This is a genomic window from Rathayibacter sp. VKM Ac-2805 (genome assembly GCF_009834265.1).
Classification (GTDB): domain Bacteria; phylum Actinomycetota; class Actinomycetes; order Actinomycetales; family Microbacteriaceae; genus Rathayibacter.
In genome coordinates, this window is sequence record NZ_CP047185.1 from 2,882,796 (window position 1) to 2,937,952 (window position 55,157).

A 55,157-nucleotide genomic window follows, 5' to 3' on the forward strand; every position below is an offset into this window, starting at 1 on the left:
CCGGATCGCAGTCGCCCGCCCGCTTCGAGGAGCTCGGGCTGGCCCGCGTCTCCTACGGTCCGTGGACGCAGCGCGTCGCCCTGACGGCGCTCCAGGACGCGGCCTCCGCCCTCTACTCCGGCGGATCGCTCCCCGAGGGCACCCGGCCCCTGAACTGACCGCCCGGCCTCGGGCCCGCGGGCGTAGCGTGGGCCCATGTACCGAGCCATCGTCGTCGAGCGGCACTCCGACTCCGACACCGAGACCCCCAACCGAGCCCGCCTCCTCGAGCGCGACGACCCCGACCGCTCGCACGGCGACGTGTCGATCGCCGTCGAGTACTCGAGCGTCAACTACAAGGACGCCCTCGCGCTGGCGGGGCGGCCCGGCATCGTGCGCCGCACCCCGCTCGTCGCCGGCATCGACCTGGTCGGCACCGTGGAGTACGCGGACGGCGAGGCGGGCGAGCGCTTCGACTCCGGCGACCGGGTGGTGCTCAACGGCGCCGGCCTCGGCGAGCGCCACGACGGCGGGCTCGCCGAGCGGGCGCGTGTCGACTCCGCGTCGCTGCTCCGGCTGCCCGGCGCCATCTCGGCGGCACGGGCCGGAGCGATCGGCACCGCGGGCTTCACGGCGATGCTGGCCGTGCTGGCGCTCGAGCGGCACGGCGTGCGGCCGGGCAGCGGTCCCGTCCTGGTGACGGGGGCCTCGGGAGGCGTGGGGTCGCTCGCCGTCGCGCTCCTGGCGCGCCTCGGCCACGAGGTCGTCGCCTCGACCGGCCGGCTCGGCGAGCACGGCGCTCTGCTCCAGCGCCTCGGCGCCTCCGACGTTTTCGACCGCGCCGAGCTGCAGGAGGGCGGGAAGCCGCTGCAGTCCGAGCGCTGGGCGGGAGCGGTGGACTCCGCCGGCTCGCACACGCTCGCGAACGCCCTCGCGCAGACGCGCTGGGGCGGGACCGTGGCGGCATGCGGTCTCGCGCAGGGGCCGGACCTGCCGGTGAGCGTGATGCCGTTCATCCTGCGCGGAGTGACGCTGGCCGGCATCAACTCGGTGGAGGCGCCGCGGAAGCTCCGCGAGGAGGCCTGGCGCCGCCTCGCCCACGACCTCGACCTGGAGCTGCTCGACAAGCTGACGACGACGGTGCCGCTCGGCGGGGCGGTCGACGCGGCCGAGGACGTGCTCGCCGGCCGCTCGCACGGTCGGACGCTGGTGGACGTCCGCGCCTGAGGGCACGGCGTCGGCGGAGGGCGTCCGCCCGCCTCGAGCGTGGAGGAGTGGGCGCCTCGGCCGGCGCTGCGTGGCTGCTGCTCGTGCGGCGGTGCGCTACTCCGCAGCCTCGGTGGCGCCGCTCGGCTCGGCCGACGCGTGACCGACGGAGGAGTCGGGGCGCGCGGAGCGGGGCTTCGCCGGCGTGCGGGGCTTCGGCGCGGGCTTCGCGGCCGGCCCCGGCTTCGCGGGGGCGGGCTCGGCGGACTCGGATCCGGCGGGCTTCGGCTCGGCGGGCTTCGATCCCGCGGACTTTTTCTCGGCGGGCTTCGGCTCCGCGGGCTTAGGCTCGGCGGGCTTCGGCTCGGCGGGCTTCGGCTCGGCGGGCTTCGGCTCCGCGAGCTTCACCGGAGCTGCGGAGTCGATCGGCTCGGAGCCGATGACGTCCACGGGCGCGGAAGCCCCGGACTCGGCCGGCGTGCTCGCGGCGGTCCGAGCACTCGTCTTCGGAGCGGCCTTCGGCGTCGCCTTCGAGCTCTTCGGAGCGGCCCCCGCTGCTGACTCCGTCGGAGCCGCGACGTCCTCCGCGGCACCGTGCGCCTCCGGAGCCGCGGCCGCCGCGGCCGCCGCGCTCCCGCCGCTCGCCGCCTCCCGGCCCTCGACCACCGTCGCCGGACCCCCCGCCTCCGCGGCCACGGCCGCGGCCTCCGCCGCCTTCGCCTTCTTCTTCGCGCGCTTCTCCGCGGCGGCCGCCTGGGCCCGCTCCGCCTGCTCGGCGACCTCGGGGACGATCACGAGGTCGTCGGTCTCGATCACGGGGATCGCCGCGGTCGTCGTCCCCAGCTGGAGTGCCGCGATCAGCTCGGGAGCGTGCTTGGTGCTCACGATCAGGCGGGAGTAGTCCTCGTCGACCAGGTCGATCACGACGGCCGAGGCGGTGCGCTTGATCAGCAGGAAGTCCTTGCCGCCGTGGAACTTCCACGTGCCGGCCGCGAGCGTGAGCGGCACCGCGGTGCCCGGCGCGCGGATGCCCCGGACCCAGATCCAGGGGTCCTCGGTGACCGTCGCCGAGCGGATGCTCGACCGGTCGACGACGACGTCGCTGCGGTGGAACGCGAGCAGTCGCTCGGCCGCGGTGAGGCGGAGTTCGAGGCGGTCGGGGAGCACGGTCACGACGGGCATGCCCCTAGTCTGCCCCGCCGCCCGCCGCCGGGTCAGCGCCGGATCGCACAACGATGCCCCGCCGCTCGCGTGGGTGGCAGCATGGTCGGATGCCGATGGATCCGGACGAGGCGCGCCTCCTCGACGCGCTGCTGGCCGAGCGGCAGGCCGAGACGCGCGACGAGGCGGCCCGGCTCGAGGCCTCGCTGGCCGAGCTCCTGCGCGACCGTGCCGACGGCACCGCCGATGACGAGCACGACCCGGAGGGCACGCCGCTCTCGGCCGAGTGGTCGCGGATGGCCGGAGTCCGCGACGCTCTCGCCCGCACGGGGCGCGAGCTCGACGCCGCTCGCGCCCGCCTCGGCACCGGCGGCTACGGGGACTGCGCCTCGTGCGGCCGCCCGATCGGAGCCGCCCGCCTCGCCGCCCGGCCCACGGCCGAGCTCTGCATCGACTGCGCCCGGCTGGCGGAGTCGCGCATCCGCTGACGCCCCGCGAGGCGAGCCTGCGGCGAGCCCTCCGCCTGAAGGCCCCCACAGATCCCGGCGTGCGGAAACCCGGTTTCTCCTGCGAGCATTCACATCCGGTCGCGTCCCTCGAACAGGTCTGACGGACCACCCCTCCCCCCCCTGCTCGAAAGGCACTCCTGCGATGACCGAGACGTCGACCGCCCGATCGACCGGCGCCCCTCCCGCCCCCGACAAGCGCGCCTGGCGCTCGCTGATCGTCCTGCTCGCGGGCATGTTCATCGCCCTGCTCGACACGACCATCGTGAACGTGGCGCTGCCCACCATCCGCACCACGCTCGACGCCTCCGAGTCGACGCTCTCCTGGATCATCTCCGGCTACGCCCTCGCGTTCGGCCTCGCCCTCATCCCCGCCGGCCGCCTCGGCGACCGCTTCGGGCACAAGTGGGTCTTCGTCAGCGGCATCGCCCTCTTCACCGTCGCCAGCTTCGCGTGCGGACTGGCCGCGGACGACACCCAGCTCGTCATCGCCCGCATCGTGCAGGGCCTGGCGGGCGGCGTCTTCGTCCCGGCGGTCAACGCCTACATCCAGCTCCTGTTCCGCGGTCCCTCGCGCGGCAAGGCGTTCGCGGTCATGGGCGCGGTCCTCGGCGTCTCGTCGGCGCTCGGCCCGATCATCGGCGGCCTGATCATCCAGGCCTTCGGCGACGAGAACGGCTGGCGCCTGGTCTTCTGGGTGAACCTGCCCATCGGCGTCGCGACCCTGATCGCCGCCGCGGTCCTCCTCCCCGCCCGCCGCGACCTCGAGGCCGGCGACCGCGCCCCGAGCGGAGGCGTCGACTGGCTCGGCCTCGTGCTCGTCTCCGGCGGCCTGGTCGCCCTGCTCGTCCCGCTCATCCAGGGCGAGGACGAGGGCTGGCCGCTGTGGACCTTCCTCTCGATCGCCGGCGGAGTCCTGCTCCTCGCCGCGTTCGGCGCCTGGGAGGTCCTCCACGTCCGCCGCGGCCGCGCTCCCCTGGTGCCGCCGTCGCTGTTCCGCCACCCGGCCTTCACCGGAGGCGTGATCCTCGCGCTGGTCTACTTCGCCGCCTTCACGAGCATCTTCTTCACCATCTCGCTGCTCTGGCAGTCGGGCCTCGGCCACACCGCGCTGGAGTCGGGCCTGGTGTCGATCCCCTTCGCGATCGGCAGCATCATCAGCTCCTCGCAGAGCAACCGGATGACCGCGCGCCTGGGCCGCAACGTCCTGGTGATGGGCAGCGGACTCCTCGCCGTCGGGCTCGGCTGGGTCTGGCTGGTGCTGCTGACCGCGACCCCGGACTCGATCAGCAACTGGCAGCTCCTGCCGCCGCTGCTGATCGCGGGCCTCGGCAACGGCTTCTTCATCGCCCCGAACGTGCAGTTCATCGTCTCGACCGTCGACCCGCAGGACGCGGGCGCGGCGAGCGGCGTGATCTCGGCGATCCAGCGCATCGGCTCGGCCGTGGGCATCGCGGTCATCGGCAGCGTGCTGTTCGGGAGCCTCGTCATCACGGGTCCGGACACGGTCGCCTCGGGCTTCCTCGACGCCGCGGCTCCCGCGATGCTCCTCAGCACCCTGATGGCGGTCGCCGCCTTCGCGCTGGTGTTCGTGCTGCCGAAGTCGGTCTCACGCCGGGGCTGAGGGCCCCTGCCCGGTCGCCGCACGCCGACGGCCGGGCGCGCGGGACGTCCGCCGCTCCAGTGCGGCGGGCGCCTCCCGCCTGATCCGCGGGCGGCCCGGGAGCCTACGCCCGAGCGGCCGCCGCGGCCTTCGCCGCCGCCGGCAGCGCGTCCACGATGCGCCCGATCGCCGCGTCGTCGTGCGCGGCCGAGACGAACCAGGCCTCGTACACCGACGGCGGCAGCGAGACGCCCGCGTCGAGCATCGCGTGGAAGAACGCCGGGTAGCGGAACGACTCCTGCGCCTGGACCTCGGCGTAGTCGCGCACCGGCCGGCCCAGGTCCGTGAACATGAAGCTGAAGAGGCTGCCGGCCGTCTGCACCGTGTGCGCGACGCCCTCGGCCGTCAGCGCCGCCGACACCTCGCGCTGGAGGGTCAGCGCCGTGGCGTCCAGCGAGGCGTAGACCGCGTCGTCGGCCAGCTGCAGCGTCCGGATGCCCGCGGCCACCGCGACCGGGTTCCCGGAGAGGGTGCCCGCCTGGTACACCGGCCCGAGCGGCGCCAGGTGGTCCATGACGTCCGCACGGCCGCCGAGAGCCGCGACCGGCATCCCTCCGCCGATGACCTTGCCGAAGGTGTAGAGGTCGGCCCGGTACGGAGCCTCGGCGCCGCGGTTCTCGAGCCCCCACCAGCCGCCGGCGCTCACGCGGAAGCCGGTCAGCACCTCGTCCATGATCAGCAGCGAGCCGTTCGCGTGCACGAGGTCGGCGAGGGCCGCGTTGAAGCCCGGGTCCGGAGCGACCACGCCCATGTTGGCGGCCGCGGCCTCGGTGATGACCGCCGCGATGTCGGCGCCGCGCTCGGCCAGGACCGCGCGCACCGCCTCGAGGTCGTTGTACGGCAGCACGATCGTCTGGGCCGCGGTCGCGGCCGTGACGCCGGCGGAGGCGGGCAGCGAGAGGGTCGCGAGACCGGAGCCGGCATCGGCGAGCAGCCCGTCGGAGTGGCCGTGGTAGTGGCCGGAGAACTTGATCAGCAGGTCGCGGCCGGTGACGCCGCGGGCGAGGCGGATCGCCGTCATCGTCGCCTCGGTGCCGGTGGAGACCAGGCGGAGCTTCTCGATCGGCGAGACTCCCCCGGCCGTGATCCGCGCCTCGACCAGCTCGGCGAGGTCGGTCTCGGCGGGAGTGGACGCGCCGAACGAGAGACCGCGGGCGGCCGCCTCCTGCACCGCCGCGACGACCTCGGGGTGCGCGTGCCCGAGGACCGCGGGGCCCCAGGAGCAGACGAGGTCGACGTACTCGCGCCCGTCCGCGTCCGTGATGTACGGGCCGGCGGCCGAGACCATGAAGCGCGGGGTCCCGCCGACCGAGCGGAACGCTCTGACGGGCGAGTTGACGCCTCCGGGGATCGCGTGCCGGGCACGCTCGTACAGGGTGTCGTTCGCCGAGGTGGTCACCCCTCCAGGGTACGCGCGCCGCCCGGCGCCCTCGCGCCGGAGGAGCGCTTTCGGACGAGATGCCGAGGCTCGCTCCCAGGAGGAGGAGCGGCTACTTCAGCAGGTCGCGAGCGATCTCGACGGCCCAGTACGTGAGAACCGCGTCGGCCCCCGCGCGGAGGATCCCCGTGACCGACTCCAGGATCGCCGGCTCGCGCGAGATCCAGCCGTTCGCGGCGGCGGCCTCGATCATCGCGTACTCCCCCGACACCTGGTACGCCCAGACCGGCACGTCCGAGACGGAGGCGACGTCCGAGAGCACGTCGAGGTAGCTCATGGCCGGCTTCACCATCACCACGTCGGCGCCCTCGGCGAGGTCGAGGGTCGCCTCGCGCAGGCCCTCGCGGCGGTTCGCCGGGTCCTGCTGGTAGGTGCGGCGATCGCCCTCGAGCGTGGACTGCACGGCCTCGCGGAACGGACCGTAGAAGCTGGAGGCGTACTTCGCCGAGTACGCGAGGATCGCGGTGTCCAGGTGCCCGGCGCCGTCGAGAGCGGCGCGGATCGCTCCGACCTGGCCGTCCATCATCCCCGAGAGCCCGAGCAGGTGGGAGCCGGCCTCGGCCTGGGCGAGCGCCATCTCCTCGTAGCGGAGGAGCGTGGCGTCGTTGTCGACGCGCCCGCGGTCGTCGAGGACACCGCAGTGGCCGTGGTCGGTGAACTCGTCCAGGCACAGGTCGGTCTGCACGACCAGCGCGTCGCCGACCTCCTCCACGACGACCCGCGTCGCGGCGTTGAGCACGCCGTCGGGGTCGGTCGCACCGGAGCCGACCGCGTCGCGCGTGGTCGGCACGCCGAACAGCATCACACCGCCGATCCCCGCCTCGGCCGCCTCCGTCACCGCTCCGCGGACGCTGTCCAGCGAGTGGTGCATCACCCCCGGCATCGACCCGATCGGCCGGGCCTCGGTGATCCCCTCGGCCACGAAGAGGGGCAGGATCAGCTGCGCCGGGTGGATGCGCGTCTCCTGGACGAGACGGCGGAGTGCGGGGGTCGTGCGGAGGCGGCGCGGGCGGATGGCAGTCATGTCCTCCAGCGTAATCCCGCCCCGCCGAGCACCTCCCGGGAGCGCGGACGCCCCACCCGGTGGAGGTGCTCCGGACGCACCACATCAGCCGAGAGGCGGGTCGCTGCGCTGCGGGGCGAGGCCCGCCCCTCCCGGCCGACGTCGCGCCGGAGAGGCGGCTCAGCGGGGAGCGCGCTCCGTGGCGACGGCGGCGACCGCGTCGATGAGGGAGGAGGCCGAGCGCTCATCGGCGACGACGTCGACGCGCAGGCCGAAGGCGCGGGCGTCCTTCGCGGTCTGCGGGCCGATCGCGGCGACGAGGATCGACTCGGGCACCGGGCCGAGCTGCTTCTGGACCTGCTCCGCGACGCTGCCCGAGGTGACGAGGATCGCGTGCACGGCTCCGCCGGCGACATCCGCCACGACGCGCTCCTCCACCGGGACGCCGACCGTGCGGTAGGCGACCACGGAGCGCACGTCGTGCCCGATGCGGGTGAGGCCCTCGGTGAGCAGCGGCTTGGCGATCTCGGACCGCAGCGTGAGCACGCGCAGGGGGTGCCGGCCGCCGGTCGCCTCCTCCCACTCGGCCAGGAGGCCGCGGGCGGAGTTGTCCTCGGAGGGGACGAGGTCGACGGAGTACCCGGCGGCGACGAGCGCGGCCGCCGTGGTCTCGCCGACCGCCGCCACCTTGGTGCTCGCGGGCACGGTGGTGCGCAGGAGGGACAGGACGTCGACCGTGGTGGCGCTCGTGACGGTCATCCAGTCGAAGGCGCCGGCCTCGAGGTCGGCGAGGGCCTGCTCGAGCGCCGGGAAGTCGTCGGTCGGCGCGAAGTTGATCATCGGAGCGACGACGGGCGAGGCTCCCTTGGCTCGGAGAGCGGCGGCGACACCGTCCCCCCACGGGCCTCCGCGGGGGACGAGGATGCGCCACCCCTGCAACGGCTTCTCCCACTGGGAGTAGGCGGCGGGGACGATCACGAAGGGGCTCCCAGGGGTGCGAGTTCGGCGGCACCCGCACCGAGAAGCGCGTCAGCGAGCAGAGAGCCGCAACGGAACGCGGCTTCGACGACGGGCAGTTCGCGACCACCATACTGCGGATCCGCCCGGTGTCGACCACCGCCGACCGAACCGTTATCGACCGGCTCCGCGACCTCCCGTGCGAGGGACGCCGTGCCGTCGACGGCGAAGACCACGCCGTGCAGGACGACGCGGTCCTCCTCGACGACCGCGGAGGCTCCGATCGGAGCGGCGCACCCGGCCTCGAGGGAGGCGAGGAGCGACCGCTCGGCCGTGATCGCCGCGCGGGTCGGCACGTGCTCGACCGCCGCGAGAGCGGCACGCAGCTCCTCCGACGGCTCCTCGTCGCGCACCTCGATGGCCAGCGCTCCCTGACCGGGGGCGTGCGGGGAGACGTCGAAGCCGAGCACCTCGGTGATCGCATCGACCCGGCCGAGGCGGCGCAGGCCGGACAGGGCGAGCACGATCGCGTCCAGCGGCGAGTCGCTGCCGGGCAGCACCCTCCGGAGCCGGGTGTCGATGTTGCCGCGGATGTCCACGATCTCGAGGTCCGGACGGGCGGCCAGCAGCGCCGCGCGCCGACGGGGCGAGCCCGTGCCCACGCGGGCTCCGACCGGCAGGGTCGCCAGGGTGAGCCCGTCGCGGGCGCAGAGCGCGTCGCGCGGGTCCTCCCGCTCGGGGACCGCTCCGAGCAGCAGGCCCTCCACCGCAGCGGTGGGCAGGTCCTTCAGCGAGTGCACGATCGCATCGCAGCGCCCGGCGAGCAGCGCGTCGCGCAGGGCGCTGACGAACACGCCGGTGCCGCCGAGGGAGGCGAGCGAGCCGCGCATGCGGTCGCCGTCCGACTCGATGCGCACCAGCTCCACGGGGACCCCCGCGGCGGCCGACATCAGATCGGCCGTCATCCGGGTCTGCGCCACCGCGAGCGCGCTCGCGCGGGTGCCGACTCTGATGCTCACGACAGACGACTCCTCATCACGGTGCGATTCCCGCCAGGGCGGGCTTGAACCCCGCTCGCACGTTCTCGCAGCAGCCGGGGCGGCAGACGTCGTACCAGGGGCCGAGCGCCGTCATCGAGGCCCGGTCCTCGGTCGGCACGCCGTTGACGCGCTCGAGGACCAGGTCGACCAGGCCGGAGACGTAGACCGGGTCCGTGCCGGGGGTCGCGACGCGGAGCGCGACGAGTCCGTGCTCCTCCGAGGTCTCGAGGGCCTCGTTGTCGAGGTCCCACATGACCTCCATGTGGTCGGACACGAAGCCGAGCGGGACGATCAGCAGCGCGCGGCGGCCGCGGGCCGGCAGCTCCGCGATGGCGTCGTTGATGTCCGGCTCGAGCCAGGGCTGGGTGGGCGGGCCGGAGCGCGACTGGTAGACCAGCTGCCAGGGCACGTCCTCGTCCGTGGCGGCGGCCATGACGACCTCGGCGACGGCGAGGTGCTGCGCCTCGTAGGCGCCGCCCGGTCCGAACTCGTGCACGTCGACGACGGTGCCGTCGTCGTGGCGCTCGTGGGGTCCGCTGCGCTCGGCGTCGGCCATGGGGATCGAGTGCGTCGAGAACAGCACCTCCACCTCGGACGTGACATCGAGGTCGGGCATCCGCTCGCGCAGCTCGTCGAGCCCGTCGTGGACGGCCTTGATGAACGGCATCACGAAGCCGGGGTGGTCGAAGAACTGGCGCACCTTGTCGATCCGCAGCTCGCCCTCGAGGCCGGTCGCTTCGAGCGCCGCCGCGTAGTCCTCGCGGTACTGCCTGCAGGACGAGAAGGAGGAGTACGCGCTGGTGGCGATGGCGAGCAGGTTGGTGAATCCGCGCTCCTTCGCCTCGGCGACGGCCTCGCTCATGTAGGGCGCCCAGTTGCGGTTGCCCCAGAGCACGGGGAGGTCGATGCCGCGGTTCGCGAGCTCGGCCTCGAGCGCCTTCTTCAACGCGCGGTTCTGCGCGTTGATCGGGCTGACGCCGCCGAAGTGGCGGTAGTGGTGGGCGACCTCCTCGAGGCGCTCCTCCGGGATGCCGCGGCCGCGGGTGACGTTGCGGAGGAACGGGATGACGTCGTCCTGGCCCTCGGGCCCGCCGAAGCCGGCGAGGAGGATCGCGTCGTACGCCACGGGGACCTCGACGTGCTCGGGGCCGGACGCCGCCGCGGGGGTGGCCCCGCGGACGAGGATCGGCTCGCTGGTCGTGTCGCTCATCGGAGCACCTCGGCGATCTGGTCGGCGTCGATGCGCCGTCCTGTGTAGAAGGGGACTTCCTCGCGCACGTGGCGGCGGGCCTCGGTGGCGCGCAGGTCGCGCATGAGGTCGACGAGGTTGACGAGCTCCTCGTCCTCGAGGGCGAGGATCCACTCGTAGTCGCCGAGCGAGAACGAGGCGACCGTGTTGGTCAGGACGGAGCGGAACCGCGAGCCCTGGCGCCCGTGCTGGGCGAGCATCGCGCGGCGCTCCTCCTCGGGGAGGATGTACCACTCGTAGGAGCGGACGAAGGGGTAGACCGTGAGCCAGCGGGCCGGCGCCTTCCCGCGCATGTAGGCGGGGAGGTGGTTCGAGCTGAACTCGGCGTCGCGGTGCACGCCCATCGCGTTCCACGTCGGCAGGAGGCCGACCAGCAGCTCCGTGCGCCGCAGCTCGCGGTAGGCCCGCTGCAGCTCCTCGGGCGCCGGGCCCGTGAGCCACAGCATGATGTCGGCGTCGGCGCGCAGGGCCGAGACGTCGTAGGTGCCGCGGACGGTCACGCCCTCGCCCTCGAGCTGGGCGACGAGGTGCTCGTACTGCTTCACCGCGGGATCCACGGCGTCGCTGGAGAGGGTGAACGGACGTGCGGGATCCCTGCGGAGAACCGCCCAGAGCGTGTATCCCAGGGCCTGATCGGAGTGATCCTGATCGGCGGGGGGCTGCGGCGCCGGAGCGGCGGCGCTCGTGTCGGGGGCGGACTGAACGGGACCCGCCGTGCCGGCGGTCTGATCGGTCATTGATCCATCATCCCTCCGCTCGTGCCGATGCACAAAAGCGGCGGGGGCTCTGGCGCCGGAGGGCCCGGGACGCTAGCGCCCCGGGCCCTCCGGCACTCAGTCCTCGATGATCTGCTTCGCGACGCCCCAGACGACGAGGCCCACGGCGGCGGCGGCGCCGACCGCTCCGGCGATCAGCGCGGAGGGGTTCTGGCGGCGCACCACCTGGAGCTTGCGCTCAATCGTCCGCTGGGCGGTACGCACCTTGCGCGGCACGTTGACCTTGTACTCGATCGCGTCGAGGGTCGCGGCGAGCTCGGAGCGGGCGCGCTCGATGTCGGCCTTCAGCTGGCCGGGCTTCAGCTCCGCCGGGTCGACGAAGCGGGGCGTGGTGCTGCTGACGGATCGCTCAGTTGTCATAGCTGCCCACTCCCTTGAACGCCTGGACGTCCTTCTTGATGCTGTCGATCGAGTCCTGCGGCACCGGCGGCACGGCCTTCTTGATGGTGCGCACGCCGACGAGGGCGAGGATCACGGCCACCAGGAGGAAGAAGACCGTCACGATCAGCGCCGACAGCCAGGCCGGAAGCCAGGAGGCGATGCCGATGATCGCGAAGGCGACCAGCGTCGCCCACGCGGTCAGGAGGAGGAAGGCCGCGACCGCGAACAGGCCGACGGCCAGACCCGCGCTCTTCGCCTTGCCCGCCAGCTCGTTCTTCAGCGAGGCGACCTCGGCCTTGACGAGCTCGATCACGAGGCCGGGCAGGTCGCTGACCAGCTCTCCCAGTGATCGGGCGTTCTTGGGATTGCGTTCGTTCACCACGGGAGCTCCTCGAGGGTGGGACGTGCCGGCCGGCGCGCGCCTGGCACGGCCGGAGGGATGAGCACTAGGCCCTGCTGGTGGAGGTGGACGTCGTCGACCCGCCGGAGCCGGCCGACGCCGCGGCCTCGTCGACCTTCGAGGCCGCCTTGCGGGCGGCCGCCGACGCCTCCGCGTCGCTCGCTCCCTGGGCCTTCCTGCCGCCGGACACGGCCTTGACGACCACCGAGCGCACGACCTCGTACGCCTTGTCCGAGACGCTGCTCAGCTGGGTCCTCGCGGCGCCGCCGACGGCGCCCGCGACGTCCTGCACCGGCTGGGTCCGCCAGAAGCGGCCTGCCGCCGAGGCGATCTGCTCGTACCGCTTGCGGCCGGCGCGTGCTCCCAGCACGTACCCGGCTGCGGCTCCTGCCACGAAAAGAATCTTGCCCTTCACGCCTACTCCTCGTCCTGGGTCGCTCTCGCGATCGTCCACGCGGTCGGTGACCACTCGTGCCGGGGCACGCCGCGCGCTCGCGCGGATGCCTGGGCCTAAGAGTAGCCGTCGGCGTCGCGGGCGTCGCTCGGCAGCCCGACTCCTTGACGCACCAGTCGGCGCCGGATAAGGGCGGCCGTCTCGGCGGCGTGCGGGAGCACCGAGGCGAGGCCCGTGCCCGCGATCCAGGTGCCGGTCACAGCGACTCCCTCGATCGGGAGGAGCGCCTCGCGGAACGCCTCCAGGTGCGCGCGGCGGCCCAGCGCCGCGGCGGGCCGGACGTTGGCCCAGCGCACCCGGGCGGAGTCGACGAGCGACGCCGGATCGAGGGCGAGTCCGAGCAGCGTCGAGGCGTCGAGCAGGGCGATCGCGGCCGCCTCGGCATCGGTGCGCCCCTCGAGCGGCGGGCGCTCGCCCGGGCGCCCGTAGGAGAGGCGCAGCACGTGGCGGCCGGGAGGGAGGGAGGCGGCCAGCCAGTCCCACTTCGCGGTCGCGTGCGTGATCGCCTTGGCCGTGACGTCGGTGGCGGTGGGCGCCACGAGCACGCCGGAGCCGCGGGGGGCTGCGTCCAGGCGGGCGTCGTCGAGGACCAGGGTCACCAGCTCGACGGAGTCGTGGGGCGCCTCGTCGGCGCGCTCCGCGACGGCGGGAGCGAGGCCGGCGAGCAGCGCCCGGGCGTCGCGCTCCGGGGTCGAGACGATCACCGCTCGGGCGCTCAGAGCGCCGTCGGCGAGGGTCAGGACGAAGTCCCCGTCGGAGCCCTCGAGCCGCTGCACGGAGGCGCCGGTGCGGATCTCGCCGGAGAGGTAGTCGATCCGCTGGACCAGCGCGGCGACCAGGCGGTGCATCCCGCCCTCGAGCCCGCGGACCGCGACTCCGGCCGGGAGGTTCGCGCGGAGGGCGGCCACGGCCCGGGCGAGGGAGCCCGCGCGGGTGAGCGCGCCGTTCAGTCCGGGTGCGGCCAGGTCGACGTCGATGTCGTCCGGCCGGCTCGAGTAGACGCCGGAGACGACCGGCGCGACCAGGTCCTCGAGCACGCGCTCGCCCATCCGGGTGCGCACCAGCTCGGCGAGGGAGTGCGCGCGGCCGATGCGCAGCACCGGCATCAGGGTGTCGAGCCAGGCGCGCCAGGCGCCGCGGCGGCCGATCGCCCGCACGACGTCGGGGGCGAGCGGCGTGCCGGGGATGCCGAGGATGCCGGCCCGGGGCGACGGCACGGAGCGGCCGCCCGAGAGGTGCAGCCACGAGCCGTGCGTCCGGGGCTCGACGATCGACTCGGCGAGCGGGACGCCGTCGAGGGTCAGCGCGGCGAGCGCCCGCTCGACGTGGCCGCCGCGGGTGGCGAAGCTCTCGGCGCCCGCGTCGAGCGCGGCTCCGGCCAGGGCGAGCGGAGAGACGGAGCCGCCGACCCGCTCCCCCGCCTCGAGCACCACGACGCGCAGGCCGATGCGCAGGCACTCCGCGGCGGCGGCGAGCCCCGCCACTCCGCCGCCGACGACCGCGACGTCGTACGACGCCGCGTCGCGGGGGCGCTCCTCGCTCACGGCCGCCAGGCGTGCACGAACGCGACGAGGCGCGTGAGCACGTCGGGGTCGGTCTCGGGCGGCACGCCGTGGCCGAGGTTGAGCACGTGCGCGGGGGCGCTCAGGCCCCGTCGGAGCACGTCGTCGACGTGGGACTCGAGGACCTCCCACGGCGCGGTCAGCAGCGCCGGGTCGACGTTGCCCTGCACCGGCACGAAGCCGCCGAGGCGGTGGTTGGCCTCGTCGAGCGGGATCCGGTAGTCGACGCCCACCACGTCGGCGCCGATGCCGTGCATCGCTCCGAGCAGCTCGCCGGTGCCGACGCCGAAGTGCACGATCGGGACGTTGCGGCGCGTCTCCCCGTGGTCGAACGCGAGGTCGCGCACGTGGACGAGGGCGCGCGCGGAGGCGGGAGCGACGTGGGTCGTGTAGTCCGAGAGCGAGAGCGCCCCGGCCCAGGAGTCGAAGAGCTGCGCGGCGCTGGCCCCGGCGAGCACCTGCGCGCGGAGGAAGCGGCCGGTGACCTCGGCGGTCCACTCCATCAGCTGGGCCCAGGCGGCGGGGTCGGCGTGCATCATCGTCCGCGCGCGCAGGTGGTCCTTGGACGGGCCGCCCTCCACCAGGTAGGCGGCCAGGGTGAAGGGAGCGCCGGCGAAGCCGATGAGCGGGGTGTCGCCGAGGCCCGCGACGGTGCGGCGCACGCCCTCGCGGATGGGCTCGAGAGTCTCGTCGAGCACGGACGGGTCGATCGAGGCGAGCTCGGCGACGTCGGCGGCCGTGCGCACCGGCTTCTCGAGCACCGGCCCGCGCCCGGGGACGATGTCGACGCCGACGCCCGCGAGCCGCAGCGGGATCACGATGTCGCTGAAGAAGATGGCCGCGTCCACTCCGTGGCGCCGCACCGGCTGCAGGGTGATCTCGCTCGCCAGCGCCGGGTCGAGGCAGGCGTCGAGCATCTTCGTGTCGGTGCGCAGGGCCCGGTACTCCGGGAGGCTGCGGCCGGCCTGGCGCATGAACCAGACGGGCGTCCTCTCGCCCCGCTCGGAGCGGTAGGCGCGCAGGAGCAGCGAGTCGGCCGTGCGGCCGGCGGAGAGGGGGTGCAGCGGATCGAGCAGGCCGTCGGTGGGGGAGGTCACCGCGGCATTATTCCAGGCGCATCCGTGCATTCCTCCCCAGTCCGGGGACCCCGCCCCGCAGAGCGCGGGTAGACTGACGTGGTGCTTCTGTGTCTGACGGCGTCGCACAAGAACGCCAGCTTCGATCTCCTCGAGAAGCTCTCCGTCGACTCCTCCGCCGTGACCGCGGCCCTCTCCGAGGGGATCGACTTCGTCTCCGGAGCCGTCGTCGTCGCGACCTGCAACCGCTTCGAGGCCTACCTCGACATCGAGGAGCCGCTGACCGCCGCGCAGGCCGTCGCCGTCGAGGCCGCCACCGCCGCCGTCAGCGCCGCGACCGGCGTCGAGCAGGACGAGCTGCGCGGGAGCGTCGACGTCGTCTCGGGCGACCGGGTGGCCGAGCACCTCTTCGCCGTCTCCAGCGGGCTCGAGTCCGTCGTGGTCGGCGAGGGCGAGATCGCGGGCCAGGTCCGCCGGTCCCTCGAGGAGGCGCGCCGCCTCGGCACCACCTCCTCCGAGCTCGAGCGGCTGTTCCAGCGCGCCTCGCAGACCTCGCGCGGCATCAAGAACCGCACCGGCCTCGGCAGCGCCGGCCGCTCGATCGTGCGCCTCGCGCTCGACCTGGCCGCGAGCCGCGTCACCGACTGGCGGGCCGCCCGCGTCCTCCTCGTCGGCACCGGCAGCTACGCACGGGCGACCGTCGCGGCCCTGCGCGACCGCGGAGTGGTCGACATCGCCGTGCACTCCCCCTCCGGTCGCGCCGAGGGCTTCGCCGCCCGCCGCTCGCTCCGGCCCATCGCCGCCTCCGATCTCGCGCTCGAGGCGGTCTCGGCCGACATCGTCATCACCTGCACCACGACCCAGGAGCCGGTGCTCGACGCCGCCCTGCTCGCCGCCGGGCGCCTCCAGGGCTTCTCCCGCGAGCGCCAGCTCGTGATCGACCTGGGCCTGCCGCGCAACGTCGCCTCCGACGTCACCTCGGTCGCCGGCGTCGAGCTCCTCGACCTCGAGACGATCAGCCTGCACGCGCCTCTCGACGTGCTCGACGCGTCGCAGCAGGCGCGCGCGCTCGTCGACAAGGCGGCCCGGAAGTTCTCGGACGTCGCCGATGAGAAGAGCCTCACTCCGGCCGTCGTCGCCCTGCGCGCCCACGTGTTCGACGCGCTCGACGCCGAGATCGAGCGGGCCCGCTCGCGCGGCGACGAGGACGGCCGCACCGAGCAGGCGCTCCGCCACCTCGCCGGCGTCCTGCTGCACACCCCGAGCGTCCGCGCCCGCGACTACGCGCGCGCCGGAGCCCAGGAGGCCTACCTCACCGGGCTCGAGGCGCTCTTCGGCATCGAGGTCCCGGCCGAGCCCGCCGCCGCCGCGCGTCCCGACGCGGACGCCGCCACCGCGTGAGCCTCCGGCTCCCCTTCGATGCGGAGCCGCTGCGCTCCGCGCCGCTGCTCACCGAGCGCCTGCTCCTGCGTCCCCTCGGACCGGAGGACGCCGAGGACCACGCGCGCTACCAGGGCGACGCCGATGCCGTCCGGTTCCTCCGCTGGCCGGTGCGCACCCCCGAGGAGTCGCGGGCGCACCTGCAGCGCCGCCTCCCCTCGACACGGCTCGCCGCCGACGGCGACGTGGCCGTGCTGGCGATCGTCCCCCGGGAGGGCGTCCTCGCCGGGCGGATGATCGGCGACCTCACCCTCATCGCGACGTCCGTCGAGCAGGAGGCGGTCGAGATCGGCTGGGTGCTGCACCCGGAGGCGCAGGGGCGCGGCTACGCGACCGAGGCCGCCCGGGCGCTGCTCGACCTCGCGTTCGACACCCTCGGCGCCCACCGCGTGATCGCGCAGCTCGACGCTCGGAACACCGCCTCCGCCCGCCTCTGCGAGCGCCTCGGAATGCGCCTCGAGGCGCACCACCAGGAGGACGAGTTCTGCAAGGGCGAGTGGACCTCGACCCTCGTCTTCGCCCTGCTCGCCCGCGAGCGCTGACCGCAGGGCCGGCTGGTCCGCGCCCTCCGGGACGCCGCCGGCCCGTCCGGTCGGCGGCGTCCCGGGAGGAGCGTCAGGCCCCGCGGAGCCCGGTGAAGAGGTACGACTCGAGCTGCTCGAGCGGGATGCGCTCCTGCTTCATCGTGTCGCGGTCGCGGACGGTCACGGCGTCGTCCTCGAGCGAGTCGAAGTCGACGGTCACGCAGTACGGGGTGCCGATCTCGTCCTGGCGGCGGTAGCGGCGGCCGATCGCTCCGGAGTCGTCGAAGTCGACGTTCCAGAGCTGGCGCAGCTGGTCGGCGACGCGGCGCGCGAGCGGCGAGAGGGCCTCGTTGCGCGAGAGCGGCAGCACGGCCACCTTCACCGGCGCCAGGCGCGGGTCGAGGTGCAGCACGGTCCGCGTCTCGACCTTGCCCTTGGCGTTCGGCGGCAGCTCCTGCTCCTCGTAGGCGTCGACGAGGAACGCCATGAGCGCGCGGGTGAGGCCGAACGACGGCTCGATCACGAACGGCACGTAGCGCTCGTTCTTGTTCTGGTCGAAGAACGAGAGGTCCTTGCCCGAGTGCTCGATGTGCGTCTTGAGGTCGTAGTCGGTGCGGTTCGCGACTCCCATCAGCTCGCCCCACTCGCCCGAGGCGAAGCTGAAGCGGTACTCGATGTCGACGGTGCGCTTGGAGTAGTGGGAGAGCTTGTCCTTCGGGTGCTCGTACTGCCGGATGTTCTCGGGGTTCATCCCGAGCCCGACGAACCAGTCCCAGGCGAGCTGCATCCAGGTCTCCTGCCACTCCTCGTCCGTGCCGGGCTCGACGAAGAACTCGAGCTCCATCTGCTCGAACTCGCGGGTGCGGAAGATGAAGTTGCCGGGGGTGATCTCGTTGCGGAACGCCTTGCCGATCTGGCCGATGCCGAAGGGCGGCTTGCGACGGGCGCTCTGCAGCACGTTCGCGAAGTTGGTGAAGATGCCCTGGGCGGTCTCGGGACGCAGGTAGTGCAGACCCGACTCGTCGTCGACGACGCCGAGGTAGGTCTTCATCAGGCCCGAGAACTGCTTGATCTCGGTCCACTGCCCGACCTTGTCGGGGTGCTCCGGGTCCGGGATGTCGGCGAGGCCGTTCACGGGCGGGTGGCCGTTGACCTCCTCGTACTTCTCGAAGAGGTGGTCGGCGCGGTAGCGCTTGTGGGTGATCAGCGACTCGGTCAGCGGGTCCGAGAAGACGCCGACGTGTCCCGAGGCGTGCCAGATCGCCGTGGGCAGGATGACCGCGGAGTCCAGGCCGACGACGTCGCCCCGGCCCTGCACGAAGGTCTTCCACCACTGGCGCTTGATGTTCTCCTTGAACTCCACGCCGAGCGGCCCGTAGTCCCACGCGGAGCGGGTGCCCCCGTAGATCTCACCCGAGGGGAAGACGAATCCCCTGTGCTGCGCGAGGGTGATGACTTTGTCGAGGGTGGTGGGTTCTGCCACGGGTTGCTCCTCAGCTGTTCGGGCGCACGGGGCCCCGGCGCGCGCCGGCTGCGCGCGTCCTTCTGGTGTGCCCCCATGGTAGCCGCGGGGGCGCCGAGCCGGTCCGCCCGCGGCGGGCATGATGAGCGGATGAGCACCCTCCCGCCGATCGTCGTGTCCGCCGTCGCCGTCCTCCGCGACCGGCGCGTCCTGATGGTCACGGCGCGGGGCCGCGACGTCCTCTACCTCCCCGGCGGCAAGGTCGACGAGGGCGAGAGCGGGATCGAGGCGGCGGCCCGCGAGGCCCGCGAGGAGCTCGGTGCCGTCGCGCTCGGCCTCGAGCCCCTGTTCACCGTCCGCACCCAGGCGCACGGCGAGCCGGAGGGGCGGGAGGTCCACATGAGCGTCTTCGCCGCCGAGCTCGACCGGGAGGCGCGCCCGAGCGGCGAGATCGACTCGCTGCACTGGGTCGACGGCTCCGATGCGGGCCGCTGCCCGCCCGCCGGGGTCGAGACCCTCCGGCTGCTGCGCGGTCTCGATCTCGTCGACTGACCCTCCGGCTCCGGGCCGGCCGCGGGGCGGCTAGCCTCGTGGCGTGGAGACGAGACGGCGTGCACGGGACCGGTCGAGCGCGGAGGAGCCGGACCGGCTCGAGCCGGTGCGACTGGAGGCGGCCGTGCCCATCCTGCGGATCTTCTCGGTCGCCAAGGCGGGCGAGTTCTACGTCGACTACCTCGGCTTCGAGGTGGACTGGGAGCACCGCGCCGCGCTCGACGCCCCCCTCTACCTGCAGGTGTCGCGCTCGGGGCTCCGCCTGCACCTCAGCGAGCACCACCGCGACGGCAGTCCCGGCGCCGCCGTGCACGTCGCCCTCCGCGGAGTCCGCGAGCTGCACGCCGAGCTCGACGCGAAGGCGTACCCCTACCTCAACCCGCGGATCACCCGCACGCCGTTCGGCTTCGCGCTCGACGTGATCGATCCGTTCGGCAACCAGCTGCGCTTCGCGGAGCCGGCTCCGGTGCCGCGCCTGCCCTGATCGGTGCGCGTGCGAGTGCTTGTACAACCTGAGCGCCGACTGATCAACCGTTCACCGGCCGTCCATGCACTTCGGAGTCCCATCCTTTAGCGTGGCTCCGATGGCTTCACGGGGGACGATCGAGCGGCCGGTCACGGCCCGGGCAACGGGACGGCAGCGCCGGCCGCGGCTCCGCTTCATGGAGGCTGCACCGCTGGCGACGGGCCTGCTGGGCTCGATCGCGATCCTCCTCGGCTCGCTCGGCGTGGGCTACCTGCCCGCCGGCTCGCCCATCCGCGACTGGCCTCTCGTCGCCTCGATCCGCGCCACGGGCTGGCTCACCGAGTCCAGCGGCGCCCTCGTCGTGGGCGGCGGGATGCTGCTGCTGATCGCGTGGCTCCGCCTGCGCACGGTCGCGCTCGCGGCGGGCCCCGGCTCCGTCCGCACCATCGTGGTGGCGGCCCTCGCCTGGACCGCTCCACTCCTCGTGACGGTGCCGCTGTTCAGCCACGACATGTTCTCCTACGTGGCGCAGGGTCGCCTGATGACCCAGGGCATCGACCCCTACACCCACGGCGTCGCGACGCTCCCGGGCTGGTTCGACCTCGGCGTCGACCCGCTCTGGGCCGACACGCCCACGCCCTACGGGCCCCTCTACCTCCTGATCGAGCGCACCGCCGTGCAGTTCGCGGGCTACGGCGCACCGGAGCTCTCGATCGCGATGCTCCGCGCCGTGTCGGTCGCCGGCGTCGCCGTCATGGCCGTCTACGCGCTCCGCCTGGCGCGCCTGCGCGGCCTCTCGGTCCCGCTCACCGCCTGGACGATCGTCGCCAACCCGCTGACCCTCGTGCTCTTCGTCGTAGCCGGCCACAACGACTCCGTGATGCTGGCGCTTATCCTCGCGTCGCTCTACTACGCCCAGACCGACCGGCGCATCGCCGCCGTCGTGCTGATGGCCGGAGCGATCGCGATCAAGCCGATCGCCGTGATCGCGCTCCCCGTGCTCGCGCTCCTGTGGCTGCGCCACGACGCGACGTGGCGTGAGCGCGCCCGCGGCTGGCTCTGGACGGGCGCCGGAGCGCTCGGCCTCGTGGTCGCCGTCGGGCTGCTCGCGGGCGTCGGGGTCGGCTGGGTCGCGGCGATGGTCGTGCCCGGCTCGATCCTGCACTGGTACGCGCCGATGTCGTTCGTCACGGTCTCGGTCTCCCGCGCCGTCGAGTTCACCGGTCACGACCCCGCCGCGGCGATCGCCGTGGTCAAGATCCTCGCGCTCGGGCTCGCCGGCCTGATCTCCGCTCGCCTCATGCTGTCGCGGCGCTCCATCGATCCGCTCGCCCGCCTGTCCGGCGCGCTGCTCGCGTTCGTGACGGCGTCGACCGCCATCCACCCCTGGTACGCCCTCTGGATCCTGCCGATCGCCGCGCTCGCGCGCCCGTGGAGCCGCTCCCACGTGCACCTGGCGGTCTACGCGTCGATCTTCCTCATGTGCGTCACGCTCGCTGAGCCGATCGACGGCGGAGGCGGCACGATGGACCAGATCCCGGCGCGGGTCGCGACGATCGCCGCGATCGCCGTGGTCGGGATGTACGTCCTCCTCGGCTACGCGGACGAGGAGCGGGTCGAGGGGCTGCCTCTTGTGCGCGCCTTGCCGTTCGGCTCCGTGATCCTCGCCCGCCTCAGCGGCGGCCGCCTGGTCGACGCCCGGATGGCCGCGACGCGCCTGCGCGACTAGCAGGAGCCGCGGCTCAGGAGCCGGACTCGTCGCTCCGGCGACGGGTGCGGCGATCGAGCGCGGCCTGCGCCGCCTCGGCGGCCGAGTCGGGGGAGCCGACGGGCCCGGTGGGTCCGGCCAGGGTGCTCGAGAGCGACGACAGCCAGCCGGAGTCGTCGCGGCCGGCGTTCAGCGCGTCCGAGAAGAGGGGCAGCTCACTGCGGGTGGCGTGGATCGCGTAGGACTCGCGGGAGAATCCGTTGTCGGGGACGACGGGTGCCCGGCGGGACGCGCGAGTGGCGCCCGGGGCCTGCTCCTGTCGCGAGGCGTCCGGAGCCTGCTCCTGAGAGGACTGCTCCTGGGAGGCCTGCTCCTGGGAGGCCTGCTCCTGGGAGGCCTGCTCCTGAGGGGCATCGCGCTCGTCGCGCGGGGTGCTGCTGTCGTGGTCCACGGCGGTCCTCCTGGTCTCCGCCCCGAGCGGAGGAGCGGGCGCCGCCGTGATGGGGCGGCGCCCGGTCAGGCTACCCCTCGTTCAGGGCGTGGCGTCGTCGGTGGCGCCCGATCGTGGCGCGGGGCGCCAGACGACCAGCTCGGTCCGGCGCTGCGCGCGCGTCCCGTGGCGCAGAGTGACCACGTCGCCCTCGAGACCGGCGGCGAACACGCGGCGGCCGGGCCGGTTCAGGAGCTCGTCGGCGAGGGCCGATTCCAGCTCCCGCACCCGCTGCGAGAGCGACTGCACCTGGTTCTCGAGCTGCAGGATGCGCGCGATGCCCTCGAGCGAGACGCCCTCGGACGAGAGCCGGGCGACCTCGCGCAGCTGCACCACGTCGCGCATCGAGTAGCGGCGCGACTTGCCCGCGGTGCGGGTCGGGCTGACGAGCCCGAGCCGGTCGTACTGCCGCAGCGTCTGCGGGTGCATCCCCGCCAGCTCGGCGGCGACGGCGATCGCGAAGACGGGCGTGTTCTCGTCCATGTCTCCTCCTCCGACCGGTCGCGCCGATCCGGTGCTAGTAGCGGGCCTTCTCCAGGATGTCCTCGCGCGGGTCCTCGTCCGGCTCGGCGGCGGCGTAGGCCTCGAGGGCCTCACGGGCGGCGGCGGACAGGTGGCTCGGGACGGCGACCTGCAGGACGGCGAGCAGGTCGCCCGTGCCCTTGGGAGTCGTGACGCCGCGGCCCTTGACGCGCAGGACGCGGCCGCTCGGGGTGCCTGCGGCGACCCGGAGCTTGACGGGCTCGCCGCCGAGGGTCGGCACCTCGATCGTCGCGCCGAAGACGGCCTCGACGAAGGTGACCGGAACCGTCACGCGCAGGTTCAGTCCGTCGCGCTCGAACACGGGGTGCTTGCGGACCGAGACGGTGAGCACCAGGTCGCCGGGCTCGCCGCCGTCCGGGCTCGGGCGGCCCTTGCCGCGGACGCGGATCTTCTGGTCGTCGGCCACGCCGGCCGGGATGCGCACCGAGAGGGTGCGCCCGTCGCCGGTCTGCAGCTGGACGGTGTCGCCCCGGGTCGCGGTGCGGAAGTCGATGGTGGTGCTGGCGGTGACGTCGGCGCCCTTCTGCGGGCCGCCGAAGCCGCGGTAGCCGCCGCTGGGCTGGCCGAAGCGGCTGCCTCCGCCGCCGAACATGCCGCCGAGGATGTCCTCGAAGCCGGGCGGCGGGCCCTGCTGGGTGCTGTAGGAGGTGCGCCCGCCCTGGCCGAACATGCCGCCGAAGACGTCGTCGAACCCTCCGGGCTGGCCGCCCGCGGTGAAGCGCGCTCCGCCGCCCATGGCGCGGATCTGGTCGTACTCCTTGCGCTGCTCGGCGTCCGAGAGCACGGTGTACGCCTCGCTGATCTCCTTGAAGCGCGCCTCGGCCTTCGCGTCCCCCGGGTTGGAGTCGGGGTGGAACTGGCGGGCGAGCTTGCGGTAGGTCTTCTTCAGATCCGCGGCGGAGACGTCCTTGGACACGCCGAGGACCTTGTAGAAGTCCTTGTCGAACCAATCCTGGCTGGCCATGTGCCTCTTCCTGTGTCGAATGCGGCGAGGGACCCCGCCCCGGTCCGGCAGCGTGCTGCCGAGCGGGGCGGGGTCCTCCGCGGTGGTGGTGCCGGTGGCGGGGTCAGTCGGCGGGGACTGCCACGACCACCTTGGCGGCCCGCAGCAGCGAGCCTCCGAGGTAGTAGCCCGCCTCGACGACGTCCGCGACCGTGGAGGTCTCGGCGCCGGGGGTGGGCTGCTGGAAGATCGCCTCGTGGATGTTCGGGTCGAACAGGTCGCCCACGGCGCCGGTCTTCACCAGGCCGAGCTTCTCCACTCCGCCGCGCAGCTTCTGCGCGATGGCCGTGAAGGGCCCGCCCTCGGCGAGGTCGCCGTGCTTCTCGGCGCGGTCGAGGTCGTCGAGCACGGGGAGGATGACCTTCACCGCGTCGCCGATCGCCCGCTCCTTGTCGACCTGGCGGTTGGCCTCGGTGCGCTTGCGGTAGTTCGCGTACTCCGCGGTCACCCGCTGGAGATCGGCGAGGTGCTCGGCCGCGAGCGTCTCGGCGCTGGACTGTCCCGAGAGGAACGAGAGGTCGGCGTCCGAGAGGCTGGTCTCGACGTCGGGCCCCTCGGCCTCGATGAGGCCCTCCTGGTCCTGGGCGTCCTGCGCCGCCTCGGCTCCCGCCTCGCCGCCGGTGACCGGCTGCTCCTCGGGGAGGTCCTGGGGCTCGTTCTCGGCTGCCATGGCTACTTCGTGTCCTTCGGCTCGTCCTCGTCGATGACCTCGGCGTCGACGATGTCCTCGTCGTCCTTCTTGTCACCGTCGGCCGGAGCGTCCGCGGGGGCGCTCTGCGCGGCCTGGTCCTGGGAGTAGATCGCCTGGCCGATCTTGGTCTGCGAGGCGTTGAGGGCGTCGAACGCGGTCTTGACGGCCGCGTCGTCGTCGCCGGCGAGCGCGGTCTTCAGCGCGTCGACGTCTCCCTGCACCTCGGACTTGACGTCCTCGGGCAGCTTGTCCTCGTTGTCCTTGATCAGCTTGTCGATCGAGTACGCCAGGGTCTCGGCGTTGTTGCGGATCTCGGCCGCCTCGCGGCGGGCCTTGTCCTCGGCGGCGTGCTCCTCGGCCTCGCGGACCATGCGGTCGATGTCGTCCTTGGGCAGCGACGAGCCGCCCGTGATCGTCATCGACTGCTCCTTGCCGGTGCCCTTGTCCTTCGCGGACACGTGGACGATGCCGTTGGCGTCGATGTCGAAGGTGACCTCGACCTGCGGGATGCCGCGCGGGGCCGGCGCGATGCCGGTCAGCTCGAACGTGCCCAGGTTCTTGTTGTCGCGGGTGAACTCGCGCTCGCCCTGGAAGACCTGGATCGCGACGGACGGCTGGTTGTCGTCGGCCGTGGTGAAGGTCTCGGACCTCTTGGTCGGGATCGCGGTGTTGCGCTCGATGAGCTTGGTCATGATCCCGCCCTTGGTCTCGATGCCCAGCGAGAGCGGGGTCACGTCGATCAGGAGGACGTCCTTGCGCTCGCCCTTGAGGACACCGGCCTGCAGCGCGGCGCCGACGGCGACGACCTCGTCCGGGTTGACGCCCTTGTTGGGCTCCTTGCCGCCGGTGAGCTTCTTGACGAGCTCGGCCACGGCCGGCATGCGGGTCGAGCCGCCGACGAGGACCACGTGAGCGATGTCCTCGACCTTGACGCCCGCCTCGGCGATGACGTCGGTGAAGGGCTTGCGGGTGCGCTCGATCAGGTCGCTGGTGAGCTCCTCGAACTTGGCGCGGGTGAGCGTCTCGTCGAGGTTCGCCGGGCCGTTCTCGGTGAGCGAGAGGTAGGGCAGCTGGATGCTGGTCGAGGTGCTCGAGGAGAGCTCCTTCTTCGCCTGCTCCGCGGCCTCCTTGAGGCGCTGGCGAGCGATCTTGTCCTTCGAGACGTCGACGCCGGTCGAGTCCTTGAAGCGCTTGACCAGGTGGTCGACGACGCGCTGGTCCCAGTCGTCGCCGCCGAGGCGGTTGTCGCCCGAGGTCGCGCGGACCTGGATGGTCGAGAAGTCGTCGTCCTTGCCCACCTCGAGGAGGGAGACGTCGAACGTTCCGCCGCCGAGGTCGAAGACGAGGATGAGCTCGTCCTCCTTGCCCTTGTCGAGGCCGTAGGCCAGCGCGGCCGCGGTGGGCTCGTTGATGATGCGCAGGACGTTGAGGCCGGCGATCTCGCCGGCGTCCTTGGTCGCCTGGCGCTCGGCGTCGTTGAAGTAGGCCGGGACGGTGATGACCGCGTCGGTCACCTTGTCGCCCAGGTACTGCTCCGCGTCGCGCTTGAGCTTGCCCAGGATGCGGGCCGAGATCTCCTGCGGGGTGTACTTCTTGTCCTCCACGCCGAAGGTCCAGTCGGTGCCCATGTGGCGCTTGACCGACGCGATGGTGCGGTCGACGTTGGTGACGGCCTGGCGCTTCGCGGTCTCGCCCACGAGCACCTCCCCGTCCTTGGTGAACGCCACGACGGACGGCGTGGTGCGGAAGCCCTCGGCGTTGGCGATGACGGTGGGCTCGCCTCCCTCGAGGACGGCCACGACAGAGTTGGTGGTTCCCAGGTCGATGCCTACGGCACGGGACATATGCGTTGTTCTCCTTCGCGATCGGCGTCGCGCGGGCGGCTGCCGGTCAGTTGACGGGTGGTGCGGAATCCTCTGCGGGAGTTGAGCCCCGCACGCTCAAGTTTACGCATCCGTCGTCTCGCGTCAAGTCCGGACGCGAGAAGTTGAGTCGCATCGGCTCAACTCTCAGACTCACGGGTCCCGCCGCTTCCGGCCGTTCACCTCCTCCCCCTACGGTGGGCCCATGACGACGCGCACCGGCCGCTGGCCCGTCCTCGCCTGGGGCCTGTGGGACTGGGGCGGATCGGCCTTCAACGCGGTGGTGACCACCTTCGTCTTCACCGTCTACCTGACCACCGACGGGCTCTTCGGCACCTCGAGCGGAGTCTCGGCCGCGCTCGGCTGGTCCCTCGCCGCCGCCGGCGTGGTCGTCGCCGTCATCGCGCCGATCACCGGCCGCCGGGCCGACCTCGGCGGGCGCCGCCGGCTCTGGCTCGGGATCCACTCCGCCGTCGTCGTCCTCTGCATCCTGCTGATGTTCCTCGTGCGCCCCGACCCGGCCCTCCTCTGGCTGGGACTCGGACTGCTCGCGGTCGGCACGGTCTTCTTCGAGTTCGCGAGCGTCAACTACAACGCGATGCTCCTCCAGGTCTCGACCCGGGCGACCATCGGCCGCGTCTCCGGCTTCGGGTGGGGCATGGGCTACGTCGGCGGGATCGTCCTGCTGCTGATCGTGTACTTCGGCTTCATCTCGCCCGAGGTCGGGCTCTTCGGAGTGACGGGGGACGACGGCCTCGACGTGCGCGTCTCGATCCTGGTCGCCGGCGTGTGGTTCGCCGTCTTCGCCCTCCCGGTGCTGGTCGCGGTGCCGGAGACGCCGGCGCGCGCGAGCCGGGCGGAGCGCGTCGGCGTGATCGCCTCCTACCGCGCGCTCTTCGCGCAGGTCGCCGCCCTCTGGCGCGAGAGCCGCAGCACCGTGGCCTTCCTCATCGCCAGCGCGGTGTTCCGCGACGGGCTCACCGGGGTCTTCACCTTCGGCGGCGTGCTGGCGCAGGGCACCTTCGGCTTCGACGCCGGCGAGGTGATCCTCTTCGCCATCGCCGCGAACGTCGTGGCCGGAGTGGCGACCATCTCGGTCGGCGCGCTCGACGACCGCATCGGCCCCAAGGCCGTGATCGTCGCCTCGCTCATCGGCCTGGTCGTCTGCGGCACCGCCGTCTTCGTCCTGCACGACGGGGGGAGCACGGTGTTCTGGATCTTCGGCCTGCTGCTGTGCCTGTTCGTCGGCCCGGCGCAGTCGGCGAGCCGAAGCTACCTGGCCCGCCTCATCCCGGAGGGACGCGAGGGCGAGATCTTCGGCCTCTACGCGACCACCGGGCGGGCGGCCTCGTTCCTCGCGCCCGCCGCCTTCGCAGCCGCCGTCTCGATCGCCGCGGCCGTCTCGGGCAGCGGCGAGGCGAACGTGCAGTACTGGGGCATCCTCGGGCTCGTCCTCGTCCTCGCCGTCGGGCTGGTGCTGCTCCTGCCGGTGCGCCGCCCGCCGGCCACCGCCCCCGTCGTGCCGGAGCCGCGGCTCGCGCCGCCCGCCCGCCGGGACTGACGGGGCCCGGCCCGCGGAGTCGCTGGCGACGCCCCTCCCCGCGCGCCGGCGGCCGCGGATCAGACCGTGGCGATCCAGAACACGATCAGCAGGAGCGTGACGAGGAAGCCGGTCAGGAAGTTCAGCGCGAGGAAGCGCTTCCAGCCCGCGTTCGCCCGCTCCGCCTCGGCGTCCTCGAGCGACCGGTACGGCCAGATGCTCACCGCGTACGGCACCGCGAGGATCGCCGCGAGGGTCCCCGGCCAGGGCAGCAGGAGCAGGAGCAGGCCGCTCGCGACGTAGGCGGCGATGGCGAAGCGCGTGGTCGCCTTCGCTCCGATCACGGTCGCGATCGAGCCGATGCCGCCCGCGCGGTCGGCCAGGATGTCCTGCACCGCGCCGAAGGCGTGGCTCGCGATCCCCCAGAGGAAGAACGCCACGAGCAGCGCCACCAGAGGTCCGGTGACCACGGTGCCCGCGAGGGCGATCCCGTAGACGGCCGGGCTGACGAAGTGGGTCGCCGAGGTCAGCGAGTCGACGAACGGGCGCTCCTTGAAGCGGAGCCCCGGCGCACTGTAGGCGATCACGGCGAAGACGCTGATCGCGAGGACCAGCCACGAGACCGGGGACCCGAGCAGCACGAGCGCCACCAGGAACGGCACGTTCGTGGCCACCGCCGCGATGAGCGTCGCTCGGTGCTCGCTCCGGTCGAGCACGGCGCCCTCGACGCCGCCCTTGCGGGGGTTCCGCAGGTCGGACTCGTAGTCGAAGACGTCGTTGATCCCGTACATCGCGAGGTTGTAGGGGATGAGGAAGTAGATCGTGCCGAGCACGAAGGCGAGGTCGATCTCGCGGGTGGTCAGCAGGTACGCCGCCGCGAACGGGTAGGCGGTGTTGACCCAGCTCAGCGGGCGGCTCGAGACGAACAGCGCGCGCAGCCGGTTCACGGCTCGCTCCGACGACGCGAGGGCAGGAGCACCCAGAGCGCCGGGAGGGCGAGGGCCGCGGCGATCGCGTAGGCGAAGTCCTCGATCGGAGCGACACCGATCCGGATGCCCGAGATCAGGTCGTCGTCGTAGGCGACCAGCAGGCCCACTCCGATCATGATGTTGTCGAACACGGCGGTCATCACCAGCAGCACGGCGAGGGTGCCGAGGACGGCGGGCAGGCGCAGGACGCGTCGGCGCAGCGCGAGCACCAGCAGCACCAGCACCACCGCGAGGAACACGGCGTTGAGGAGGAGGTAGGTCACGCGCGCGCCTCCGCCCGCCGGGCGACCCGCTGCGAGAGGAAGCCGTGCACGTCCATCGTCAGGTAGCAGAGCAGGGTGAGGAAGAGGACCTCCTCGACCGGGAGCTCCGGCGCGATCTGCAGGCCGGTCATGTAGGAGGTCTCTCCGCGGAAGAAGACGCCCAGGCCGATCCCCACGAGGTCCCAGACCAGGAAGAACGCGACTCCCACGGGCAGCACGATCGCCGCGCGTCGCGCGTCCGCCCAGAAGAACAGCCGGAAGCGGCGGTCGAGCACGATCATCCCGGTGATCGAGACGAGGAGCGCGAGCAGGTAGAGGATCCCCACGCCTACTCCCCCACGGCGACGGGCGCGACCGGAGCGGACGGCGCCTCCCGCACGGGCAGCGGCTCGGTCGACACGTCGCCGCGCACGCGCTTGAGCATGACCTCGGCGCTGATGATGCACATCGGCAGGCCGATGCCGGGGATCGTGGAGCTGCCGGCGAAGAGCAGGCCGTCGACGTGCCGGCTGACGTTCCCGGCGCGGAAGAAGGCGCTCTGCGAGAGGATGTGGGCCGGTCCGAGCATCGAGCCGCGCCAGGCACCGAGGTCGCTCTCGAAGTCGGCCGGGCCGATGGTGCGGCGGACGACGATCCGCTCGGCCAGGTCGGTCGCGCCGGTCCAGGACGCGATCTGCGCGATGGCCTGGTCGGCGATGGCCTCGACGCGCGCGTCGCCCGCGCCGTCGACTCCGCCGTGGCCGATCGAGGTGTCGGCCGGGATCGGCACGAGCACGAACAGGTTCTCGTGCCCCTCCGGAGCCGTGCTCGCGTCGGTCGCGCTCGGGCGGCAGACGTAGATCGACGCGGGATCGGGGACGGTCGGGTGCTCGCCGAAGATCTTGTCGAAGTTGTCGCGCCAGTCCTTCGTGAAGAGCAGGGTGTGGTGCTCGAGCTCGGGCAGCTCCCCGCGCACGCCCAGGAGGACGAGGACGGCGCTCGGGCCGGGCTCGCGCTTCTCCCAGTAGGCGGGCGGGTAGGTCCGCAGCTCCTCGGGGAGGAGCGACTGCTCGGTGGTGAAGAGGTCGGAGGCGTTGACGACCAGGTCGGCGGGGATCCGCTCCGTGCCGTCGGGGCCCGTGAACTCGACTCCGACGACCTCGGCGCCGCGGCGTCGGCCGCGGGGCGAGCGGGCGGTGAGGATCCGCGTCGCGGGCGAGGACGTGCGGACGGTGACGCCGGCCTCCTCGGCGACGTCGGCGACGGCCTCGATCAGCTTCGTGAATCCGCCCATCGGGTAGAGCACGCCGTCGGCGAGGTCGAGGTGGCTCATCAGGTGGTACATGCTCGGCGCGGCGAACGGCGAGGAGCCGAGGAAGACGGCCGGGTAGCCGAGGATCTGGCGCAGCCGGTTGTCGGTGACCGCCGTCGCCGCGAACGTGTCGAGCGGCGTGAGCAGCAGGCGGCCGAGCCTCCCGGTCCGGCTGAGCACGTCGCGGCGCAGCAGCGGGAGGAAGGAGGAGAAGCTCGTGTAGAGGAAGCGGCGCTTGGCCATCTCGTAGGTGTCGCGCGCGGAGTCGAGGTACGCGCGCATCCGCTCGCCCGCTCCGGACTCGATGCTCTCGAAGAGCGCGAGGTTCGACTCGAGGTCGGCGAGCACGTCGATCGGCTCGTCGACGCCCTCGCTGTAGACCCGGTAGCCGGGGTCGAGCGTGACGAGGTCGAGGCGCTCCTCGGCGCTGGTGCCCATCAGGCGGAAGAAGTGGTCGAACACCTCGGGCATCAGGTACCAGGAGGGACCGGTGTCGAAGCGGAAGCCCTCGTGCTCCCACGAGCCGGCGCGGCCGCCGACGGCCTCGCGCGCCTCCAGGAGGGTCACGTCGTAGCCGTCGCGCGCGAGCAGCGCGGCGGAGGCGAGTCCGCCGATCCCGCCGCCGATGACGACGGCGCGGTGCGGGCCGGTCCTCGAGCGGGTCGCGCGGACGGGGCCGGGGCCCAGGCGCGGGCCCAGCGTCGACACGGCCGCCTTCGCCGCGAGCGCCGCCTTGGCGGCCGTGGGCACGCTGACGCGGGCGCGGAGGAGCTCCTCGGCGGGCGTCGCGCGGATCCGGTCGGCCAGGGCGGCGAAGAGGGAGTGGGCCAGCAGGACCGCGCGCCGGCTCGAGCGCGGGAGCTCGGGCACGATGGCGGCGGCCTCGGCGAGGTCGTCGTCGAGGTCGGCGAGCAGCGAGGCCTTGTCGCGCTCGGAGAACGCCCGCGGGTCGACTCCGGGGAAGTAGCTGCGGCCGAGGCCGTCGACGTCGGCGGCGAGATCGCGGAGGAAGTTGACCTTCTGGAACGCGGCGCCCAGGCGGCGCGCTCCGGCCACGAGCCGCGCGCGGGCGGCCTCGGAGACGAGCCCCGCGTCCGGCGCCGCGAGGAACACATGCAGGCACATCAGCCCGACGACCTCGGCGGAGCCGTAGACGTAGGCCTCGAAGGACTCGGGGGTGTGCTCGGTCTCGCGGAGGTCGGCGCGCATCGACGCGAAGAACGGCCGGGTGAGCTCGGTGCCGAATCCGGTCGCCCGCGCGGTCCGAGCGAAGGCGTGGATCACGAGGTTGGAGCTGTAGCCGGAGGCGAGCGCGCGCTCGGTCTCGGCCTCGAAGGCGTCGAGGGACTCCTCCACCGCGGCCCGGTCGAGACGGGCCTCCTCGGCGACGCCGTCGACGATCTCGTCGGCGACGCGCACGAGGGCGTAGACGTCCTCCACCCGCTCGCGGACGCCCGGGGCGAGCAGACGCGTGGCCAGCCCGAAGGAGGTGGAGTAGCGGCGGATCACCTGCGCGGACGACTCGTGCGCGACGCGGTCGTACAGTTCGCTCTGGCGGCTCATCGTGCCACCGTACGGGGGCTCGGCCGGGCGGAGCGCATCGTCGCGCGCATCCGCGCGTGGCGGACAGCGCTCATCGGGTGCGCCCGACCACGCTGGCCACGAGCGGGCGGACCTCGTTGCGGAACGCCTCCGACACCGCGGGCGTCTCCAGAGCCGCCCAGGCGCGGTCGGCGAACTGGTTCGCGAGCCCCTCGGCGTAGCTGCGGGCGCCGCACTCCTCGAGGATGCCGCGCACCTTCTCCGCGGTCTCGGGCGCGAGGTGCTCGTCGCCGATCAGCGCCTCGATGTCGGGCCAGCAGTCCGTGCCGGCCGCGTGGGCGATGAGGACGGTGCGCTTGCCCTCGCGGAGGTCGCCCAGCGTGGTCTTGCCGGTCTGTCCCTCGGAGCCGAAGACGCCGAGCAGGTCGTCGACGATCTGGTAGGCGATGCCGATCCAGCGGCCGAACTCGCCGAGCGCGTCCACCGCGGCGTCCGAGGCTCCGGCGAGGATCGCTCCGGCCTGCAGCGGCGCCTCGAACGAGTAGACGGCGGTCTTGAGGCGCTCCATCTCGAGCACCTCGTCGACCGAGGGCATGCCCGGCATGAGCGAGAAGTCCACATCGGCCAGCTCGCCGGCGGCGGAGGCGAAGACGGCCTCGTCGAGCAGGGTGAGCAGGCGGGCCCGCACGCCGTCGGAGGCGCCGACGCCCTCGACGAGGCGGTGGGCGCCGGTGAGGGCGAGGTCCCCGGCGATCACGGCCACCGAGGTGCCCCGGTGCTCGGCGATCGGGATGGAGAGGCCCGCGGTCGTCGCCTCGTCGCGGTAGCTGCCCGAGACGTTCGGGCCGCCGCGGCGCACGAAGTCGCGGTCGATCACGTCGTCGTGCACGATCAGCGCGGTGTGCAGCAGCTCGAACGCCGCGCCGAGATGGGCGGCGGCCTCCGGATCCTGGCCGCCGTGGGCCTCGTACGCCGAGATCACCATCAGCGGGCGGAAGCGCTTGCCGCCGCGGGTGTTGGCCTCCAGCGTCTGCCAGAGGGTCAGGTAGCGGGGTCCGAGACGCACCGCCCGGGACCTCGCCAACGAGAAGAACCTGTCCAGGACGGCATCGACGTGCTCCTGCCTCAACCGGGACAGAACCACGGGGTCGCGCGTATCCACGGGGGAAGGCTAACAAAGGGGAGAACCAGGACGATAAGCCGGCTGATGTGTTGCGGCGTGCTTGACTTGCGGGTATGACTTCGCCAGCCGCCACTGTGCAGACGGACCGGATCGAGCAGGTGGTCCTCCTCGACGAGGCCGGGAACGCCGTGGGGGTCGCCGACAAGGCGACCGTGCACGACACGGCCACCCCCCTGCACCTCGCGTTCTCCTGCCACGTCTTCTCCCCGGACGGCGCGCTGCTGGTGACCCGCCGCGCGCTGGAGAAGCGCACCTGGCCGGGCGTCTGGACCAACTCCTTCTGCGGGCACCCCGCCCCGGGCGAGCGGATCGAGGACGCCGTCGTCCGCCGGGCCGAGCGCGAGCTCGGCGCCCGGCTGGCCACGCTGGAGGTCGCCCTGCCGGACTTCCGCTACCGCGCGGTCGACGCGTCCGGCGTCGTCGAGAACGAGATCTGCCCCGTCTACACGGCGACGCTGTCGAGCCGCGACGCCCTCGATCCGCGCCTCGACGAGGTCATGGACTACGAGTGGGTCGACGCCGAGGCGACGCTCGCCGCCGTCCGCTCGACCCCCTGGGCGTTCTCCCCCTGGCTCGTGCTGCAGCTCCCCCGCCTGCTGGGCTGACCCCTACGCCCTGATCCCTGCGCCGGCGTCAGTCGGTGTAGACGTCCGTGCGGTGGAAGTTGAGCGCCGACCGCGACGCGGTCGGACCGCGCTGGCCCTGGTACCGCGAGCTGTACTCCGCCGAGCCGTAGGGCTTCTCGGCGGGCGAGCTGAGGCGGAAGAAGCACATCTGGCCGATCTTCATCCCCGGCCAGAGCGTGATGGGGAGCGTCGCGACGTTGCTGAGCTCGAGGGTGACGTGGCCGGTGAAGCCCGGATCGATGAACCCGGCGGTCGAGTGGGTCAGCAGCCCGAGCCGTCCGAGCGAGCTCTTGCCCTCGAGGCGCGCCGCGATGTCGTCCGGCAGGGACACCTCCTCGTAGGTCGAGCCGAGCACGAACTCTCCCGGGTGGAGGATGAACGGCTCGCCCTGCGGCGTCTCGACCAGGCGAGTCAGCTCGGGCTGGTCCTCGGCCGGATCGATGTACGGGTAGCGGTGATTGTCGAACAGCCGGAAGAAGCGGTCGAGGCGCACATCGACGGACGACGGCTGCAGCATCGACGGATCGTGCGGGGCGAGCCCCACGCGGCCGGAGGCGAGTTCGAGCGAGATGTCGCGGTCGGAGAGGAGCACGCTGCGATCCTAGGGCGTGGCGCGACCCCGGGGCATGGGCCGGCTCCGGGCCTTGCTACGATGTCCTGGTGCGCCCGAGCGGCGCCGCGCGAGTGTAGTTCAATGGTAGAACTTCTGCTTCCCAAGCAGATGGCGCGGGTTCGATTCCCGTCACTCGCTCTCCTCTCCCCTCGTCTGCGGCCGGTCCTCCGGCCCGATGCGGGCGGCTCCTCCTCCGGCGCTGCAGCGGCGTCCGGCAGCGCAGCGGCGTCCGGCAGCCCCGCGGTATCCGTCAGCCCAGCAGCGGCAGCCGCCCGACGATCCTGTCGATCCGGTTCCTCGGCCCCACCAGGCTGACCGCGAGGTACTGCAGCTCGTCGGAGCCGCTCGCCGCGACCGCCTCCCGGTACTCGTCGTACACCCGGGTGGCCTGCGCGGATGCGGGCATGTCGGCGACGAACGTCCCGTCGTGCGCCTCGGCCTTGGCGCGGATCGCGAGCAGGGTGGCCGCGTCGGCGGCGAGGACCGTGCAGCCGGCCCACGGCAGACCGGGATGCAGCGATCCGGACGCGTCGGCGGGGCTCGGTCCGAGCAGTCCCGCGACGTGCGCGGCCGTCGCGGCGCCCACGCAGATCGCGGCGTTCACGGCGCGGCCTGCCGGGAGGGATTCGTCGACGACGACCACCCACTTGAGGCGGGCGGAGCGGGTGGGCGCGGCGGTGTCGATCTCGTCGGGGTGGAACCCGACGGCGTCGGGGGCGGGGATGGTCATGCTGCTCCTCGGTTCGTGCGAAGTGACGTCACGAACAGTAGGCAGCAGGAGCAGCCTCCGGCAGGATCTCCGTATGAACGACCAGCAGAACGGCCCAGGAGCGGCACTCGACGAACTCGACGTCCGGATCCTGCAGGTCCTGCAGTCGGAGGCACGGATCACGAACCGGGACCTCGCAGCCGCGGTGCACGTCTCACCGACCACCGCTCTCGACCGCACGAGGAGCCTCCGGCGCCGCGGCGTCATCACCGGCGCGACGCTCACCCTCGACTTCGCGGCCCTCGGGCGCGGCGTGCAGGCGCTGATCGCGGTCCGCATCCGCCCGCCGTCGCGCGAGATCATCGAGGCCTTCCGCGACTGGGTCGCCGGCCTCGACGAGACGGTCGGCGTGTTCGTCACCTCCGGCTCCGAGGACTTCATCATCCACGTCGCCGTCCGCGACAACCAGGACCTCTACGCCTTCGTCATCGACGAGCTGACCCAGCGGCGCGAGGTCGCGGACGTGCGCACCTCGGTGGTCTACGAGCACCTGCGCGAGCAGGTGGTCCTGCCGCTGGAGCCGCACGGCCGCGCGGAGCGGTGAGGCGCCCGAGCGGCGGATCCGACGCGACACGCCGGGCGGATCAGTGGCAGCGCGCGGGATCGCGGGACGCAGAGGGCAGGGTGGAGGGGTGACAGAGCTCGTCCAGATCCCGTCGCCGGGCGTCGCCCTCGAGTACGGGCACCCCGGCCGGCCCGTGGTGGTCGTGCTGCACGACGTGTTCGGGCGCCTGCCGTGGCTCGAGCCGTTCGCCGAGGCCGTGGCGAAGCACGGCTACCACGTGCTCGTGCCGGACCTCTACGACGGCTGGGCCACGCTCGCCCCGGAGGACGCGCGGGACCTCGCCGCGATGGCCGCGCAGGACCGCACCCTCGCCGCCGTCGCCGAGGCGGTCGGCACCGGAGTCGCGGCCGGGGCCCCGCGCAGCGCCGTCATCGGGTTCGGCTTCGGCGGCCGCCTCGGGCTGCTCGCCGCGGGCACCGGGCTCGTGGACGCGGTGGTCGCGTACTACGCCACCCTCGGTGCGGAGGAGCACGTGCTGGTCCCGTGCCCCACCCTCCTGCACTACGCGCAGAGCGACGAGTGGCCCGCGGGCGACGACCCGGAGTCGTTCGTCGGACGGCTGAAGGAGTCGGGGACGCCGGTCACGGCGCACACCTACCCGGACACGCAGCGGCACTTCGCGAACGGCAACCTGCGCGACGCGGTCAGCCCCGCCTCCGCGGCGCTCGCCTACGCGCGGACGCTCTCGTTCCTCAATCCGCAGCTCATCGACACCTGAGCACTCAGCCCTGCACGTCGTGCAGGTGGTGCTGGACGTCGTGCAGGTAGTAGCGGGCGATCGTGTCGACCGTGAACGCCGCGCCGTCGCTGCGGCGGCCTCGGCGCTGCCACTGGGCGCCGGCGACGGAGTCGAACACCTCGGCGATGCGCTCGGCCGCCTCGACCAGCTCTCGGCCGACCTGCACGGGGTCCTGCTGGTCGTAGCGCTCCTCCACGGCGGTGACGTCCTGGTCCCAGTTGGGGTAGAGCGGGTCGTCGCCGGCGAGCATCAGCTGCACGCGGGTGCGGTAGATCCGGTGCACGTCGCGCACGTGCGCGGCGTACTCGAGCGGCGACCAGGTCTCGTTGTCGGGCCGGCCCGCCGCGTCGTCGCGGTCGAGCACGTAGGGCCAGGCGGCGGCGTTCTCGCGGATGAGCTCGGCGACCTCGTCGGCGTCGACGAGCGAGGCGTCGAAACCGCACTCGAGGCAGGGGCGCTCGAGGACCCAGGTCCAGTCCTTGGTGTCGGGAGTGATCGGCATGGCACCAGAGTAGGGCGCCGCCGGATCAGCAGCGCGTCGGGGTCCCCTGCACGGCGCCGCGCTCGCCGTCGGCCGTCCACGGGAGCCGGGGCAGGCCTTCCGCTCCCGCCGCGGCGCCCTGCTCGACCGCGATCGCGGCCAGGGTGCGGGCGACGGTCGCGGCGAAGTCCCCGCCGGGCGTCGAGCTGTTGATCGAGACGGCCACGGTCAGGCCCGAGACCGGGTCGGAGTAGGCCGCGGTGACGAAGCCGGGCGCGAGGCCCGAGAAGCCGCGGAGGGGTCCCGCCTCGTGCCCGCCGAGGCCGGCGCGGAGGTAGTCGGCGCGGCCCTGGCCCTGGACGACCGGGTCCTGCCACATCGCGTCGCCTGCGGGATCGGCCGCGAGGCCCGTCGCCAGGCGCCGGAGGTCCTCCAGATCGGTGAGCGCTCCGCCCGCGGCGCCGAGGGCGGACGGGGACGCGGCGGTGACGTCGAGCCGCACGTCGCAGCGCTTCTCCCCGGTCGCCGGGTCCAGCGCGACCGCGTAGCCGCGGGGGGACGGAGCGGGCAGGTCGACCTCGGAGGCGCCGGGCAGCTCCGTGCTGCGCAGCCCGTACCGCGGCACCACGTACTGGTCGTAGAGCTCCCCGATGCTCCGACCGGTCACCTGCGCGGCGACGATGCCGGCGAGCAGCGGACCGGTCGCGGAGTCGGACCACGCCGCTCCGGGCTCGGCCGAGGCGCCGCGCACCTGGGCCGCGGCGAGCAGCTCGAGCGTCGGCCACTGCCGCGGGGGGTTCTGGAGCACGGTCGGCCAGAGGGCCGAGCGGAAGTCGGCCAGGCCGGAGGTGTGCGCGCAGAGCTCCCGCAGGGTGAGACCGTCGATGCCGGGCAGCGAGCGCAGCGTCTCGCCGACGTCGGCGTCGAGGTCGACCCGGCCGGAGTCGGCGAGGGCGAGGACCACGTCGCAGGTCATCGCCTCGGTGCCGCCGGTGCCGAGCCGCAGGTGCGCGTCGGTGGTGAGGGCGGTGGTGCGCTCGTCCGACTCCCAGCCGACCGCGCCCTCCCAGCTGCCTCCCCAGGGAGACCAGACTCCGGCGACCGCTCCTGTCGCGCCTGCGACGCCGACCGTCTCGTCGAGGAACCCCGACAGAGCGGAGGCGAGCTCCTCCGATGCGGCCTGCGCGGGCGCCTCCGCCACGCGCGAGGCGGTGGCGGGCGTGCAGCCGGCCAGTGCGAGCACGAGGACCGGGACGGCGAGCAGTCCCGTCCGCGTCGGTCTGCGAGATCCCATGCCGTGCGACTCCCCCGTCGTCTGCGAACGGCACCACTGTACGGGGGCGTCGTCGGGCCCGAGAGGGCCGCTGTCGGCCCGATCGCGATTCGTGTCCTGACCGTGACCGGCGGAGTCCACCGGGTTCCCAAACCGGCAGGCGCCGGGTTACGAAGAGAGGGAGTACAGCGCAGAGGCGCTGCTCGAAGGAGGTAGGAGACCATGCGCAGATCCCCCAATCGACTGCTGGCGACTCTCTTCGGAGCCGTCTACGTCGTCGTCGGGCTCCTCGGCTTCGTCGTCACCGGCGGCGTGCAGTTCCTCTCGACCGACGGCGGTCTCCTGCTCGGGATCTTCGAGGTGAACCCGCTGCACAACATCGCCCACCTGCTCATCGGAGGCGCGCTGCTGATCGCGGGCCTCTCGACCGCGGCCGCGGCGAAGACCGTCAACACGACCGTCGGAGCGGTGTACCTGCTGCTCGGCATCGTGGGCTTCTTCCTTGTCGACACCGCCCTGAACGTGCTGGCGCTGAACACCGCCGACCACTTCCTGCACCTCGCCAGCGCGCTGGTGCTGCTGGGAGTCGGACTCGGCACCGAGAAGACGGCGAGGACGCGCACCGCCGCGACCGCCTGACCCGGGCGGCACCCGCCGCCCCCCTCTACTCCGTCCGCCGTGGGCCCGCCGTTTTCCGCGGCGGACGGACTGAACGGCCCCGGACGACACGATGCGGTGTGTCGATCCGGGGCCTCCTTCTTCCCCGATCCAGCGAAGGAGCCGCCATGACCACCGTGGCCCGTTGCAACGCCGCTTTCGCCGGACTCGGCGCCGGACTCGTCCACGTCTCGCTCGCCGCCGGCGGCGAGGGCGTGCAGGCCCCGGTGATCGGGGTCCTCGGCGCCGTCGAGATCCTCTGGGCGGTCCTCGTCCTGGCGCGTGGCCGGATCGTCGTGCCGCGCACCGCGCTGGTCGTCGCGGTCGCCTCTCTGGCGGCTTTCGCGCTCGCTCTGGCCCTCGGCGCACTCGCCGAACCCCTTCCCGCGCTGGCCGCCGCGGTCCTCCAGCTGATCGCGGTCGCCGTGGTGGCCGTCTCGCTCCGCTCTCCGCGCGTCGAGGAGAAGGCCGTCTCGCCGTCGCGAGCTCTCGTCGGACTCCTGGCCGGCGCGCTCACCGTCTCCGCCCTCGCCACCCCCGCCATGGCCGCCTCCTCGGGCGGCTCGGGCGACATGGGCGGGATGATGCACTCCGTCGTCGACGGCGGACACGGGCACTGACGGCCTCTGGTCCCGGCGGCTCCGCTCGGCTAAGGTAAGGCAGACCTAAGTCGTCGAGGGAGGCCACCGTGTCGAACGTCATCCCGTTCTCCGAGGCCCTGCGCCTGCGCATCGGGCAGTCCGGCGCGGACGACGAGGGCGCCGCCTTCATGACCTCGCTGATGACCGGCTCCGGCAGCCGCGACGACTACATCGCGCTCATCTCGCAGCACTACTTCGTCTACGAGGCCCTCGAGGCCGTGGCGGAGGACATGGCCGGCGATCCGGTCGCGGAGCCGTTCCTCTCGGCCAAGCTCACCCGGCTCCCCGCGATCGCGGAGGACCTGCGCTTCCTCGTCGGCGAGGACTGGCGCGAGCGCATCCGCCCGCTGCCCTCGACCAGCGCCTACGTCGACCGGATCCGCACCGTGGCCTCGGGCTGGAGCGGCGGCTTCGTCGCCCACCACTACACGCGCTACCTCGGCGACCTCTCCGGCTGCGCGATCGTCCGCGGGCTGCTGCAGCGGCGGTTCGGCTTCGAGACCAACGGCGTCGGCTTCTTCCTCTTCGGCGAGATCGCCGCACCGTCGGCCTTCCGCGCCACCTATCGCGAGCAGCTCGACGCCGCGGGCTGGGACGAGGAGGAGCGCGAGCGGGTCATCGCGGAGGTCGCGGAGGCGTACCGGCTGACGACGGAGCTGTTCCGCGATCTCGCCCGGACCTGCGCGGCGGCCTGAGGGCCTGCTCCGACCTCCTCCGCGGGGCGTCAGTCCGCGGACGCCTCCGCGACGGCGGCCGGCTCGGCTCGCCGTTCGGACATGAAGCGCAGCACGTCCTTGTCGACGATGATGTCGCTCGGCCGGAGCGGCCGCGTCAGGTAGAGCCCCTCGAGGCTCGTGATGCGGCTGAGCGCCACGTAGGTCTGCCCGGGCGCGAACGCGCGCTGGCCGAGGTCGACCACGGCCGAGTCGTAGGTCTTGCCCTGCGACTTGTGGATCGTGACCGCCCACGCCAGCCGCAGCGGGAACTGCGCGAACTCGGCGACGATCTCGCGGGTCAGCTTCTTCGTCGCGGCGGAGTAGGAGTAGCGGTAGCGCTCCCAGGTCGCGGGCTCGACCTCGTGGACCTCGCCGTCGACCTCGACCCACACCGTCCCCGCGACCTTCGTCACCCGGCCGATCGTGCCGTTGACCCAGCGCTGCTCCGAGTCGTTGCGCAGGAACATCACGTGCGCGCCGATCTTGAGCTCGAGGTTCTGGTCCGCCGGGTAGGCGCGCCCGCCGAAGTCGCCGCTGATCTCGGCCGACGCGGTCTTCAGCGGGCCCTTCAGCCGCGCGAGCGCCGCCTGGTTGATGCGGTTGACCGTGTCGTTGCGGGTCGCGAGCGTGATCGCGTCGTCGGCCGGAGGCGTCCGCGCGCCCGCCGCGTTCAGCACGTCGGCGATCTCCTTCGTCACCATGCCGAAGCGGACCGCGTTGAGCATCCACTTGAAGCGCTCGTCGCTCTGCCGGTGGATCCGGCCGAGCTCGACGATCCGCAGCGGCGCCTCCTGCCAGACGAGGGCGTCGAAGAACCACAGCGAGCGGTAGCGGTCGGCGAAGTAGGCGCGCTCCTCCGGATCGCCGGGGACGGGTGCGAGCTGGAACGGGTCGCCGAAGAGGACGACCTGCACGCCCCCGAACGGCTCGGAGCGCCGCTGCCGCGCCTGCCGGAGGCTGCGGTCGATCCCGTCGAGCAGGTCGGCGTTGACCATCGAGATCTCGTCGATGACGAGGGTGTCGATGGTGTTGAGGAGCTTGCGCAGCTCGGGCGGCTGGTCGAGGTCCGAATCGGCGATGACGCCGATCGGCAGCCGGAACAGCGAGTGGATGGTCTGGCCGCCGACGTTCAGCGCCGCGACACCGGTGGGGGCGCAGATGACGATCTGCTTGTCGGTGTTCCAGCTGAGGTGGTTGAGCAGGGTGGACTTGCCCGTGCCCGCGCGACCCGTGACGAACAGGTGCTCGCGGGTGTTCTCGATGAGGTCGAAGACCCGCTGCTGCTCGTCGGAGAGGGTCGGCTGAGTCACCGCTCCACTGTACCCAGCGGAGACCGGCGCCCCGCCTCCTCGCCCGTCTCGGCCGGCGGGAGCGGCGGGGACGGCAGCCTGGGGAGGAGGCGGGCGGCCGGCTTACACGTCGCGGACGCGGGTGACCAGGAGGGCGGGGACGAGGGCCGCGGCGGCCCAGGCCAGCGAGGCCAGGACGGCGGTGCCGACGCCGACGCCGGTGCCGGACTCGTCCGGCAGGCGGGAGAGCGTCGTCCCCAGGCTCGAGAGCAGGTAGCGGGACGCGTCGGTGATCCACTGCGCATCGAGGAGGGCTCCGGCCAGCGAGACGACGATCGGGAGTACGAAGAGGACTCCGACGGCCGTGCCGATCGCCGCGGCGGAGCTGCGCAGCAGCGCACCCAGCCCGACGGAGAAGGCTCCGAGGACCGCGAGGTGGAACGCGCCGCCCACCAGCGCGCCGAGGACCTCGCCGTCGACCACCGGTGCCGCTCCCTTGCCCGCCAGCTGCACGGCGATCAGGGCGAACGACCCGCCGGTGGTGATCAGGCCGAGCACGAAGGCGGCGAGGGCCACCGTCCCCGTGCGGGCGAGCAGCGAGGGGAGGCGCCGCGGGACGGCGGTGTAGGTCGACCGGATCATCCCGGTCGTGTACTCCCCTCCGATCGAGAGGGCTCCGAGGACGGCGACGACGAGTCCGACCAGCTGCAGATGGACCGTGGCGGCGGTTGCCGCGAGCTGGGTCGCCCCCTCGACGGACTCGACACCGTCGAGGGTCCCTCCGAGGATCGCGGCGAGACCGAGGGCGAGGAGGACCGAGACCCAGAGGGACCACCAGGTGGACCGGACGGTCGCCAGCTTGAGCGCCTCCGAGGCGACGACTCCCCCGGCTCGGAGCCGGGCGCCGTCGAGAGCGGAGGTACGGGGTGCGGTGCTCTGAGCGCTCATCGGACGGCTCCTTCCGTGGCGGGGGCCGTCGCGGTGGCGTACTCGACGGCGTCCGCCGTCATCGCCGTGTAGGCGTCCTCGAGCGATCGGGTCAGCGGGGTGAGGGCGTGCAGGACGATGCCGCCGCGCAGCGACAGCTCGCCGATCGCGGGGGCGTCGAGGCCCTCCACGTCGAGGCCGCCCTCGGTGCGGGTCACTCGGGCGCCGCCTCCGACGAGCAGCTCGGCCAGGCGGTCGGCCTCGGGGCTCGCGACGCGCACCCTGGGGCGCGCCTCCGCGAGGAAGTCGGCGAGAGGGGCGTCGGCGAGGACGCGGCCCCGGCCGAGGACGATGATGTGGTCGGCCGTCTGCGCCATCTCGCTCATCAGGTGCGACGACAGCAGGACGCACCGGCCGTCAGCGGCCCGGCTCCGGACGAAGTCGCGCACCCAGCGCACGCCCTCGGGGTCGAGCCCGTTCACCGGCTCGTCGAGCAGCAGCGTCTGCGGGTCGCCCAGCAGTGCGGTCGCGATGCCGACACGCTGGCCCATCCCGAGCGAGAAGCCGCCGACGCGCTTGCGGGCGACGCTCTGGAGCCCGACGAGCTCGATCACCTCCTCGACACGGGCCCGCGGGATGCGGTGAGTGGCGGCGATGACGCGGAGGTGGTCGCGCACGGATCTCCCCCGGTGCGCCGCCTTCGCGTCGAGCAGCGCCCCCACCTCTCGCAGCGGCGCCGCGTGCTCGGCGTAGGGCCTGCCGTTCACGCGGACGGAGCCCGACGTCGGCCGGTCCAGCCCGACGATCATCCGCATGGTCGTCGACTTGCCGGCGCCGTTCGGACCAAGGAAGCCCGTCACCCGGCCCGGTTCGACGGTGAAGTCGATCCCGTCGACGGCGGTCTTCGCGCCGAACCTCTTGGTCAGTCCTCGTGCCTCGATCATGAGGCCCCCTCTCTCGTCCGAGCCGCCCGGCACGGCCTCGGAGGAGGGCCCGGCCGAGCGGCGCGGCCAGTCTAGGAACGGGAGCGTCGTCGCCGTCGGCCGTGGCGCGAGATGCGGGGGTGCGCCCACCCGCATCGGGGGGATGACCCCCGTCGCGCGGGCGCGGAGCGGTCAGCCGCGCTTCTGGAGGGCGGCCAGGCGGTCGTTGTAGGCCGTGAGCTCGGCCTCTCCGGTGCGGTCGGCCTGGCGGTCGCGGCGCTTGGTCTCGCGGGCGTCGGAGCGGCTCCACATCATCGCGACGACGATCGCGAGCGCGAGGGTGGGGATCTCGCCGATGCTCCACGCGATGCCGCCGGCCGCCTGCTGATCGGCGAGCGCGGAGGTGCCCCAGCCCATCGCTCCGTACCAGTCGGCGAGGAGCAGCCCCTCCCCCGTCATCAGTGCGAGGCCGAAGAAGGCGTGGAACGCCATGGTGCCCAGCAGCAGCAGGAGGCGCATCGCGTAGGGCACGCGGTGCACGCTCGGGTCCACTCCGATCAGGACGCTGACGAAGAGGTAGCCGGTGATCAGGAAGTGGACGATCATCCACTCGTGGCCGATGTGGTCCGTGGTGGCCCAGCGGAACAGCGGGGAGTAGTAGAAGCCCCAGAGCGACCCGACGAACAGCAGCGCGGCGACGATCGGGTGCGAGATCGCGGTGGCGAAGCGCGAGTGCACGGCGAGCAGCACCCACTCGCGGGCACCGCGGGAGCCGTCGGTGCGGCGGGCGGCGGCGCGGGCGATGAGCGTGACCGGTGCCGCCGGGACGAGCAGCAGCGGCACCGCCATGGTGAGGACCATGTGCGAGAGCATGTGGGCGCTGAACAGGTACTTCTCGTACGCGTTCACCCCGCCGTTCGTGATGTAGGCCAGGAGGAGCATGCCCGCGATCCAGAGGATCGTGCGGTGCAGGGGCCAGCGGTCACCCCGGCGGTGCAGGCGCACCACTCCGGCGACGTAGAACGCGATGGCGAAGGAGCAGACCAGGAGCCAGACCAGGTCGATGTTCCAGAGCGTGAGGAAGTTCATCGCGCTCGCGGGCGGCGGCAGGGGCTCGCCCGTCAGCAGCTGGGCCGGGGTCGGATCCGTGAGCTGGCTCGCGGCGATCTGGTCGACCGGGGTCGCGGTGCGCGCGAGAGCCGCGGCGACTCCGGACGCGATTCCCATGAAGGCGATCTCGGCGCCGACGAGCCACCAGAAGCTGCGGCCGCCGACACCGCCGGCCTTCCGCATCCGCTCGATGAGGTAGCGGCGCTGCAGCACGCCGAACAGGCCCAGCGCGACCAGCGCCGCGACCTTGACCAGCACGAGGATCCCGTAGCCGGTGAGCAGGTTGTCGAGGGTGGCGAGCCGGAGCTCGGCGCTGACGTACCCGGACGCCGCGACCACGACGAAGCTCACGAGCGCGAGGCTGGAGTAGCGCTCGATCACGGGCAGCAGACGGGAGCCGCCGAGCAGCGGCCGCAGGGCGATGACGGTGATGAGGCCGCCCAGCCAGATCGCCGCGAAGACGAGGTGCAGGCCCAGCGCCGTGACGGCGGCGTCGTGGCCGCTCGCTCCCGCCGCGTGCCCCTGCTGCGCCATCGGGAGCAGTGTGAGGAGGGCCAGGCCCGTGACGAAGACGAGCGCGGTCTGGTTGCGGACGGCGAAGCAGAGGACCGTGACGACGGCCGCGAGCAGGGTCGTGATGAGCCAGGCCTGGCCGACCTCGATGCTGCCGATGAAGTAGCTGAGCTTCGTGCCGAAGTCGCGGTCGAGGCTCAGGGGCGTCTGCGTGACGTTGAGGAAGGTGAGGAAGCCGGTCACCGCGCTGGCCGCGGCGAAGAAGGCGGCGCTGGCGGCGGCGACGTCGAGGGCGATAGAGAACTCGGTGCGCGGCTCGGGCACGGCCTCGGAGGGCGCGGTGCGCGCGGGGGCGACCGCGGTGCGCGTCGATCCGGCGCGGGACGAGGACTGGGCGCCGCGCGAGGAGGCCTGGCCGGGGCGCGGGGAGGCGTTCACGGTCGAGGCGCGGGACGAGGACCGGGCGTCGCGGGCGGCGGCGGCGCGGGGGCTCAAGGCGAACAGCGTCAGCACGAGCGAGCCGATCATGCCCGCAGCGCCGAGATTGACGGCGAGCTTGGCGATCGGGAGGCCGTAGCGGACCACGGGGCCCGGGTCGTTCAGCAGCGGAGCCGCAGCTCCCCCGCCGAAGGCCAGGGCCGCGAGGAGGGCGACGAGCGCGGCGGCGACGAGCACGAGCGCAGGGCCGACGATCCGGACGGTTCGATTCACTGCTCCAGCCTACGTTCCGCGGCTGATCGGCAGCCGCGTCCGCGGACGACGACGGCCCCGGCGCAGTGCCGGGGCCGTGTCGGAGGGCGCGACTACTTCGCGGCGGCCTTGAGCTTGGTGCCCGCGGAGACCTTGACCGAGTGGCCGGCGGCGATCTGGATGGTCTCGCCGGTCTGCGGGTTGCGGCCGGTGCGCGCGGCGCGGGAGGTGCGCTCGACGGCGATCCAGCCGGGGATGGTGACCTTCACGTCGTTCGACACGGAGTCGGCGAGGGTGGTGAAGAGCGAGTCGAGGACGCCGTTGACGGCGGCCTGGCTCTGGCCGGAGTCGGCGGCGATCTTCGCGACGAGCTCGGTGCGGTTGAGCGACTTGTCAGCCATGGAGTGTCCTCCCAGGACGTTCTCGCTGTCGGAACAGCTGGTTTCAATGGATCGTCCTCGGCCGGGGACGGACGTCCTCAACCGGTCGGACCGTCGGTAACCTACCAGCCCTGCCCCGGATCTCCGGCGATTCCGGCCCCGAGACGCCCGGAACGACGCCGATCGCGCCCGTCGGTCCTCCACAGGAGGTGCTCGGCGCCCTTCGTCCACCGATCCGCCGATCGCCTCTCCGCGGGGTCCGCCGCCTGACGAGGATCGGCTCATGACGACGACGGCACTCCTCCCTCCGCCCGCTCCGGCCGACCCGGCCCACCCCTGGCCGTCCCGGCGGCACCCTCGCGCCCGCCGGCCGCGCGAGCCCGGGCTCGCAGCGCTGGCGCTGGGCCTGCTCGCGCTCGCGTCCTCCGTGCATCCGCTCTGGGCCCTCCCCGCGGTCGCCGTGGCGGCCTCTGCGGTGATCGCGTCCGTGCGGGCGCTGCGGTGGACGGGCGAGCGGAGGAGCGCGGTGGTCGGGCTCGCCTGCGCGGCTCTCGCGCTGCTCGTCTGCTCCGTCACGGCACCCGCCGCCGTGCGGGCGGGCCTCGCCGCGCTGGCCTGGATCGCCGCCCTGCGGCCCGGCCCATGAGCGGGCGGGGCTCCGCCCCAGCCCGCCTCGCTACAGTGACGGCGGCCCGCGCCCGAGCGGGCCGGGAGGGCGGCCACGATGGCTCAGACGGACGGTTGGATCTCGACGGCGATCTGGTGGCACGTCTACCCGCTCGGCTTCACGGGCGCCGAGGCGAGCGCCTCGGAGGGTCCGGGTCCCGACGACGAGCCGCGCCACCGCCTCCGTGCCCTGCTGCCCTGGCTGGACGACCTGCTGGCACTGGGCTGCAACGGGCTGCTGCTCGGGCCGGTCTTCGCCTCCTCCACGCACGGTTACGACACGGTCGACCACTTCCGGGTCGATCCCCGCCTCGGCGACGAGGCCGACCTCGACGCGCTGATCGCCGCGTGCCGCGAGCGCGGGATCCGGGTGCTGCTCGACGGTGTCTTCAACCACGTGGGACGCGAGCACCCCTGGTGGCGTGCCGCGGTCGCGGCCGGCGAGGGCTCCCCCGAGGCGGCGCGCTTCTCCCGCAGCGAGCGGTCGCAGGAGGTCGACGGCCTCCGCGTCGACGTGTTCGAGGGGCACGACGCCCTGGTCGAGCTCGACAACGGGAACCCCGAGGTCGCGGAGCACGTGTCCTCCGTGCTCGCGCACTGGCTCGAGCGGGGCATCGACGGCTGGCGGCTCGACGCGGCGTACGCGGTCGCGCCGGCGGCCTGGCACGCGGCGATCGACCCGGTGCGGCAGCGCTTCCCCGACGCGTGGTTCGTCGGCGAGGTCATCCACGGCGACTACACCGGCTACGTGCGGGAGTCCGGGCTCGACTCGGTCACGCAGTACGAGCTCTGGAAGGCCGTCCGCAACTCCCTCGAGGAGGCGAACCTCTTCGAGCTGGCCTGGTCCCTGAAGCGCCACGACGACTTCGTCCGCGAGTTCCTGCCCCTGACCTTCGTCGGCAACCACGACGTGACCCGGATCGCCAGCGCCGTCAGCGACGAGCGCCACCACGGCCACGCCACGGCGATCCTCGGCTTCGTCGCCGGCGTGCCGAGCATCTACTCCGGCGACGAGCGGGGCCTGCGCGGCGTCAAGGAGGAGCGGATCGGCGGCGACGACGCGATCCGCCCGGAGTTCCCGGCCGATCCCGCCGAGTGGCCGGGCGGGGAGGCCTACCGGGCCCACCAGGAGGTCGTCGCGTTCCGCCGACGGAACCCGTGGCTGGTCGGCGCGAGCACCCGCACGGTCGACCTCTCCAACACCGCCGTGATGCTCGTGGCGGAGGGCCCGGAGGGACGCACCGCGCGGCTCGCGCTGAACATCGGCGACGAGACGGCGACCGTCGGCGGCGTCCAGGTCGCTCGCCACTCCTGGTCGCTGCACGACTGACCCGGCGCGCAGGCGGCCCGGCAGTGCGCGACGGAGCGTCGACCTCCGGGGGCCCGTCCTCTACGCTCGGGCGCATGCCGAGACCTGCACGAGGACCCTCCGACGGACGAGCCGACTCGATCGACGACGCCGGGATGCCGGAGTCCGGACTCGAGCAGGCGTTCGCCGCCCCGGTCGACCCGGAGAGCGACCCCGGACCGGGCGAGAGGAGCGGCCTCTCGAGCCGCATCGCCCAGGAGCTGCTCGAGGACGGCTTCGGCCTCGACGCGAGCGACGAGGAGGCCCCGTCCCGCGCCGTCGAGATCGACGATCCCTCCCGCGCCGTCGGTGACGATCCCGCCCACCCCGTGCACGGCTCGATGTCCGGCGAGTTCGAGCGCCGCTGAGCCCGGCCGCCGTCGGTCGGTCGTCGACAGCCCGGCGGCACCGCTCCGCCCGCCGGCCGTCGTCACCCCGCCGGTACCGCGCCGCCGGCCGCCGGAGCCGGGTCCGGGCCGCCCGCCTGCAGCTCGGCGAGGAATCCGGGCCGGAGCACGCGTGCCTCGATCGACGCGGCTCCCGAGGTCCAGCCGTCGCCGAGCGGACGCTCGGGCGTGAGCAGCACGTGGCCCGGCGTCCCCGCTCGGCCGAGGGCGGCGGCGACGCGGCCCTCCGGATCGTAGAGGGCGTGGTCGACGAGCGGCCCGTAGACGGCGTGCACCGCGAAGTCCTCGCGGCTGCCGAGGAGGACGGGCAGCAGCTCCTCGCCCGGGCGCAGGCCGTGGGGCCACCAGCGGAAGCGCTCGACGAGCTCGTGGCAGGCGGCGCACGAGGGCGAGAAGAAGACGAGGTGCGTCGCCGGGCGGGACAGCTCCTCGAGGGTCAGGAGCTCGCCGGCCACCGTGACGAACGCGAGGTCGGCGGCCGAGAGGTCGCCCTCGGGCGCGCGCCCCGGCGCGGACTCCCTGTCGGCTGCGGACAGGCGGGCGGCCGCCCGGACGCGAGCGGCCGTCGACGCCGCACGGCGGTCGCGCACCAGCACGAGCGAGACCGCGGCGAGAGCGGCGGCGAGCCCGGACGCCGCCGCCGAGGCACCGCCGCCGCCGAGCAGCGCGGCCGGAGCGAGCCCGCCGAGGGCCCCGGCGACCGCGAGCGCGAGCAGCACCGCGTTCCTCGCGACGGTGCGTCCGGTCATCCGCGCCGAGCCCAGCCCGCCGAAGCACTCGCAGTCGACGTCCGCCGTCGCGCGGACCGCGCGGACGGCGACGACGAGGAACACGGCGTCGAGGAGCGCCACCGGCACGAGGGCGGCACGGTGCGCCGGAGCGGGCGCCAGCACCACCGCGGCGCCCAGCGCGATCTCGACGACGGGGAAGGCGGCCGCGAACCAGCCGCGGCGCCGGAGGAGGAGGGGGACCCCGAGCGCCTCGAGGCTCGCCCGGAACCGCTCCGCGCGGCCGAGCTTCAGGGCACCGCTGACGACGAGCACCGCGCCCGCGCACCACGCGGCGATCGCGAGAACCGCCTCCAGCATCCGTCGCCCTCCTCGCTCGGCATCGACCCGCGCGACGCTACCGGCGCGGACCGGCCTCCCGCGGCCGAGGCGGGGAACGGGGCGGAGACGGCGCGATCCGGCGCGTTCCGCCCTCCGGACGAGCCGCTGCCGGCGCATCCGGCGCCCGGATCCCTCCAGGCGCGGCGCCCCCGGGCTCCCTCCCGGTCCCGGACGGCCGCTCGGCCGTACACTGCGAGAGGATCGGAGGGGTCATGCGGGGACGGCGAGCGCGCGACGAGCGGCACGGCACGGCGACGACCCCGCCTGCGGACGCCGCTCCCCCGGCAGCGGTCCCGGCTCCGGCCCTCGCGGACTCGCCGGACGACGCCTCGGGCGACGTCTCGACCGGGATGCGGATCGCCGCCGCCTGGTCGTGGCGCTTCCTCGCCGTCGCCGGGCTCCTCTACCTCCTCGTGCGCCTCGTCTCGCTGCTGCCCGTGATCGTCGTGCCGGTGCTGATCGCGCTGCTGCTCACCGCGCTCCTCACCCCGCTGCGGAACCGGCTCGAGCGCCTGCGGCTCCCCCGCCCGCTCGCGGTCCTGGTCTCGATCGTCCTGATGCTCCTCCTGCTGACCGGCCTCGTCGGGCTGGTGGTCGTGCAGTCGCGCTCCGGCTTCAGCGGAGTGGGGCAGCGCGCTCTCGACGCGGTCGACGGCGTCGAGGCGTGGCTGCGGAGCCCGCCGCTGTCGTTCTCGGACGTCCAGCTCTCGGACTGGGCGCAGCGCGCGGTCGACTGGGCCGACGCGCAGGCGTCGACGATCGCGTCCGGGGCCCTCGCCGTCGGCTCCCAGCTGGCCGAGGTCTTCGCCGGAACCCTCCTCACCCTGTTCTCGCTGATCTTCCTGCTCCTCGACGGCCGCCGGATCTGGCACTGGTTCCTCCGCCTCCTCCCCCGCCGCGCGCGCCCCGCGATGGAGCGCGGCGGCGCCGCCGGCTGGCGGACCCTCAGCCAGTTCGTGATCGCGCAGCTCGGCGTCGCCGGGATCAACGCCGTCGGCATCGGCATCGGCGCGCTCGCGCTGCAGCTGCCGCTCGTCGTGCCGATCGCGATCGTGGTGTTCCTCGGCTCGTTCGTCCCGATCCTCGGTGCGATCGTGACCGGTGCGCTCGCCGCGCTGGTCGCGCTGCTGTTCAGCGGGCCCGTCGCCGCGCTGGTGATGGTCGGCGTCGTGATCCTGGTGCACCTGCTCGAGGGGCACGTGCTGCAGCCGCTCATCCTCGGGACCGCCGTGAAGGTGCATCCGCTCGCCGTGGTGCTCGGAGTCGCGACCGGGCTCGAGGTGGCCGGGCTCGCCGGGGCGCTGTTCGCGGTGCCGACCATCGCGACGCTGAACGCGGCGGTCACCGCCATGCGGGCGCGCGCGCCCGGAGCGGAGTGAGCGCGTTCGATCCGGCCGCCCGACCCGGATCGACGGTGCTGCCCGCCCTCGCCTGCCCGGTCTGCGGCGGTGCGCTCGCCCCCGATGCGCTGCCCCGCCCCTCCTCGCTCCGCTGCCCCCTCGGGCACAGCGCCGACCTCGCGCGCCAGGGCTACGCCTCGCTCCTGCGCGGGAGGCACGCGACCTCGGGCGACACCGCGGCGATGGTGCAGGCCCGCGCCGACCTGCTCGGCTCCGGCCACTACCGGGTGATCCAGGACGCGGTCGCCGCGGCCGTCCCCGCCGGCGCACGGCTCGTGGTCGACCTGGGCTGCGGCACCGGGGCGTACCTCGCGGCCGTGCTCGAGGCGCATCCGGCGGCGGACGGGCTGGGCCTGGACCTCTCGGCCCCGGCCGCCCGCCGCGCCGCCCGCGCGCATCCCCGGGCGGCGATCGCGACCGCGGACCTCTGGCAGCCCCTCCCGCTGGCCGACGCCTCCGCCGACGCGCTGCTCACCGTCTTCGCGCCGCGGAACGCCCCGGAGATGCGGCGGGTGCTCCGTCCGGGCGGCGTCGCCGTCGTCGTCACTCCGCGCGAGAGGCACCTGCACGAGATCCGCGAGCGGTTCGGGATGCTGGGCATCGACGCCGGCAAGGCGGAGCGGCTCGACGAGCAGCTGGCGGGGTTCGCGCTCGGGGAGCGCATCGAGCTCGACACGACGGTGCTGATGAGCGTCGACGAGCTGCGCGCCGAGGTGCTGATGGGGCCGAGTGCCCACCACGTGGATCCCGAGGCGCTGGACGCTCGGCTCGCGGCGGTGGAGGGGACGACCGCGGTGACGGTCGCGGTCACCGTGTCGCGCTTCGTGCGCGCGGAGTAGCGGCGGGCGTGCCGCCGACCCCGCGTCAGTACGTCTCGCGCAGGCGCTCCTGGTCGACCACCGCTTCGCGGTCCGCGAGGCGGCGCAGGCCCGCGAGGGGCTGGGCCATCCGGTGGTTGCCGCGGAGGACCGGCTCGGCCCGGTCGAGGAAGGCCCAGTACCCGGCGGTCACCGGGCAGGCGTTCTCGCCCAGGCGCACCTTGGGGTCGAAGCGGCAGCCGCCGCAGTAGTCGGACATCCGGTTGATGTAGGCGCCGCCCGAGGCGTACGGCTTCGTCGCGACGACGCCGCCGTCGGCGTGCTGGGACATCCCGATCACGTTCGCGGGCATCACCCACTCCGTGCCGTCGACGAAGACGTCCACGAACCAGTCGTTGAGCTCCGCCGGATCCCACCCCCGCTGCAGTCCCCAGTTGCCGAGCACCATCAGGCGCTGGATGTGGTGGGCCCAGCCGTGCCGGTGCACGTCGTCGAGCGTCTCGTGCAGGCAGTTCGCCTCGATGCTGCTCGGGTCGAGAGCGAGCAGCTCGGCGGGCAGCGGCGTGGAGGCGCCGAGCGCGCGGCTGCGGTTCCGGTACTCCGGCCCGAGGTGCCAGAACAGGTTCCAGACGTAGTCGCGCCAGCCGAGGATCTGGCGGATGAACCCCTCCGTCGCCGCGATCGGCGCGCCCCCGGCGGCGTACTCCGCCTCGGCCGCCTCGACGACCGTCCGCGGATCGAGCACGCCGAGGTTCATCGGGGCGCTGAGCAGCGAGTGCGCCATCGTCCAGTCGCCCGAGAGCATCGCGTCCTCGTAGGTCCCGAAGTCGCCCAGGCGCGACGACACGAAGTCGGCGAGCGCCGCCTCGGCCTCGGCGGGCGTCGCGGCGAAGCGGCGCGGACCGTCGGCGCCGACCAGGCGGACCGCCCCCTCGGCCTCCCAGCGCGCGAGGTCGGCGCGCACCTCCTCGTCGATGTCGTCCTCCTCCGGCCACCACGGGTCGGGCAGGCCGAGCCGGGAGGCGCCCTTGGGCGGAGGCTGGCGGTTGTCGTGGTCGTAGTTCCAGCGGCCGCCCTCGGGCTGGTCGCCGCGCATCAGCACGCCGGTGCGCTCGCGGCTCCACCGGTAGAAGTCCTCCAGCAGCAGGCGCTTGCCCGAGCGGGAGAGCGCCCACTCGCGGAAGTCCTCCTCGGCCGTGATGAAGCCGCGGCTGGGCAGAACGCTCATGCCGAGCCTGCGGGCGAGGCGGCGGCCGCCGCGGGTGGGCGGGTCGATCACCTCGAGGTCGTCGCGCCCGGCGAGGGCCTCGCCGAAGGTCTCGGAGCGGACGTACTCGGCGCGGTCCCCGAGCTCGCGGGCGCGGTGGCGGAGCGCCGACAGCAGCAGCTGCGCCTTGGCGCGGTGCATCGGGCGGCGCCCGAACGCCGATCGGGCCTCGACCAGCAGCATCGGACCGCCGTCGTCGAAGGCCGGTCCGAGCTGGCCGATGACGCTCCAGCGGGTGCGAGGGGGTCTGCTCATCCTCGGAGGCTAGGCGGACGGATCCGGCGCCGGTAGGAGTTGCGCGGCACGGATGTGCAGCCGCCACGTCTTGCACCCCCGCCCCCGATGCAGAAGTCTCGGAGCGAGCGCGGCGGATCCGACCGCGCACCGACGCGACGAAGCGAGGAGGCCGCCATGGCCCACCACGACCACGACAACGAGCACCACGAGGGTCACGAGCACCACGACCACCACGACGAGCACACCGCCGGCCACGGCCGTCACGTCGCCGAGGGCACGAGCACCGAGGACACCGAGGGCGGCGAGTACACCTCGACGGAGGGCGTCTCGCACACCGCCGGCGAGGCCGAGGGCAGCTACGTCGACACCTCGGTGAACGAGCAGAGCACCGCCGACAAGGGCAGCTACGTCGACACCAGCGCCGCGGGCACCTCCGCCGAGGGCGAGGGCGAGTACACCGACCGCGACGAGTGACCCGCGCCCGGGCGCCGCGCGTCCCGCCGGGACACCGCGCTCCGGCCGGTGTCCCGGCGGGGAGCCGGCGCCTCGGCGGGACGCGGTGGTCCGCCGGCCCTTCAGGCGGGCTTCAGCGGGGCCGCGGCTAGCCTGGGCTCGCGCGGGGATCCCCGCGCGCCGAGCCCGGGGAGGCCGCCATCCGCATCCTGGTCGTCGACGACGAGATCAACCTGCTCCGCGCCCTCGAGACGGGCCTGGAGGCCGAGGCCTTCGCCGTGGACACCGCCACCACCGGCACCGACGCCCTCTGGTACGCGCAGGAGGCCGACTACGCCGCCATCGTCCTCGACCTGATGCTCCCGGACGTCAGCGGCTTCCGCGTCTGCGAGCGGCTGCGCGCCGCCGAGGACTGGACCCCGATCCTGATGCTCACCGCGAAGGACGGCGACCTCGACCAGGTCGAGGCCCTCGACACCGGGGCCGATGACTACCTCACCAAGCCGTTCTCGTTCCCGGTGCTCGTCGCGCGGCTGCGCGCCCTCATCCGCCGCGGAGCCGCCGAGCGGCCCACGGTGCGCGTCGTCGGCGATCTCGTGCTGGATCCGGCCTCCCGCACCGTCGAGCGGGGCGGAGTCGCCGTGCCGCTGACCGCGCGCGAGTTCAGCGTCCTCGAGTACTTCGTCTCGCGGGCGGGCGAGGTCGTCTCCAAACGCGACGTCCTCGGAGCCGTCTGGGACTTCGACTACGACGGCGACCCGAACATCGTCGAGGTCTACGTCCGCACCCTGCGCAACAAGATCGACCGGCCCTTCGGCCGCGACACCCTCCGCACCCGGCGCGGGGCGGGCTACACGCTGGTGGCCGGGTGAGCCGCCGGAGCCTGCGGACCCGCATCACCGCGGCCGCGACCGCCGTGGTGGCCGCCGCCGCGCTCCTCGGGAGCGTGCTCTTCGTCCTGGTCCTCTCCTCCGTGCTCGCCTCGAGCGCCGCCTCCGCCGCCGACGCCGAGGCGGAGCGGGTCGCGGCGCTGGTCGAGCAGGGCGGGCCGGAGGCCGTCCGCGGCTCGGAGGGACTGGTCCAGCTCGTGGTCGACGGGCGGGTGACCGCCGCGGGCGAGGACGCGGAGGACCTCCCTCCGCTCGCGCTGGCCGAGAGCGACGACCCGGTCACGGTCGACGTGGACGACGAGGGGGCGGTGGTGGTCGCCGCCCGCGAGCTCGACGACGACTCCCTCGTCGTGGTCGGCGTGCCCGACGAGGGCCGCGAGGAGGCGGTGTCCACGACGATCGGGCTGCTCGCGGTCGCCGTCCCGCTGCTGATCGCGCTGGTGGCGGTGGTGTGCGCCGTCGTCGTCGGCCGGGCGCTGCGCCCCGTGGAGCGGATGCGCGCGGAGGCCGAGGCGGTCACCTCCTCCGCCCTGGACCGCCGGATCGCCGCTCCCGGCTCCGGCGACGAGGTCGACCGGCTGGCGCACACCCTCAACCGGATGCTCGATCGGCTGCAGAGCGGGCAGGAGCGGCAGCGGCGCTTCGTCTCGGACGCCTCGCACGAGCTGCGCTCCCCCGTCGCGGCGCTGCGCCAGACCGCGGAGGTGGCGCTCGCGCACCCGGACCGGCTCGACTCCGCCCGGCTGGCGAGGACGGTCGCGGAGGAGTCGGTGCGGCTCGGCGGGCTGATCGAGGGCCTGCTGCTGCTCGCCCGGGCGGACGAGGCGCGCCTGGCCGTGGCGGCGGCTCCCGTGGACCTCGACGATCTCGCCCTCGGCGAGGTGCGGCGCCTGCGCGACTCCGGAGCCCGGGTCGACGCGAGCGGGATCTCGCCCGTGCAGGCGGTGGCCGACGAGGCCCTGCTCTCGCGGGCGCTGCGGAACCTGGTCGACAACGCGGTGCGGCACCGCTCCTCGCAGCTGGCGCTCTCGACCCGGATCGACGGAGCGGAGGCGGTGCTCGCGGTGGACGACGACGGGCCGGGGATCCCGGCGGCGGAGCGCGAGCGGGTGCTCGAGCGCTTCGTCCGCCTCGACGAGGGCCGGACGCGCGACGCCGGAGGGTCGGGCCTCGGCCTGGCGATCGTCGCCGGAATCGCGCGGGTCCACGGCGGACGGGTCGTCGTCGGCGACTCGGAGCTGGGCGGCGCC

The 55,157-nt window shown here is 73.5% G+C and carries 58 protein-coding genes and 1 tRNA gene (2 of these 59 cut by a window edge); 25 read left to right on the forward strand and 34 right to left on the reverse strand.

Annotated elements, in window-relative coordinates; genetic code table 11:
• Both GSU40_RS13480 and GSU40_RS13485 read left to right on the forward strand, forming a co-directional pair.
• Positions 1-158 carry the 3' end of an isocitrate lyase/phosphoenolpyruvate mutase family protein gene (locus tag GSU40_RS13480; RefSeq protein WP_160035303.1) on the forward strand. The gene continues 616 nt to the left of window position 1, outside the view, so the window shows 158 of its 774 coding nt (coding positions 617-774); the start codon falls outside the window, past its left edge; its stop codon occupies positions 156-158.
• A 37-nt stretch (positions 159-195) separates the two neighbouring features.
• Positions 196-1,206, forward strand: coding sequence for an MDR family oxidoreductase (locus GSU40_RS13485; protein ID WP_160035305.1), 1,011 nt, complete (start codon positions 196-198; stop codon positions 1,204-1,206).
• Between the two features lie 96 nt (positions 1,207-1,302).
• Here GSU40_RS13485 and GSU40_RS17085 read toward each other — a convergent pair whose 3' ends face one another.
• Positions 1,303-2,367 carry a hypothetical protein gene (locus tag GSU40_RS17085; RefSeq protein ID WP_244229487.1) on the reverse strand — a complete coding sequence of 355 codons (1,065 nt, stop codon included), beginning with the start codon at positions 2,365-2,367 and terminating at the stop codon, positions 1,303-1,305.
• 89 nt (positions 2,368-2,456) lie between these two features.
• Between GSU40_RS17085 and GSU40_RS13495 the strand changes: the two genes are divergently transcribed.
• Positions 2,457-2,834: a TraR/DksA family transcriptional regulator gene (locus tag GSU40_RS13495; RefSeq protein ID WP_244229488.1), complete on the forward strand. Its 378-nt coding sequence runs from the start codon at positions 2,457-2,459 to the stop codon at positions 2,832-2,834.
• Positions 2,835-2,997: 163 nt separating this feature from the next.
• Complete coding sequence (locus GSU40_RS13500; RefSeq protein WP_104257675.1) at positions 2,998-4,476, forward strand: MFS transporter; 1,479 nt, start codon at positions 2,998-3,000, stop codon at positions 4,474-4,476.
• 103 nt (positions 4,477-4,579) lie between these two features.
• On the opposite strand, the gene hemL is transcribed toward GSU40_RS13500, so the two are convergent.
• The 11 genes from hemL to hemE all read right to left on the reverse strand — a co-directional run bounded on the left by hemL (position 4,580) and on the right by hemE (position 14,902).
• Entirely contained in the window at positions 4,580-5,914 is a 1,335-nt protein-coding gene (hemL, locus tag GSU40_RS13505; protein ID WP_104222874.1) for a glutamate-1-semialdehyde 2,1-aminomutase, read from the reverse strand.
• 91 nt (positions 5,915-6,005) lie between these two features.
• A complete protein-coding gene (gene hemB / locus GSU40_RS13510; RefSeq protein WP_104249902.1) occupies positions 6,006-6,977 on the reverse strand; it encodes a porphobilinogen synthase in 972 nt (323 codons plus the stop codon).
• A gap of 159 nt (positions 6,978-7,136) precedes the next feature.
• Positions 7,137-7,931, reverse strand: coding sequence for a uroporphyrinogen-III synthase (locus GSU40_RS13515; protein ID WP_104222950.1), 795 nt, complete (start codon positions 7,929-7,931; stop codon positions 7,137-7,139).
• Positions 7,931-8,932 carry a hydroxymethylbilane synthase gene (hemC, locus tag GSU40_RS13520; RefSeq protein WP_104283147.1) on the reverse strand — a complete coding sequence of 334 codons (1,002 nt, stop codon included), beginning with the start codon at positions 8,930-8,932 and terminating at the stop codon, positions 7,931-7,933. The genes GSU40_RS13515 and hemC overlap by 1 nt, the downstream gene beginning before the upstream one ends.
• A gap of 16 nt (positions 8,933-8,948) precedes the next feature.
• On the reverse strand, positions 8,949-10,163 hold the full coding sequence (locus tag GSU40_RS13525) for a ferrochelatase (RefSeq protein ID WP_160035307.1): 1,215 nt from the start codon (positions 10,161-10,163) through the stop codon (positions 8,949-8,951).
• Positions 10,160-10,939 (reverse strand): hydrogen peroxide-dependent heme synthase, encoded by a 780-nt coding sequence (gene hemQ, locus GSU40_RS13530; RefSeq protein WP_104233087.1) that lies wholly within the window; start codon positions 10,937-10,939, stop codon positions 10,160-10,162. Before hemQ ends, GSU40_RS13525 begins: the two co-directional genes overlap by 4 nt.
• A 96-nt stretch (positions 10,940-11,035) precedes the next feature.
• A complete protein-coding gene (locus tag GSU40_RS13535) occupies positions 11,036-11,338 on the reverse strand; it encodes a DUF3618 domain-containing protein (RefSeq protein WP_104222879.1) in 303 nt (100 codons plus the stop codon).
• Positions 11,328-11,738, reverse strand: coding sequence for a phage holin family protein (locus GSU40_RS13540; RefSeq protein ID WP_244229489.1), 411 nt, complete (start codon positions 11,736-11,738; stop codon positions 11,328-11,330). Before GSU40_RS13540 ends, GSU40_RS13535 begins: the two co-directional genes overlap by 11 nt.
• Positions 11,739-11,805: 67 nt before the next feature.
• The gene (locus GSU40_RS13545) at positions 11,806-12,153 is read right to left on the reverse strand and encodes a YtxH domain-containing protein (protein WP_160035309.1); all 348 of its coding nucleotides are present in this window, start codon (positions 12,151-12,153) and stop codon (positions 11,806-11,808) included.
• Positions 12,154-12,269: 116 nt separating this feature from the next.
• Positions 12,270-13,757 (reverse strand): FAD-dependent oxidoreductase, encoded by a 1,488-nt coding sequence (locus GSU40_RS13550; RefSeq protein WP_244229490.1) that lies wholly within the window; start codon positions 13,755-13,757, stop codon positions 12,270-12,272.
• Positions 13,754-14,902 carry a uroporphyrinogen decarboxylase gene (hemE, locus tag GSU40_RS13555; protein WP_104222882.1) on the reverse strand — a complete coding sequence of 383 codons (1,149 nt, stop codon included), beginning with the start codon at positions 14,900-14,902 and terminating at the stop codon, positions 13,754-13,756. The genes GSU40_RS13550 and hemE overlap by 4 nt, the downstream gene beginning before the upstream one ends.
• Positions 14,903-14,953: 51 nt before the next feature.
• Here hemE and GSU40_RS13560 point away from each other — a divergent pair, with 51 nt between their 5' ends.
• Both GSU40_RS13560 and GSU40_RS13565 read left to right on the forward strand, forming a co-directional pair.
• Complete coding sequence (locus GSU40_RS13560) at positions 14,954-16,252, forward strand: glutamyl-tRNA reductase (RefSeq protein WP_104283145.1); 1,299 nt, start codon at positions 14,954-14,956, stop codon at positions 16,250-16,252.
• On the forward strand, positions 16,249-16,833 hold the full coding sequence (locus GSU40_RS13565) for a GNAT family protein (RefSeq protein WP_244229491.1): 585 nt from the start codon (positions 16,249-16,251) through the stop codon (positions 16,831-16,833). Before GSU40_RS13560 ends, GSU40_RS13565 begins: the two co-directional genes overlap by 4 nt.
• 73 nt (positions 16,834-16,906) lie before the next feature.
• Here GSU40_RS13565 and GSU40_RS13570 read toward each other — a convergent pair whose 3' ends face one another.
• Positions 16,907-18,298, reverse strand: coding sequence for a glycine--tRNA ligase (locus GSU40_RS13570; RefSeq protein ID WP_104226140.1), 1,392 nt, complete (start codon positions 18,296-18,298; stop codon positions 16,907-16,909).
• 129 nt (positions 18,299-18,427) lie between these two features.
• Between GSU40_RS13570 and GSU40_RS13575 the strand changes: the two genes are divergently transcribed.
• The 3 genes from GSU40_RS13575 to mptB all read left to right on the forward strand — a co-directional run bounded on the left by GSU40_RS13575 (position 18,428) and on the right by mptB (position 21,024).
• Positions 18,428-18,829, forward strand: a complete 402-nt coding sequence (locus GSU40_RS13575) for an NUDIX domain-containing protein (protein WP_104222884.1) — start codon at positions 18,428-18,430, stop codon at positions 18,827-18,829.
• 43 nt (positions 18,830-18,872) lie between these two features.
• A complete protein-coding gene (locus GSU40_RS13580; RefSeq protein WP_208543318.1) occupies positions 18,873-19,313 on the forward strand; it encodes a glyoxalase superfamily protein in 441 nt (146 codons plus the stop codon).
• 100 nt (positions 19,314-19,413) lie between these two features.
• Entirely contained in the window at positions 19,414-21,024 is a 1,611-nt protein-coding gene (gene mptB / locus GSU40_RS13585; protein WP_160035311.1) for a polyprenol phosphomannose-dependent alpha 1,6 mannosyltransferase MptB, read from the forward strand.
• Between the two features lie 13 nt (positions 21,025-21,037).
• On the opposite strand, the gene GSU40_RS16955 is transcribed toward mptB, so the two are convergent.
• The 5 genes from GSU40_RS16955 to dnaK form a co-directional block, all read right to left on the reverse strand.
• A complete protein-coding gene (locus GSU40_RS16955; protein WP_208543319.1) occupies positions 21,038-21,454 on the reverse strand; it encodes a hypothetical protein in 417 nt (138 codons plus the stop codon).
• Between the two features lie 81 nt (positions 21,455-21,535).
• Positions 21,536-21,976, reverse strand: coding sequence for a MerR family transcriptional regulator (locus GSU40_RS13595; RefSeq protein ID WP_104315058.1), 441 nt, complete (start codon positions 21,974-21,976; stop codon positions 21,536-21,538).
• A gap of 34 nt (positions 21,977-22,010) precedes the next feature.
• Positions 22,011-23,000: a DnaJ C-terminal domain-containing protein gene (locus tag GSU40_RS13600; RefSeq protein ID WP_160035313.1), complete on the reverse strand. Its 990-nt coding sequence runs from the start codon at positions 22,998-23,000 to the stop codon at positions 22,011-22,013.
• Positions 23,001-23,103: 103 nt separating this feature from the next.
• Complete coding sequence (locus GSU40_RS13605) at positions 23,104-23,709, reverse strand: nucleotide exchange factor GrpE (RefSeq protein ID WP_104237617.1); 606 nt, start codon at positions 23,707-23,709, stop codon at positions 23,104-23,106.
• 2 nt (positions 23,710-23,711) lie between these two features.
• A complete protein-coding gene (gene dnaK, locus GSU40_RS13610; protein WP_104222890.1) occupies positions 23,712-25,574 on the reverse strand; it encodes a molecular chaperone DnaK in 1,863 nt (620 codons plus the stop codon).
• Positions 25,575-25,797: 223 nt separating this feature from the next.
• Here dnaK and GSU40_RS13615 point away from each other — a divergent pair, with 223 nt between their 5' ends.
• Positions 25,798-27,153 (forward strand): MFS transporter, encoded by a 1,356-nt coding sequence (locus GSU40_RS13615; protein ID WP_104226134.1) that lies wholly within the window; start codon positions 25,798-25,800, stop codon positions 27,151-27,153.
• Positions 27,154-27,212: 59 nt separating this feature from the next.
• Here GSU40_RS13615 and GSU40_RS13620 read toward each other — a convergent pair whose 3' ends face one another.
• From GSU40_RS13620 to GSU40_RS13640, 5 genes are all read right to left on the reverse strand, one after another.
• The gene (locus tag GSU40_RS13620; RefSeq protein ID WP_104222892.1) at positions 27,213-28,079 is read right to left on the reverse strand and encodes a prenyltransferase; all 867 of its coding nucleotides are present in this window, start codon (positions 28,077-28,079) and stop codon (positions 27,213-27,215) included.
• A complete protein-coding gene (locus tag GSU40_RS13625) occupies positions 28,076-28,384 on the reverse strand; it encodes a lycopene cyclase domain-containing protein (protein WP_160035315.1) in 309 nt (102 codons plus the stop codon). The genes GSU40_RS13620 and GSU40_RS13625 overlap by 4 nt, the downstream gene beginning before the upstream one ends.
• Positions 28,381-28,710 carry a lycopene cyclase domain-containing protein gene (locus tag GSU40_RS13630; RefSeq protein WP_104222894.1) on the reverse strand — a complete coding sequence of 110 codons (330 nt, stop codon included), beginning with the start codon at positions 28,708-28,710 and terminating at the stop codon, positions 28,381-28,383. The genes GSU40_RS13625 and GSU40_RS13630 overlap by 4 nt, the downstream gene beginning before the upstream one ends.
• A gap of 2 nt (positions 28,711-28,712) precedes the next feature.
• A complete protein-coding gene (gene crtI, locus GSU40_RS13635) occupies positions 28,713-31,238 on the reverse strand; it encodes a phytoene desaturase family protein (RefSeq protein WP_160035317.1) in 2,526 nt (841 codons plus the stop codon).
• Between the two features lie 70 nt (positions 31,239-31,308).
• Complete coding sequence (locus GSU40_RS13640; RefSeq protein WP_244229492.1) at positions 31,309-32,283, reverse strand: polyprenyl synthetase family protein; 975 nt, start codon at positions 32,281-32,283, stop codon at positions 31,309-31,311.
• Between the two features lie 170 nt (positions 32,284-32,453).
• Between GSU40_RS13640 and idi the strand changes: the two genes are divergently transcribed.
• On the forward strand, positions 32,454-33,005 hold the full coding sequence (gene idi, locus GSU40_RS13645) for an isopentenyl-diphosphate Delta-isomerase (RefSeq protein ID WP_104222897.1): 552 nt from the start codon (positions 32,454-32,456) through the stop codon (positions 33,003-33,005).
• Between the two features lie 28 nt (positions 33,006-33,033).
• Here the strand turns inward: idi and dcd are convergent, their stop codons facing one another.
• Positions 33,034-33,618 carry a dCTP deaminase gene (dcd, locus tag GSU40_RS13650; RefSeq protein WP_104222898.1) on the reverse strand — a complete coding sequence of 195 codons (585 nt, stop codon included), beginning with the start codon at positions 33,616-33,618 and terminating at the stop codon, positions 33,034-33,036.
• An 88-nt stretch (positions 33,619-33,706) separates the two neighbouring features.
• Here dcd and GSU40_RS13655 point away from each other — a divergent pair.
• Positions 33,707-33,777 (forward strand) — tRNA-Gly (locus tag GSU40_RS13655).
• Positions 33,778-33,889: 112 nt separating this feature from the next.
• Here GSU40_RS13655 and GSU40_RS13660 read toward each other — a convergent pair.
• Positions 33,890-34,369, reverse strand: a complete 480-nt coding sequence (locus GSU40_RS13660; RefSeq protein ID WP_104222899.1) for a DUF2000 domain-containing protein — start codon at positions 34,367-34,369, stop codon at positions 33,890-33,892.
• A gap of 73 nt (positions 34,370-34,442) precedes the next feature.
• Here GSU40_RS13660 and GSU40_RS13665 point away from each other — a divergent pair, with 73 nt between their 5' ends.
• The gene (locus GSU40_RS13665) at positions 34,443-34,952 is read left to right on the forward strand and encodes an Lrp/AsnC family transcriptional regulator (protein WP_104345620.1); all 510 of its coding nucleotides are present in this window, start codon (positions 34,443-34,445) and stop codon (positions 34,950-34,952) included.
• An 88-nt stretch (positions 34,953-35,040) separates the two neighbouring features.
• The gene (locus GSU40_RS13670) at positions 35,041-35,691 is read left to right on the forward strand and encodes a dienelactone hydrolase family protein (protein ID WP_104237610.1); all 651 of its coding nucleotides are present in this window, start codon (positions 35,041-35,043) and stop codon (positions 35,689-35,691) included.
• A 4-nt stretch (positions 35,692-35,695) separates the two neighbouring features.
• Here GSU40_RS13670 and GSU40_RS13675 read toward each other — a convergent pair whose 3' ends face one another.
• The gene (locus tag GSU40_RS13675) at positions 35,696-36,214 is read right to left on the reverse strand and encodes a DinB family protein (RefSeq protein WP_160035319.1); all 519 of its coding nucleotides are present in this window, start codon (positions 36,212-36,214) and stop codon (positions 35,696-35,698) included.
• 25 nt (positions 36,215-36,239) lie between these two features.
• Positions 36,240-37,487, reverse strand: a complete 1,248-nt coding sequence (locus tag GSU40_RS13680; protein ID WP_160035321.1) for a serine hydrolase domain-containing protein — start codon at positions 37,485-37,487, stop codon at positions 36,240-36,242.
• Positions 37,488-37,688: 201 nt separating this feature from the next.
• Between GSU40_RS13680 and GSU40_RS13685 the strand changes: the two genes are divergently transcribed.
• The 3 genes from GSU40_RS13685 (at position 37,689) to GSU40_RS13695 (ending at position 39,459) form a co-directional block, all read left to right on the forward strand.
• On the forward strand, positions 37,689-38,105 hold the full coding sequence (locus GSU40_RS13685; protein WP_159915703.1) for a DUF4383 domain-containing protein: 417 nt from the start codon (positions 37,689-37,691) through the stop codon (positions 38,103-38,105).
• A gap of 146 nt (positions 38,106-38,251) precedes the next feature.
• Positions 38,252-38,743: a hypothetical protein gene (locus tag GSU40_RS13690; protein ID WP_160035323.1), complete on the forward strand. Its 492-nt coding sequence runs from the start codon at positions 38,252-38,254 to the stop codon at positions 38,741-38,743.
• 68 nt (positions 38,744-38,811) lie between these two features.
• Positions 38,812-39,459, forward strand: a complete 648-nt coding sequence (locus GSU40_RS13695) for a biliverdin-producing heme oxygenase (protein ID WP_104226125.1) — start codon at positions 38,812-38,814, stop codon at positions 39,457-39,459.
• A 29-nt stretch (positions 39,460-39,488) separates the two neighbouring features.
• On the opposite strand, the gene GSU40_RS13700 is transcribed toward GSU40_RS13695, so the two are convergent.
• From GSU40_RS13700 to GSU40_RS13720, 5 genes are all read right to left on the reverse strand, one after another.
• Positions 39,489-40,790: a DEAD/DEAH box helicase gene (locus tag GSU40_RS13700; RefSeq protein WP_104222908.1), complete on the reverse strand. Its 1,302-nt coding sequence runs from the start codon at positions 40,788-40,790 to the stop codon at positions 39,489-39,491.
• Positions 40,791-40,892: 102 nt separating this feature from the next.
• Positions 40,893-41,717 carry a hypothetical protein gene (locus tag GSU40_RS13705; RefSeq protein ID WP_160035325.1) on the reverse strand — a complete coding sequence of 275 codons (825 nt, stop codon included), beginning with the start codon at positions 41,715-41,717 and terminating at the stop codon, positions 40,893-40,895.
• Positions 41,714-42,640 (reverse strand): ATP-binding cassette domain-containing protein, encoded by a 927-nt coding sequence (locus tag GSU40_RS13710; protein ID WP_159915711.1) that lies wholly within the window; start codon positions 42,638-42,640, stop codon positions 41,714-41,716. Before GSU40_RS13710 ends, GSU40_RS13705 begins: the two co-directional genes overlap by 4 nt.
• A 171-nt stretch (positions 42,641-42,811) precedes the next feature.
• Positions 42,812-44,953, reverse strand: coding sequence for a cytochrome c oxidase assembly protein (locus GSU40_RS13715; protein WP_244229493.1), 2,142 nt, complete (start codon positions 44,951-44,953; stop codon positions 42,812-42,814).
• A gap of 92 nt (positions 44,954-45,045) precedes the next feature.
• Positions 45,046-45,333, reverse strand: a complete 288-nt coding sequence (locus tag GSU40_RS13720) for an HU family DNA-binding protein (protein ID WP_056037903.1) — start codon at positions 45,331-45,333, stop codon at positions 45,046-45,048.
• A gap of 262 nt (positions 45,334-45,595) precedes the next feature.
• Between GSU40_RS13720 and GSU40_RS13725 the strand changes: the two genes are divergently transcribed.
• The 3 genes from GSU40_RS13725 (at position 45,596) to GSU40_RS13735 (ending at position 47,694) form a co-directional block, all read left to right on the forward strand.
• Positions 45,596-45,958, forward strand: a complete 363-nt coding sequence (locus GSU40_RS13725; RefSeq protein ID WP_160035327.1) for a hypothetical protein — start codon at positions 45,596-45,598, stop codon at positions 45,956-45,958.
• Between the two features lie 78 nt (positions 45,959-46,036).
• Positions 46,037-47,308, forward strand: a complete 1,272-nt coding sequence (locus GSU40_RS13730) for an alpha-amylase family glycosyl hydrolase (protein ID WP_160035329.1) — start codon at positions 46,037-46,039, stop codon at positions 47,306-47,308.
• Between the two features lie 74 nt (positions 47,309-47,382).
• The gene (locus GSU40_RS13735; RefSeq protein WP_146086901.1) at positions 47,383-47,694 is read left to right on the forward strand and encodes a hypothetical protein; all 312 of its coding nucleotides are present in this window, start codon (positions 47,383-47,385) and stop codon (positions 47,692-47,694) included.
• Positions 47,695-47,756: 62 nt separating this feature from the next.
• Here GSU40_RS13735 and GSU40_RS13740 read toward each other — a convergent pair whose 3' ends face one another.
• Complete coding sequence (locus tag GSU40_RS13740) at positions 47,757-48,821, reverse strand: MauE/DoxX family redox-associated membrane protein (RefSeq protein WP_160035331.1); 1,065 nt, start codon at positions 48,819-48,821, stop codon at positions 47,757-47,759.
• 233 nt (positions 48,822-49,054) lie between these two features.
• Between GSU40_RS13740 and GSU40_RS13745 the strand changes: the two genes are divergently transcribed.
• Both GSU40_RS13745 and GSU40_RS13750 read left to right on the forward strand, forming a co-directional pair.
• Positions 49,055-50,221 (forward strand): AI-2E family transporter, encoded by a 1,167-nt coding sequence (locus GSU40_RS13745; protein ID WP_104256457.1) that lies wholly within the window; start codon positions 49,055-49,057, stop codon positions 50,219-50,221.
• Positions 50,218-51,081 carry a methyltransferase domain-containing protein gene (locus GSU40_RS13750; RefSeq protein WP_160035333.1) on the forward strand — a complete coding sequence of 288 codons (864 nt, stop codon included), beginning with the start codon at positions 50,218-50,220 and terminating at the stop codon, positions 51,079-51,081. Before GSU40_RS13745 ends, GSU40_RS13750 begins: the two co-directional genes overlap by 4 nt.
• 25 nt (positions 51,082-51,106) lie before the next feature.
• On the opposite strand, the gene GSU40_RS13755 is transcribed toward GSU40_RS13750, so the two are convergent.
• Positions 51,107-52,582, reverse strand: coding sequence for a cryptochrome/photolyase family protein (locus GSU40_RS13755; protein ID WP_104283126.1), 1,476 nt, complete (start codon positions 52,580-52,582; stop codon positions 51,107-51,109).
• Between the two features lie 156 nt (positions 52,583-52,738).
• Here GSU40_RS13755 and GSU40_RS13760 point away from each other — a divergent pair, with 156 nt between their 5' ends.
• From GSU40_RS13760 to GSU40_RS13770, 3 genes are all read left to right on the forward strand, one after another.
• Complete coding sequence (locus GSU40_RS13760) at positions 52,739-53,038, forward strand: hypothetical protein (protein ID WP_160035335.1); 300 nt, start codon at positions 52,739-52,741, stop codon at positions 53,036-53,038.
• A 179-nt stretch (positions 53,039-53,217) separates the two neighbouring features.
• Positions 53,218-53,889, forward strand: a complete 672-nt coding sequence (locus tag GSU40_RS13765; protein WP_160036245.1) for a response regulator transcription factor — start codon at positions 53,218-53,220, stop codon at positions 53,887-53,889.
• A protein-coding gene (locus GSU40_RS13770) for an ATP-binding protein (RefSeq protein ID WP_160035337.1) crosses the window boundary here: on the forward strand, positions 53,886-55,157 show its 5' portion. The gene runs 33 nt beyond the window's last position; only the first 1,272 of its 1,305 coding nucleotides appear in the window; it begins with the start codon at positions 53,886-53,888; the stop codon falls past the right edge of the window. The genes GSU40_RS13765 and GSU40_RS13770 overlap by 4 nt, the downstream gene beginning before the upstream one ends.

Coding starts and splice junctions, on each gene's coding strand:
- GSU40_RS13665 (WP_104345620.1), top strand. CDS start 34,443: ATGAACGACCAGCAGAACGGCCCAGGAGCGGCACTCGACGAACTCGAC.
- hemB (WP_104249902.1), bottom strand. CDS start 6,977: ATGACTGCCATCCGCCCGCGCCGCCTCCGCACGACCCCCGCACTCCGC.
- GSU40_RS13705 (WP_160035325.1), bottom strand. CDS start 41,717: ATGAGCGCTCAGAGCACCGCACCCCGTACCTCCGCTCTCGACGGCGCC.
- GSU40_RS13535 (WP_104222879.1), bottom strand. CDS start 11,338: ATGACAACTGAGCGATCCGTCAGCAGCACCACGCCCCGCTTCGTCGAC.
- GSU40_RS13690 (WP_160035323.1), top strand. CDS start 38,252: ATGACCACCGTGGCCCGTTGCAACGCCGCTTTCGCCGGACTCGGCGCC.
- GSU40_RS13485 (WP_160035305.1), top strand. CDS start 196: ATGTACCGAGCCATCGTCGTCGAGCGGCACTCCGACTCCGACACCGAG.
- GSU40_RS13495 (WP_244229488.1), top strand. CDS start 2,457: ATGCCGATGGATCCGGACGAGGCGCGCCTCCTCGACGCGCTGCTGGCC.
- GSU40_RS13685 (WP_159915703.1), top strand. CDS start 37,689: ATGCGCAGATCCCCCAATCGACTGCTGGCGACTCTCTTCGGAGCCGTC.
- GSU40_RS13675 (WP_160035319.1), bottom strand. CDS start 36,214: ATGCCGATCACTCCCGACACCAAGGACTGGACCTGGGTCCTCGAGCGC.
- GSU40_RS13660 (WP_104222899.1), bottom strand. CDS start 34,369: ATGACCATCCCCGCCCCCGACGCCGTCGGGTTCCACCCCGACGAGATC.
- GSU40_RS13615 (WP_104226134.1), top strand. CDS start 25,798: ATGACGACGCGCACCGGCCGCTGGCCCGTCCTCGCCTGGGGCCTGTGG.
- GSU40_RS13730 (WP_160035329.1), top strand. CDS start 46,037: ATGGCTCAGACGGACGGTTGGATCTCGACGGCGATCTGGTGGCACGTC.
- GSU40_RS13745 (WP_104256457.1), top strand. CDS start 49,055: ATGCGGGGACGGCGAGCGCGCGACGAGCGGCACGGCACGGCGACGACC.
- GSU40_RS13575 (WP_104222884.1), top strand. CDS start 18,428: ATGAGCACCCTCCCGCCGATCGTCGTGTCCGCCGTCGCCGTCCTCCGC.
- idi (WP_104222897.1), top strand. CDS start 32,454: ATGACTTCGCCAGCCGCCACTGTGCAGACGGACCGGATCGAGCAGGTG.
- hemE (WP_104222882.1), bottom strand. CDS start 14,902: ATGCACGGATGCGCCTGGAATAATGCCGCGGTGACCTCCCCCACCGAC.
- GSU40_RS13740 (WP_160035331.1), bottom strand. CDS start 48,821: ATGCTGGAGGCGGTTCTCGCGATCGCCGCGTGGTGCGCGGGCGCGGTG.
- GSU40_RS13760 (WP_160035335.1), top strand. CDS start 52,739: ATGGCCCACCACGACCACGACAACGAGCACCACGAGGGTCACGAGCAC.
- crtI (WP_160035317.1), bottom strand. CDS start 31,238: ATGAGCCGCCAGAGCGAACTGTACGACCGCGTCGCGCACGAGTCGTCC.
- GSU40_RS13595 (WP_104315058.1), bottom strand. CDS start 21,976: ATGGACGAGAACACGCCCGTCTTCGCGATCGCCGTCGCCGCCGAGCTG.
- GSU40_RS13755 (WP_104283126.1), bottom strand. CDS start 52,582: ATGAGCAGACCCCCTCGCACCCGCTGGAGCGTCATCGGCCAGCTCGGA.
- GSU40_RS13680 (WP_160035321.1), bottom strand. CDS start 37,487: ATGGGATCTCGCAGACCGACGCGGACGGGACTGCTCGCCGTCCCGGTC.
- GSU40_RS13500 (WP_104257675.1), top strand. CDS start 2,998: ATGACCGAGACGTCGACCGCCCGATCGACCGGCGCCCCTCCCGCCCCC.
- GSU40_RS13600 (WP_160035313.1), bottom strand. CDS start 23,000: ATGGCCAGCCAGGATTGGTTCGACAAGGACTTCTACAAGGTCCTCGGC.
- GSU40_RS13735 (WP_146086901.1), top strand. CDS start 47,383: ATGCCGAGACCTGCACGAGGACCCTCCGACGGACGAGCCGACTCGATC.
- GSU40_RS13525 (WP_160035307.1), bottom strand. CDS start 10,163: ATGAGCGACACGACCAGCGAGCCGATCCTCGTCCGCGGGGCCACCCCC.
- GSU40_RS13725 (WP_160035327.1), top strand. CDS start 45,596: ATGACGACGACGGCACTCCTCCCTCCGCCCGCTCCGGCCGACCCGGCC.
- hemQ (WP_104233087.1), bottom strand. CDS start 10,939: ATGACCGATCAGACCGCCGGCACGGCGGGTCCCGTTCAGTCCGCCCCC.
- GSU40_RS13605 (WP_104237617.1), bottom strand. CDS start 23,709: ATGGCAGCCGAGAACGAGCCCCAGGACCTCCCCGAGGAGCAGCCGGTC.
- mptB (WP_160035311.1), top strand. CDS start 19,414: ATGGCTTCACGGGGGACGATCGAGCGGCCGGTCACGGCCCGGGCAACG.
- GSU40_RS13720 (WP_056037903.1), bottom strand. CDS start 45,333: ATGGCTGACAAGTCGCTCAACCGCACCGAGCTCGTCGCGAAGATCGCC.
- dnaK (WP_104222890.1), bottom strand. CDS start 25,574: ATGTCCCGTGCCGTAGGCATCGACCTGGGAACCACCAACTCTGTCGTG.
- GSU40_RS13710 (WP_159915711.1), bottom strand. CDS start 42,640: ATGATCGAGGCACGAGGACTGACCAAGAGGTTCGGCGCGAAGACCGCC.
- GSU40_RS17085 (WP_244229487.1), bottom strand. CDS start 2,367: ATGCCCGTCGTGACCGTGCTCCCCGACCGCCTCGAACTCCGCCTCACC.